Genomic DNA, 57,671 nt, shown 5'->3' with positions numbered 1-57,671 from the left:
TGGCTCGTCGGGACGTGGGAGGCCACCGCGGAGGCCACCGGCATGCCGGGCCCCACCATCGCCATGACCTGGACGATCGAGGCGGCGGAAGATGGAACCTTCACGGGAAGCTGGACGGGCGAGGCGGAGGGAACGAGCTACACCAGGGAAATGTCCGACATCTCGGTTGACGGGGACACATTCGGCTTCACCGTGCGCATCGAGGATCAGGGGCAGGTGGGGAGCTTCGTCTTCGAGGGGACCGTGGCCGAGGGCGAGGTCAGCGGGACGTTCGAGGTCCGTCCGGAGGGAATGCCGGCGGTGATCACGGGAAGCTTCTCCGGCGGCCGAGCCGAGGTAGACGGCGCTTGGCGCTAGCAGCCCGCGTCAGGCGAAAAAAGCGGGCGACCGGTCTCGAACCGGCGACCTTCAGCTTGGGAAGCTGACGCTCTACCAACTGAGCTACGCCCGCGCGCTGCCATGTGCTGTAGTGGGGCGGGAGGGACTTGAACCCCCGACTTCTGCGATGTGAACGCAGCGCTCTGGCCAGCTGAGCTACCGCCCCTGACGGTCCCCTCACGGGGCCAGCGATGTTACCCCGCGACCCCGTCGCATGTCAAAGCCGCGACCGCCACGGCACGCGGTTGCGGCGCAGCGCTCAGTTGCGCCAGGGCGCGAGCATCCTGAAGAAGGCGTCGGTGTTGTCCTGCACGAACTCGCGGACGCTCTTCTCGGTGTTCGCCCGCGTGGAAATGTAGCACTGCTGGCACGTGTTCTGTTTCGTGAACTTCTCCAGCATGTCCTCCTGCCGGTCGAAGTACGCCATCACCATCGCGCACGGCGTGAGCCGTCCGTCCGGGTTGATGACGAGGAAGCGGCGTCCCGCCTGGCATCCGGGGATCCCTCCCTCCGTCAGAAACCGGTGGAATTTCCACAGCACCCGAGGCGTCGTGTAGACCGGATACCCGGCGTTCCGGAGGTCGATGACCTCCTGCAGGCTGTCCGCCAGTCCGTCCAGCCCGTCCCCCTCGATGAGTCCGTCCCGGTCCTGCACCCGCAGGTGCGTATAGACGGAGAAGTTGATCGGCACGCCCCAATCCTTCGCCACGCGCACCATGTCTCCGATGTCCCGGTAGTTCCACGCGGTGATGCACACGTTGAGCAGGATGTCGTCCGTGTCCGTGCTCTGGCGGCGGATCTCGGGAACCACGCGGGCCATGCGGTCGAACAGTCCGGGAATGCGGCGGAACTCGTCGTGTCTTTCGTCGGGGAAGTCGAGCGAGGTGGACAACTGGTGCATCCCGCTGTCCTTGAGACGGAAGAAACGTTCCGGCGTGAGGTTCGACGCGTTCGTGACCACGATCATCCAGGGCAGCCCGCCCTTGTTCGTCATCGCGTCGACGATGTCGTACACGTCTCCGCGCGCGAGCGGTTCCCCTCCGGAAGCGTGCGACACGACGGGCCGAAGCTCCCGGCAGATCGCCGCGTACTCCGCCGCCCCGAGACGCTCCTCCTTGATCGGTCCGCCCCAGTTGCAGTGCCAGCAGTTCGCCGTGCAGGCGTGGGTGATCTCGAACGAGACGGAGAGCGGCTTGTTCTGAATCCGGTTCCGGATGCCCCGTGCGAGCATGCGTGCGGCCATGGCTCCGGAGATGTTCGGCATCCGATCAACCCCTCCAACGCTGGTACCCCGCGGGGATGGCCTTCACGAGGTACAGCGCGAAGACCACGGCGACGCATGCGATCAGCACCCAGTTCGGGATCGGAATCGTCGCCCCGAGGAGAGCGAGAAGGTAATAGCGGGGAAAACGGGCGACCACCAGCGCCGCAACCCACTTCCACATGGGGTACTGGATCGAGAACGCGAGGAACTTGAAGGGGAAGAAGGGGATGGGCGCGAAGCCGGTCGCCACGATGGTCGCGAAGGGCCACCTCATGAACCAGGCGATCGCCTTCCGGTAGAACCTCCTGCGCTTGTATGCCCGGATGTTCTGCAGATTCAGGAGGGGGACGAAGACGAGGTGGTCCATGACCCCCGCAATGGCGGTACCGAGCGTGGCCCACGCCGCGGCGAGCCACAGGTCCGCGACCTTCCCGAAGTAGATGAGGACCGGCTCGTGGGGGAAGACGGAGATCGCCGTGTTCGCCGGGATGGAGTAGAAGGCGAGGTACAGATAACTGTCGGATTGGAAGTCGCGCAGGAGGAGGATCGACGTCGTGATGCCGATCGCGATCATCAGCCCGCCGCAGATCCAGACCGCGGGCCCGAGGTGCGTCCGGCCTTCCGCCTCGGACGCACCGCCGATTGCGTCGCCGACCCTTTCGATCTGGTCCTGCCCCAAAACCGCTCTCCACCGTAGCTTTGTGTCCCGCGGCATGGCCGGGTCCCGCTGAAACTACCGTCACCCGGCTCGCGGTGCTCCGGAAAGGACGCGCGACGAGGAGGATTCGATCGGCGACCAGCGCAACGACACCCGGATGGACTGCCCGGAGTGCGGCGATTCCGTGGGGCGGTCCGATCAGACCTGCCAGAAGTGCGGTGAGCCGCTTTCGTTCGCACCGGACGAGACAGGCGTGCACTGCGCGGTCTGCGGCGACGCGATCGGTGCCTACACCGAGACCTGTCCGGCCTGCGGCGAGACGGGCTATCCCGCGCTACGTCCGCGCCGAGGACGCAAATGGAAGGGCTCGCGCCCAGAGGGTCTGACACGGAAGTGAGCGAGGGCCCCGCACGGCTCGACCGGACGTGCATCGTCCTCCACGAGCCACAGGATGTCGTCAACATCGCGCTCGTGATTCGCGCGATGAAGAACATGGGTCTCTCGCGTCTTCGGCTCGTAAACCCCGCGGAGTTCGATGCCTGGCGCATCACCGGGATCGCGCACGACACGGAGGATGTCGTGAAGCGCATCCGCATCTTCGACGACCTCCCTTCCGCCCTCGCCGATGTGAGCTATGTGCTCGGCGCGACCGCCCGCCGCCGTTCCACCCGCCACGAGTGGTGGAGTCCCGAGGGCGCCGCGACGGAATTCACCCGCCCCTCGGGTGGGCGTGGGGGGAGGCTCGCCGTCGTCTTCGGTCGCGAGGACCGGGGTCTCTCCAACGAGGCGCTCGACCTCTGCCACGGACTCGTGTGCATCCCCACGAACCCCGACCACACGTCGATGAACCTCGCCCACGCGGCCGTCATCATTCTGTACGAACTGCGGAAGGCGGCGCTGGGCCCGGCAGACTGGGAGGCGCTCGAGCTGGAGGGCAAGCGACGCCGCCGGACCCCGCCGGCCCTGCACGGCGAACTGGAAGAATTCTTCGATATCTGGGAGCGGGCGATGGGGGAGGTGGGTCTCTTCCACGGCATCGACCCGGCGCCGAAGATGCGGAGTTTTCGAAACATCTTTCAGCGCGCGAACCTCGACCGGCGCGAGCTCGGCCTCATCCTCGCGGTGGCGTACGAGGTGCTGAACTTCGCCCGGAGAGAGAAGAAGCGCGCCCGCGAGCGCGCGGAGGCTGAGGCGGAGGCGAACGCCGGCTAGATCCGCTGGCGCAGCTTCGAGACGAGTTCTTCGTTCGAGTCGGTCTGCCGCATGAGGCCGAGGACTTCCTGCATGGCCTCTACGGGCGGATACGTGCTGAGTTCGCGCCGCATCGCCTGCGCGACGAGGAGTTCGTCGTCGCTCACCAGGCGTTCCTCGCGTCGCGTCGCGCTGGAGTTGAGATCGATCGCCGGGAAGATCCGGCGGTCCGAAATGTCCCGGTCGAGCACGAGTTCGCTGTTCCCCGTCCCCTTGAACTCCTCGAAGATCACCTGGTCCATGCGGGAGCCGGTGTCGACGAGCGCCGTCGCGATGATCGTGAGCGATCCGCCGCCCTTGCTCTCCGGCACGCAGCGCGCGCTGCCGAAGAAGCGTTTCGGCTTCTCGAGGGAGTTCGCGTCAATGCCGCCCGTGAGCGTGCGGCCGCTTCCCTCCTCCGTCGTGTTGTACGCACGCGCCAGCCGCGTGATGGAATCGAGGATAAGGACGACGTCCTGCCCCATCTCGGCGAGACGCCGCGCGCGCTCGAGCGTGATCTCGGCGACCTGCACGTGGCGTTCGGCCCGGTGGTCGAAGCTTGATGCGGTGACCTCGCCGAGTCCCGTCGCCTCCATCTCCGTCACTTCCTCCGGACGCTCGTCGACGAGGAGGATGAGGATCCTGGAATCGGGGTGGTTCTTCGAGATGCCCTCGGCGATCGCCTGCAGAACCATCGTCTTCCCGGCCTTGGCGGGCGCGACGATGAGAGACCGCTGACCCATCCCCATCGGACAGATGAGATCGATGATCCGATTGGTGTAGTCGGGTTGTCCGCGGCGCTCGAGCCCGCACTCCAGCCGTAGACGTCGATCAGGATGCATCGCGCTCAGGCGGTCGAACTGTCGGCGTCGCCCGAGTTCGTCCGGAGGGTGGCCGTTGACGGTGTGAAGATACCGGAGCGGGGGGCTCTTGCCGGGGCGAGGAGGGCGGCCGGCCTGGCCGCAGATCTCGTCTCCCGTTCGCAGATCGTAGCGGGAAACGATCTTTGGGCTCACGTAGATGTCCTCGTCGCTCGGGGTGTACCCGGCGTGCTGGCGGCGGATGAACCCTGTGCCGTTGCCGAGCCGCTCGATGAGTCCCAGGTAGCCGTCCTTCGGACCTTCGGGAACCTCGGCGACCGCATCCTGCTGGGCGGGCCGCTGCTGCCGGGACCCCTGCTGCCGGGATCCCTGCCCTCCCCGGTTTCGGCGTCCGCGCGAGCGGCGCCGCCGATTCCGGCCCTTTCCGCCGCGGCCACCCGACCCCTTGGCGCGGCCCTTGGGCGGTCCCTTGCCGCCGGGCTGTCCTCCGCCCCCGCGCGGGGAGCCGCCACGGGGCTGTGATGTGTTGTTCGTCAATGCACCAACTCTTTGTTGTATTCCACGAAGCCGGACCGGATTCGCGACTTCGAGACTCCCCGGGGCCGAATCGACCGCGCCGGGAAACGGGGGGTTGTCGGTCGGAGAACGGATCTCGCGCCTGCGGAACGTCGGGCCGGCGCAAAGGTCGTGGCGACCTCGAACGGGGATCCCCCGGAATCGCCTGAATGGCCTAGTATGGGGCGCATGAGGAACTCGCGCCAGTTTCCGGGCGCTTCCACCGGCGCGCGCGCCCGTAGCCGGGGGATCGAGATCCTGTATATTCCGGGCGCTCCGCTCGGCACGAACGCACCAGGAACGCGACGGGCCGGGGGACGCGCCTCCGACGCATATCTTACGAATCTCATCAGAAGAACTGTGGAGTGAAATAGAATGCTGAAGCGATCGACACTACTGACCCTGGGCACATTCATCCTCTTCGGATGCGGCGGCGGCGAGAGTGACCAGCCGTCGCCGGCGCCGGCCCCCGCCCCGGCTCCCGCCACAGAGGCGGCCGCCACGGCTTCGGGACCGGTGGCAGCGGACTGGATCTCGGTGGACGACGGCGCACGCACCGTGACGATCGATCTCGTCGCGGGCTCGACGGACGCGAACAACCGCTGGAACTTCAACGGCTTCGCAAACGGCGAGGCTACGGTCGTCGTGCCTGCCGGATACGCCGTCACGCTCAACTTCGAGAACCGGGACCCGGTCAACTATCACAGCGTCGGTGTCCTCGAGCGGGCGGCGAGCTACCCGGCGATCTTCGACGACGCCACGCCCGTGTTCGATGGCGCGATCACCTCGAACGCGACCTCGATGACGGAGGCCACGGCCCCCGGCGGCGGCACCGAGAGCATCACCTTTACGGCGTCCGCGGCAGGCGAGTACGCGCTCGTGTGTCCCGTTCCGGCCCACGCGGTCACCGGGATGTGGATCGGGTTCGACGTCTCCGAGTCGGGCGAGTCCGGACTCAGGAACTAACCGGAGTACCGGCCCGCGCATGGAGACGATACGGAAGGCGCTGCTGTGGGCTTCCACGAACCCGTGGCTCTCGCAGCGCCTCCCCGAACGCCCCTTCGTGCGGCGCGCCGTCCGCAAGTTCATGCCGGGCGAGACGCTGGAGGACGCGCTCGGCGAAGCTGACCGGCTGCGCGCCGAAGGCATTCCCACTCTCGTCACCACGCTGGGCGAGAACGTCGACACCGCGGAGGAGACCCGCGAATCCGTCGCCGAGTATGTACGCGCGATGGATCTGGCGGAGGAGATGGGGCTCGATCTGGAAGTCTCGATCAAGCCCACTCACCTGGGACTCGATCAGGATTTCGACCTCGTGTGCGAGAACGTCGCGGAGTTGGCTTCACGCGCCGAGACATCGGGCACGCTCTGGATCGACATGGAGGGGTCGTCCTACAAGGAGGCGACCCTCTCGCTCTACCGGGCGGTCCGGCGCCGGCACGTGAACGTCGGGCTCTGTATCCAGTCCTACCTGAGACAGACTGCGGACGACCTCGAATCGCTCATGGAATTCGGCCCCCGCATCCGGCTGGTGAAGGGGGCGTACGCGGAACCGGCCGAGATCGCCTTTCCCGACAAGCGTGACGTGGACGAGAGCTACCTCGCCCTCGCGCGCCGCCTCATCGACCACATGGGAGAGGGAGGGGATGGATTCCTCGGCCTCGGGACGCACGATCCGGCGATGATCGGGCCGCTCTCCGAATACGCACGGACCGCGGGCCTCGACGGCGGCCGGTTCGAGATCGAGATGCTGTACGGGATCGGGCGGCGCGAGCAAAGGAGGCTCGTGAGCCACGGGACCCCGCTGCGGGTGCTGATCAGCTACGGGGGGGCGTGGTTCCCCTGGTACATGCGCCGCCTCGCCGAACGGCCGGCGAACGTGTGGTTCGTCGCCCGCAGCATGTTTCGCTAGGAGCGAGGCCATGGACGGGAACCCGGGAACCGGCGCGCTCTTCGCACCCGATGTCCTCGCGGGCCGCACGGCGTTGATCACCGGCGGCGGCAGCGGCATCGGGTACGGAATCGCGGAGTGCCTCGCGGCGGCCGGCGCCTCCGTGGGCGTATTCAGCCGCAACGAGGAGCGAGTCGTACAGGCGGCGGAGCGCCTCGCCGCGACCCACGGCGCGCGCACCCTCCCGACCGTCGGGGACGTGCGTGAACCGGCGGCACTCGAACGCGCGGTGCGCGAGACGCGGGACGCGCTCGGGTCCATCGACATCCTCGTGAACAACGCGGCGGGCAATTTCTACGCCCCGACGGCGGAACTGTCGCCGAACGGTTGGCGCGCCGTGGTGGAGATCGACCTGTTCGGCACGTTCCACGCCTGTCGCGCGGTCTACCCCGTCATGGCCGAGCAGGGGTACGGGCGCATCGTGTCGATCTCGATGACGCTGTACCACCGGGGCTGGCCGCTCATGGCCCACGCCACGGCGGCCAAGGCGGGGGTGGACGCGCTCACCCGCACGCTCGCCATCGAGTGGGCGCGGGACGGGATCAACGTGAACTCCGTCGCGCCGGGGCCGATCCCCACGGAGGGCGTGAAGAAGGCGTTCGAGGCCCCCCCGAGCGACGAAGTCGACATGTTCGGCGCGCGCTCCGGCGCCGGGTTCGCCGAGCGCTTCATCCCCGCCGGACGGCTGGGGCACCCCCACGACATCGGGCAGACGATCGCCTTCCTGTGCTCACCCGGTGGAGACTGGATCACAGGCGCGGTGATCGTCGTCGACGGCGGGGAGTCGCTCGTGAGTCCGCGCACCATCCCCGGCGGACGCGGGGAAAGCTGAGGCGCCGGTCTCAGACGGCGGCGGCCGCCCGCGCGTTGACGGGCACTTCGGCCGTCAGCCGCCCGGCGCGCCCCCGCAGGCGCGCGGAAAAGCGATCGCCGGGGGTCGCGTCGCCGAGAAGTTCGACCCGCAGGTAATCGCCCGTCACGCCGGCGACGCGGTCGTCCCGGCCCTCCACGACGATGTCGGCCATGGTACCCACGCGCGTTTCGGAATAGGCCTCGCCCTTTCGGAGGCCGATGTCCCGCAACGTTCGGGAGCGGGCTGCCGCTACGTTGCCCGGTACCCGGTCCGGGAGACTCGCCGCCACGGTTCCGTCCCGCACCGAATAGGGGAACACGTGCAGGTAGGTGTAGGGCAACTCTTCCACGAGCGCTCGCGTCTCCTCGAATTCCTCTTCTCCCTCGCCGGGGAACCCGACGATGATATCCGCGCCGAGACCGAACGCGCCGGAATCGGCCGCGCGCAGACGGTCGGCGATCGCGAGCACGCGGGCGCGATACGCTTCGCGCGTATGCCAGCGGCGCATGAGGCGAAGCACCCGGTCGGACCCGCTCTGCAGCGGCACATGCAGGTGGGGCGCCAGACGTCCATCCGACGCCGCGAGCAGATCCACGAGCCGGTCGTCGATTTCCGTCGCCTCGATGGAGGAGAGGCGGAAGCGGGCTGGGACTTCCTGGAGCAGCCGTTCGCACAGCGTCGCGAGACTGGCGCGAGTGCGCGCGGAGTCGGTACCGAGGTCCTTTCCGTAGTGGCCGATGTGAATCCCGGTGATCACGAGTTCCGGGTGCGCGCGCGCGAGGGTCGCGGCCTCGGCCAAGACTTCGTCTACCGGGCGCGAGACCGAGGCGCCGCGCGCGATCCGCGTCGCGCAGAACGAGCACTTCCGATCGCACCCGTCCTGGATCTTGAGCCAGGCCCGGGTGCCGCGCGCATTCCGCTGCAGCGGGGCCGGTGAAGCGTCCGAGCCGCCTGCGGTGACCGGATCGGCCGCGGCGGAGTCTCCCAATTGCGGTACGAGTCGCGCGACCGCGGACGGGTCGTGTCCGGGCACGACGCCATCCACCTCTTCCAGCGCGCGATACTCGGCTTCACGGAAGGAGGTTGAACAGCCGGCGACGACGATGCGAAGATCCGGACGCTGGCGGCGCAGCCGGCGCACGAGGCGCCTGGCGTTCGCGTCCGCCTGGTTCGTCACGGTGCACGTGTTGATCACGGCGACGTCCGCCAGATCCGCGTGGAGCGCCGTCTCCGCGCCGCGGAGCTCCAGCTCCTGGCGGATCCGTTCGGTATCGTACTGGTTCGCCTTGCACCCGAAGGTGTGGAACCAGACGGAAGGCTTGTCGCTCACGTTGTTCACGTCGCCGGGCCGTGTCGCTCTCGGTGGGGTTCGCACGTTCTCTCATGTAAGATCGGGGCAGCGCGAATGAGACGCCACGTGTCGGGTGGACTGCACCCCGCTCCGATGTATCTTTCCCAGAGTTTTATTACCCGGCCGAAGGCAGGTGCGGATCGCGCGCGGACCCGGCAGTCGCCGCGCGACCCGGCCCAGCGGCCATGGAGGAATGCAAGATGTGGTGCGTGAAACAGAAGCGGTACGCAATTGTCGCCGTCATGGCGATCGGGCTTTCGCTCGCGGCCTGCGGTGACGACGACCCCATAGTTCCGGAGCCCATGTTCGACAGCCCGTCTACGGTGCGGGTCGTCAACCGGCTGCTCGGCCCCGTGATCTTCTTCTACGCGCGACCGTGCGGAACGTCCGACTGGGGCGCCGATCTCTTCGGCACGGACCATCCCGTCGAGGGAACGATCCAGCCCGGCGGCCAGCGGGACTTCACGGTCGAGGCCGGCTGCTACGACTTTCGGGCCGTGCACCTCGAAACGACGGAGCCGGGGCCGGCGCTCGAGAAGCTGCTCTTCAACCAGGCGGCCACGCCGGTCACGCCGGTGATCTGGACGCTCGAGGACGATCCCGCGAATCCGACCTGATCCGCAACCCTGCGTCCAATCCTGAAATCCGGCCCGGAATGAGGGCGGAGGAACCGTTATGAGTCAGCAGCTCGTCCAGGTGGCGGAAGACATGGGGGCCAAGGGCAAGGGGATCCTTGCCGCCGACGAGAGCTCGGGAACGATCCGGAAGAGGTTCGACGGCATCGGCGTCGAATCGACGGAGGAGAACCGGCGCGACTACCGGGAGCTGCTCTTCCGGACGAGCGATGCGCTGCGCGAGTGCATTTCAGGCGTCATCCTCTTCGACGAAACCCTTCGGCAATCGGCGGCCGACGGCACGCCGCTCGTGCAACTCATCTCCGATGCCGGCTCGATTCCCGGGATCAAGATCGACAAGGGGGCGCATGCCCTCGCGGGGGCGCCGGGCGAGAAGGTGACGGAAGGACTCGATGGGCTGCGCGAGCGGCTTGCGGAGTATTACGAACTCGGAGCCCGCTTCACGAAGTGGCGCGCCGTCATCGACATCGGACGGGGCGGAGACCGCTCCATCCCGAGCGCCTACGGTATCGGGGCAAACGCCCACGCGCTCGCCCGGATGGCGGCGCTCAGCCAGGAGCAGGGGCTCGTGCCCATCGTCGAGCCGGAAGTGCTGATGGACGGCGACCACGATATCGACCGCTGCTTCGAGGTCACGGAGGCCACGCTCAAGCAGGTCTACATGGCTCTCTTCCACCAGCGGGTGCTGCTGGAGGGCTCGGTCCTCAAGCCCAACATGGTCCTCTCGGGCAAGCTGTGCGCGGATCAGGCGGGGGTCGATGAGGTCGCCGAGAAGACCGTGCGCTGTCTGAAGCGGGCGGTGCCTGCGGCGGTACCGAGCATCGTCTTCCTGTCGGGAGGGCAGTCGGACATCGAGGCTACGGCCCACCTGAACGCCATGAACGCAGGGTTCGATACGCCGTGGAACCTCAGCTTCTCGTACGGCCGGGCGCTGCAGGCCGCGCCGCTGCAGGCCTGGGGCGGGGCTTCGGACAACGGGCCGGCGGCGCAGGCGGCGTTTGCGCACCGCGCGCGCATGAACGGTCTCGCGACGCGCGGCAAGTGGTCGATGGACTTGGAGCGGGCGGCCGCCTGACGCCACGCGGGCGGCCCGGGGCGCAAAGCCGGGGTCAGATCGCCCGCCGGATCTCCCCCATCGCCTTCCCGAAAGCGGATCGGATCTCGGCCTCGCCCGCCATCGATCCGCGCTCGACGCGTCGTTCCCCGCCGACGTACACCGCCTCAATGTCGCGCCGGTCGCCCCCCACGAGCCAGGCGTCCATGAGGGTCTCCCAATCGTGTCCCAAGGTGTTCGGGCCTTCCCGGCCCAGGACGACGAAGTCGGCCCGGTAGCCCGGTTCGATTCGCCCCAGCCGCAGCCGCGCGCCGGTGCCGTCCGTGGGACCGGGCCGGGTTACCGCCGCTTCGCCGCCGCCCTCCGCCAGCCACGACCAGACGACCGGCCCCGCGCCCGCTTCGGTAGCCAGACGAGCTCGGCGCCGATCCCGCAGGCGCTGCCCGTATTCGAGTTGCCTCGCCTCCTCGATGGCGGAGATGCGGACGTTTGCGTCGGAGCCCGCCGCGGCCGCGCCACCGGCGAGAAAGTGCTCGCGGGCGGGGAAGATCCCGTCCCCGAGGTGGGCTTCCGTGATCGGACACAGGACGACCCTCGCCCCCGCGCTCCGGAGCCGCGTGCGCTCCGCCTCCGTGGCGTGCGTCGCATGCACGAGACTCCAGCGGGGGCCCAGTTCGACCGTGTCCGCGAGGAGGTCGACCGGCGTGCGGCCGCGCGCCGCGAGGCATTCCTCGACCTCGAGTTCCTGTTCGCTGATGTGGATGTGCAGCGGCGCCGCGGGGCCCAGCGTGGCGTCGACTCCCGCCACGAGTTCCACGAGGTCGTCCGCGGGCACGGCCCGGAGAGAGTGCGGCGCCACGCCGGCCACCGCCGGGCCCAGCGCCTCGACGGCGGCCATGAATTCGTCCACCGAGCCGTGCGCGAAGCGTTGCTGTCCCGCGTGAGGCGCGGCCCCGTCGAAGCCGGCGGTCCGGTAGTAGACGGGCAGCAGGCTCATGGGAAGGCCGACCTCTTCGGCCGCCGCGAGCACGGCCCGCGTCGTTCGGGGCCCACGCGCTCCGTCCGGGTCGTGATGCAGGTAGTGGAACTCCACGACGTGAGTGAAGCCTGCGCGCAGCATGCGGGCGTACCCGTGCCGGGCGACGTCGAACAGTTGCTCCGGGGTGATCGAGCCGGCCAGCCGGTACATGGCTCGACGCCAACTCCAGAAGGAGTCGTCCCCTCGCGCCGCTTCACCGAAGCCGGCCAGTGCGCACTGGAAGATGTGCGAGTGCGCGTTCGGCATGCCGGGGACCGCGAGTCCCCCGTCGTAGGCGGCGCCGGCGGCCCGAACCGCCCGAATCGCCAGGATCGTCCCGTCCGGAGCAATCTCGATCGACCGGTCGCGCTCGAGGCCTCCGGGGCCCATGATCGCGCGAAACCTCAGCGTGCGGCTCTTGGTGCTCACGGCTTCGACAATACGCGGCGGTCGGTCGGCACCGGTAGCCCACCGATACAACATCCGCCCGTCGCGCGTTATTTCTTCAGGTCTTCGGAAAGGAGAGTCACCTTGAGTCGCCTTCTCGGCGTTGCGTTGATCGGCCTTCTCGCGGGCCTCGCGGCCCACCCGTCCGTCGTCTCCGCTCAGGGGGTCACGACGGCCGGCGTGGCGGGGCGCGTGATCGACGCCGACGGAGCCCCTGTGGCCGGAGCCCGGATCGAGTTCCGCCATTCCCAGACCGGTGCCACCCACACGGTCCTGAGCGACGACCTGGGCCGTTTCAGCCTCGCCAACCTGAGGCCCGGCGGGCCGTACACACTCGAGGTCACGCGCATCGGTCTCAACCAGGTGACGCGGGAGGGTCTGACACTCATCGCCGGACAGCGTCTGCGACTCGAGGTTCAACTCTCCGAGACGGCGGTGCCCCTGCCCGAACTCTCCGTTCGCGTCGAGACGGATCCCGAGTTTGACCCCACCCGCATGGGCTCGACGACCGTCGTCGACCGAGAGACGCTCGAAGCGCTCCCCACGATTTCGAGGGACTTCACGGGATTCGCCCGACTCTCTCCGCTCGTGGCAGTGGACGAGATGGGGACCTCCGTGGCGGGGTCGAACATCCGCTTCAACAACATCCAGGTGGACGGCGCCCTCAACCAGGACGTCTTCGGCCTCTCACCCACAGGAGTGGCCGGCGGACAGGCGCGGGGGCGCGTCATCCCCCTCGCGGCGATCGAGGAGCTGCAGGTTCTCACCGCGCCCTACGACGTGCGCCAATCCGGCTTCACCGGCGGCGTTCTCAACGCGGTCACGCGTACGGGGGGCAACGACTTCCGGGGCTCCGCGTTCGGCTTTTTCCGCAACGACGCGCTCGTCGGCGACGCGGTCATCGGCGGGATTCCGCGCGCGCCGGGCGATCTGGAGAACGCCTTCGCCGGCTTTGATCTCGGAGGGCCGATCCTGCGCGACCGCCTGCACTTCTTCGTGGCGGGCGAACTCGAGAGCCGGACGCGGCCACCCGATGGCTTCACGGTCGGCATCGACGAGATCGTGCGCACGAAGCTGGATCCCGACTCGGTCAGCCGCGTGTCGAGAATCCTCCAGCGTTACGGCGCGGACGCGGGCGAGGCCGGCCTCTACACGCTGGAGAACAGCCTGGCCAACCTGTTCGCGCGCGTCGACGCCCGACCCAACGCGGACCACTCCCTCATGTTCCGCTACAACCTCGCCTACGCCGCGGACGATCCGGCCACGAACCGACTCCCCGGCGACGCCTACGAGATGTCGTCCACGGGACGGGAGATCGAATCGAGGAACCAGTCGTTCGGGGCGCAGTGGCTCGCAACGCTCAGTCCACGGCTCTCGAACGACCTCATGGTGAACGCGCAGTTCCTGCGCGACCGCGAAACCGCGAACTCTCTCTATCCCCGCGTCGAGGTCGACCTCCAGGCGGGGGTACCGGGGGCGGGGTTCCGGCGCGAGTTGCGCCTCGGGTCCAACTACTCCGGGCCGGACGGCGAACTCGACCAGAACATCCTGCAGATCACGAACGCGCTGACGCTTTCGCTCGGAGACCATCATCTCACGCTGGGGGCCGGGTTCGAGCGCTTTTCCATCCGGCGCGAGTATCTGCCGGGCAGCCTCGGCAGCTACCACTTCCGCTCGGTGGCGGATCTGGAGGCGAACACCCCGGCGGAATACGTCGTCCATGTGCCGCTGTCGGAGGATGCCGGCACGTCGGATTTCGACGTGCACCAACTGTCGGCCTTCGTGCAGGAGGAGGCCCGGATCGGCGAGCGGCTGAACGTCCGGGTCGGCCTGCGCATGGACGTGCCGCTGATGCCCGACGCGCCGGCGCACAACGCGGACGTGGAGCGTTCCTTCGGCTTCAGCACGAGCGACCTTCCGGGCGGGACCGTCCTCTTCTCCCCGCGGGCGGGCTTCAACCTCGGTCTCGGCGGCGACCGCACGACGCAGATACGCGGCGGGATGGGGCTGTTCACGGGCCGTCCCCCCTTCGCGTGGCTCGCGAGCGCCTATCAGAACACGGGCCTCTCGTCCGTTTTCCTGACCTGCCGACGGCGGAATCTCGGGGTTCCAGACCCTGAGATCGTCCCCGCGTTCGATCCTCTCGCGCCACCCCCTGCCCTCTGCGTGGACGGCACGGGCGGCGAATCCGCGGTCCCCATCGTCACTTTGTTCGGCCCTGACTTCCGCTTCCCGCGCGATTTCAAGGCCTCGCTCGCCGTCGACCAGCGCCTGCCGGGGGGATTTGTCCTCTCGCTCGAGGGCATCTACACCCGCGCCGTAAACCAGATCGCGTTTCAGGACCTGAACATCGGCCCCGCCTTCCCCGCGGACGACCGCACGGAGGCGAACGGGTTCACCTACGGCTTCGGCTACGGGACGCGCGAGACCTTCGCCAACCCCGGCGCCGGGAGCGAGTTCGTCGACCCGCCGCCGGGCGAGCCGCCGGGCGAGCGGGAGCCGATCTTTCTCCCCCGCCGCGTCGATCCGCGCTTCGGACAGGTCATCAAGATCGGCGACCGGCCCCTGAACTTCTCGTACGCCCTGAGCGCGCGGCTCCGGAAGCAGTTCGGCGACCGCCTTGCCGTCGACCTGGGCTACGCGTTCAACCGTTCCGCCGACGTGCGCAGCCTGTCCTCGCTCGATGCGATCGCGAACTTCGGCTACACCGCGGTCGAGGGCGACCCGAACGACCCCAAGCGGCAGGCCTCTCTCTTCGACCGACCGCACCGCCTGGTGGCGAGCGCGACGGCCGTCCTGCCGGAGTTGGTGGGCGGCGGCCGCCTGTCGGTGCTCTACGTGGGACAGTCGGGGCGACCCTACTCCTACGTGTATGCGGACGACATCAACGGGGACGCCTATCCCGGGTACGGCCGGGCGCTCGACCTCGCGAACGACCTCATCTTCGTGACCGACGGGGCGTTCGACTTTCCCGGAGGAGGGCGAACGCCGGTCAGCGGCATCCTCTTCGAGCAGCTCGTCGCACAGGAACCCTGCCTACAGGCGAACCGTCGGCGGATTCTGCACCGGAACGCGTGCCGGACGCCGTGGTCGCACCAACTGGACTTCCGCTTCAGCCAGCCCGTCGTGCTTGGCGGCGCCGAAGTCACGGTGACGCTCGATGTGCTCAACGTCCTCAACCTGGTGAACCGCGATTGGGGGCATGTCCAGACCGTGAACCCCGTCGTGCAGTTGCTGACCGTCGAAGACCGGATCGAAGACGACTTCGACCTTCAGAACATGGTGCCGGAGCCGGACGACCCGCTCCGCGCCCGCTATGCCGGGCCGCTTCAGACGAGCGACACGGGTGGCGTGCGCGCTTCGGTGCCCTACCTGCCGCAGATCGGCGCCTCCCAATGGCAGGCCCAGTTCGGCATCGGCATCCGCTTCCGCTAGCCCGGGCGACGGGGATACGTTCCGCCGTTCGACCCTTTGAGACCCCTGGAGTCAGTTACCATGCGACCACGTGACCTCGCTCTCCTCGTGTCCCTCGTTTCCTTCGTTTCCTTCGTTTCTGCGGTGGCGGCGCCGGCGGCGGCACAGACGCATGCCGGCAACCTGAACCGCGCCGCCGAGGCCCCGATCATTGGCTTCGGAGCGGCGGCGGCCGTTTCCGGCGACGAGATCTTCGTCTCGCGGCCGGGCGAGTTCGCGGCGTTCCCAATGCCGGGATCCGAACCCGGCAGCGTGCACATATTCCGGCGCGGTGCGGACGGCTGGGTGGAGGCCGCCGCGATACCGGCGCCGAGCGGAGTGTACGGAGACGGTTTCGGGGAGGCGCTCGCCGTCGAAGGCGACGTCCTCGTGGTGGGCGCTCCGAAGGAGAACGAGAGCCGGGGGGCGGCGTACGTCTTCGTCCGCGAGGGCCAGATGTGGAGCTTCTGGGAGCGGCTGGAGGCCCCGGACGCGATGCCCGGTGATGCCTTCGGTTCCTCCGTTGCCGTGGGGGCCGGCGCGCAGTTCGGCGTCATCGGCGCGCCGGGGCGCGGCGCCAGCGGTTCGGTGTTCGCCTACGTCCAGTCCGATATGGGCCTGACGTCCGTCGAACTCACCGGGTCCGACGCGCCGGCTGACGCCCGTTTCGGGGCCGCCGTCAGCGTGGAGGGCGACCTGGCGCTCGTGGGCGCGCCCGGGCCGTTCGCGCTCAGCCAGTACACGCCGCCCGCGCCGCCGCAGGCAGGAACCGGCTACCTGTTCCGCCGCGGCGGCACGGAATGGGATGAGGTCGCTCGTCTGACCCCGGCCGGCGGCATGGTGGCCGGCCTGTCCGCGGTGCTCGTTGCCGGAGAGGCATACCTCGGCTCTCCGCTCGCCAACCAGGCGCAGGGCGCGGTCTTCCGCTTCGCGGCGGACGACGGCGGGGCGTGGGCCCAGACCGGGATGATCGGGGCCGCGTCACCGTCGCCTGCGGCCTTCTTCGGCTATGCCCTCGCCGGGGCGGGCGGACGACTCGTCGTCGGAGCGCCGGGTACGAACGCCTTCTCGGGCGCCGCGCACGTCCTCCGCGTGGGGGACGACGGCGAGTGGAGCGAGGAGACCGTATTGCAGGGCGAGACCCGGGGGCTCATGGGCTTCATGGGCAACTCGGTGGCCGGAGGCGACGGCTTCGCGGTGGTCGGGGCGCCCGGATCGGAGTTCTTCGAGGGCATCGGCTTCGTGTTCGAGCGCGACGCGGACGGCGCGTGGAGCGAGGCCGCTCCCATCCACGAGACCGAGTTCGGCCTGGCCGCCGTCCGGGGCGACGAGATGCGCTGCTCGGACGACGGTACGGTCGCCGGCTTCGACTGCTCGGAGGTGGACCTCGTCTCCTTCCTCCCGGCGCGCGACGTCGGGGGCGGACGCGGGATCATGGTCAGCGACATCTGGGGCTGGCTGGATCCGCAGACGGGCCGCGAGTACGCGATCCTGGGACGGTTCGACGGAACCTCCTTCATCGACGTGACGGACGCCGGGAACCCTGTCTATCTCGGCAACCTCCCCCTCACCGAGGGCGCGATGCCCAACCTGTGGCGGGACATGAAGGTTTATGCCGACCACACCTTCATCGTAGCGGACAATGCGGGCGAACACGGGATGCAGGTCTTCGACCTCAAGCGGCTGCGGGATGTGACGAATCCGCCGGTGGATTTCGACGAGGACGCGCACTACACCGAATTCGCTTCCGCCCACAACATCGTCATCAACGAGGCGTCGGGCTTCGCCTACGTCGTGGGCGGTAGCGGCGGGGGCGAGACCTGCGGCGGCGCGCTGCACATGGTGGACGTCCGCGATCCCCGGAACCCGACCTTCGCCGGCTGTTTCGCGGACCCGGAGACGGGGAACGCCGGGTCGGGCGGCTACACCCACGACGCGCAGTGCGTCATCTACGAGGGTCCCGACGAGGATCACGCGGGCAAGGAGGTGTGCTTCAACGCGAGCGCGACCAAGCTCGGCATCGGAGATGTGACCGACAAGGACAACCCGACGCCGATCTCGAATGCCGCCTATCCGAACGTGGCCTACTCCCATCAGGGGTGGCTGTCGGAGGACCAGCGCTACTTCTACCTGAACGACGAACTCGACGAGTTGTCGGGCGGGACGGCCGGGACCCGGACGCTCGTGTGGGACGTGGCGGATCTGGACGATCCGGTGCTTGTGCGTGAATTCGTGCAGGACAACGCGGCGTCGGACCACAACCTCTATATCCGCGGCGACCTCATGTACCAGTCGAACTACGTGAGCGGGCTCCGGATCTTCGACATCTCCGACCCGGAGAACCCCGTCCCCGCCGGCTTCTTCGACACGGTGCCGGGGAGTCCGGACGCGCCGGGGTTCGCGGGATCGTGGAGCAACTACCCGTTCTTCCCGTCCGGAAACATCATCGTGTCGAGCATGCGCGAGGGGCTGTTCGTCCTCAGGAAGCGGGAGACAGCCCTCGTGCCCTGATCATGAGACGGTCTCCACCAGGTCGGCGTCGACGATCCTGCGGTCGTGCGTCAGCAGCGTGGCGCCCAATACTCGTGCTGTCGCAACGAGGATCCGATCCGCGGGGTCCCTGTGGAACGAAGCGGGAAGGGCCGAGAGTTCCGCCGCAATGGCGGGAGAGATCCCCTGTCGCCTGACCAGGGGCGGGGCCACCGCCTTCTCCAGCCACTCGCGCAACGGGATTGCGAGCTGGATTCGGCCAAGATCGTGGAGCATCGCCACTTCCCACAGTGAGATGTCCGATACCAGCAACGGCGACTCGGCGTGCGCGGACCTGACGACCCGCCGCTGCCGCCGGGATAGTCTCGAACTGTCGTTCAGCCACCAGATCAGGACGTGCGTATCAAGCAGCGCCGTCATGACCGAGGCTCTCCCAGTGATCTTCCGGAACGGCCGGCTCTACGATGTCGCCGACGACAGTTACGGTTCCCTTCAATTCCATTTGCGGGTGTTCGGCCCGGGCTCGACTCGGAGGCCACAACTCGGCCACGGGCCTGCCGCGCTTGAGGATGACGAGGCGTTCCCCCGTTTCGCTGACACGGTCGAGGATCGCGAGGCAGCGGGCCTTGAAATCGGATGCGTTGATCGTTTGCATGGTGACCAGTATTTATGACTGGTCATATTATTGTCAAGGCACCGTGGTCGCGAGGCGGTCTCCTTCAGGGCGTCTCGTCGTCCCGTTAGGTAGAGGCGCGGGTGACGCGGCGGAAGGCGAGCGCGGCGAGGAGGCCGATGGCGCCGAAGCCGGCGACGGCGGCGAACACGTGCTGGTGTCCGGGGAGGCCCGGTGAGTTGTCGAGCAGGACGCCCATCAGCGGTCCCATGAAGACGTCGGGGGTGAAGCCGAGGACGGAGACGAGGCCCGCCGCGCTCCCGGTGTAGGCGAGGGGCACGTGGCCCTCGGCCAGGAGGGCGAAATAGACGCCGCGGAGCGCGTAGATCCCGACGCTGGCGGTGACGATGGTGGCGATGAGCATCCAGGCCGGTCCGGGTACGAGGACGCCGGACGCGATGAGCAGACAGCCGCCGATGAGGATCACGAAGCCCCACACGATGACGCGGGAGGCGTCGATCCGGTCTCCGAGAAAGCCCGCGGCGATGGCCGCCGCGGCGCGAATCCAGAACGCGAGCGTGCCGATCCCGGAGGCCTGGACGTCGTCGAACCCGAGCGTGTCCCGCGACAGGAGCGAGAAGTCGTCCGTCGCCTTGTACCCCGTGTAGGCGCAGATGATGATGACGGCCTGCAGCCACACGACCGGCATGCGGCAGGCGGCCCGCACCCCCTCGAGCGACAGCTTCGGCTGGTCGCCGACACCGCTCCCGGGGGTGCTGTCGGGCACCACGAGCCACACGAAAACGGCGCTGCCGAGCGTGATTCCCGTGAAGACCCGGATCACTCCGCGGAAGGCCGCGGCCCGCTCCTCGGGCGTGGCCGCGGACGCCTCGCCCGGCAGTAGCCAGGCGAAGACCGCCACGGAGAGCGTCGCGACGAGCGCCGCGAGCAGCCCCCTTCCCCCGTCGAGGAAGCCGTAGGCGCGGCCCTGCGCCGACTGTCCGCCCCACTCCCGCGCGGCCCGGATCATCGCGGCCCAGAAGAGGAGGACCGTCGTCATCCCCCAGAAGGCCCACAGCAGGTTCATCGTCTGCGGCGGAGGAAAGTCGGCGAGCACGATCCCGCCGAGTCCGGTCGTGAGCAGCGCGAGCGCCATGAGCCGCCGGGCCGAGAACCGGTCCGCGAGCGGGCCGCCCGCGAAGTACGCGACCATCGCCACGACGCCGTACAGCGAGAAGGCGGTACCCAGCTGCAGGTTGGTGATCCCGAACGCGTCGAGCAGCGTTGGGCGGAAGACGCGCGCGAGGACGAAGGGGAGCAGGAAGACGCCCTCCCCGGCCGCGATGAGCGCGACGAGGACGAGCCCTCGTCTCACCGGACTCCCCGGATCAACGCTCCGGCCGGCGCGTCGGCCAGGGGCGTCGCTCGACGCGTCCGAGGGGCGCCAGGGTGCGCGCGGGACGGAAAGCCTGACGCTCCGCCAGGTCGTACTGGTCACCCGGCGCGAGGAAGTAGAACAGGCCGCCGCTGTCGAGCGTGCTCTGGTTGTCGTAGATGACGACGTAGGACTCTCCGATGACCTCGAAGCGGTCGCCCTGCACGACGATGGCCGTGTTCTCATCGATCCCGATGCCGAGGAGTTCGGGTCGGGCTTCGATGATCTCCAGCAGGTCGAAGTGCCGGTTCCTGTACAGGAGGTGCTGGTCGACGGCTGTGTTGCGCAGGAAGCCGAACCCTTCCTCGTGACTCCCCATCATGATCGTGTTCGTCGCCGTGTCGCCGCGCGCCAGGTACGACCCCTGGATCGTCGCGCCGGCCGACGAGCCACCGATCACTCCGCCGCGCTCGAGGAGTGCCCACAACTCGTCCTCGGTCCGCGTCCCCGCGTAGGAATCGACCAGGCGCCACTGGCGGCCCCCCGTGAACCAGACGCCGGTCGCCTCCCGGATCGCGGCAGTGAAGGCTTCGCTGTTCGCCTCGTCCCGGTCGTTCGTGTGGCGCACCGTGAGGTGCTCGACCCCCGCGGCCTGAAACGGCCTCACGCCCCCGAACGACGGCCCGTAGGAATCGGCCCCGCCCGCTGTCGGGATGACGACGATCCGCGCGTCGGTGCCGCCGGCCAGTTGCACGAAGCGGTTCGCGATCTCCGGGCTTCGCATGGCGCCACCCACAATCACGAGCGAGCCGTTCGGCGGGCCAACTTCCTGGGCCTCGACCTCGGCCGGAACCATCGACGCGACCCCGAAGGCAGCTACCGCCACGGTCAGGAGTGCCCGGACCACGCTCCACGCTCGCCGTTCTGTTCGCATCGCTCGACCCTCTCGATTCGGTTGCGGCCCCGGTCTTCCGGCGGACGATCTCACGGTACGGGGATCGCGGAGGCCGGGCGACCCCGGCGGTCCGTGGCGGCCGGGCCGCCGCTTGTCGCTCGCGGCGGGCCGCGTCACGTTGCGGGCCAACGATCCCCGGCGACCCGGAGACGCAGACCATGCTCAAATCGTCCCTTCTCCTCGGCTCCTCCCTTGGTCTCGCGGGGCTGGCCGGTGGCCTCATCGACCCCGCGGCGCCAGGGGCCGGCGGGGCGTTGTCGCCGCGGGCCGACGCTCTCGCGGGGGCCTGGGCCGCGAACGAATACGTGCTCTCGAGCGGCGACCGACACCCCGTGCGCGGGCGCATCATCTTCACGGACGGCGAGTGGCAGGTCCTCTTCTTCGTCATGGATGGCGACGCGCCCAGGCGCGGATCCGGCGAGGGCGGACGCTACACCTTCGACGGGGAGACGCTCACCTTCGAGCACCTTCATCACCTCTCGTACGGACGCACGATGGCGGGACTTCCGGCGAGCCCGCTCACGATGACCGCGCGCGACGGGGCGGGGCCGCTCGAACCGACCGGGGTCGAGATCGACGGCGACACGCTGACGCTGCGCTTCCCCAGCGGAAACTCGATGTCCTTCACCCGCAGTTCCGCATGCTGCTCATGACCGCTGGGGGCGCCGGAGATGATCGCTACGGCCTGATGGACCGCAGGGAGTGGCTCCGCCTCGGTGCGACCGGTGCCGCCGCCCTCGGCCTCCCCGCCTGCGCCGCCTGGGACGGGGACGCGTCGTCCACGGAACTCCCGCCGCTCCGGACGCCGGCCGGGACGGGCGACGCGGACTGGGACGACGTGCGCGCACACTTTCTCGTCGAACCCGGCACGGCCTACCTGAACAACGCGAGCATCGGCATGCCGCCGAGGCAGGTGGTGGATGCGGTCGCCGCCGGGTATCGGGCCATGGCCGAACTTCCCGCTCGCGGCCGCTCGGATCTGAGCGCCCGGATCGCGGAGCACGTGGTGCCCGGACTCGCCGGCCTCTTCTCGGTGCAGCCGGACGAACTCACGCTCACGAGAAACGCGTCGGAGGCGCTCCACCTCCAGAGCATCGGGGTCGCACTCAATCCCGGCGATGAAGTCCTGATCACAACCCAGGAACATCCCGCGGGTCGTCGTCCGTGGGAGTTCCGGCAGGTGCGGGAGGGGATTCGGGTGAACGAAGTCTTCATCCCCAGCCCCCTGCCTCCGGAGGAGGAGGTCCTCTCCCGGTTCGAGGACGCCATCACGCCCCGGACGCGGGCGGTGGCCTTCTGTCATGTGACCCGTGGAGGGCATCTTTATCCGGTGGAAGCCATCTGCGCGCTCGCGCGCGAGCGGGGACTCGTGAGCCTGGTGGACGGCGCGCAGGCGGTGGGCCAGTTCCCCATCGATCTGGCCTCCCTGGACTGCGACGCGTACAGCGTGAGCCTCCACAAGTGGATGCTGGCCCCGGCGGGGACCGGCTTCCTCTTCGTGCGGCGCGATGCGCGCGACCGCATCCGGACGGCGTTCGCGCCCGACGCCACCCCGGAGCAGCCGCAGTTCGGCCCCCCGGGCACGGCGGCGTTCCCCGTGCGCGCCGCGGTCGGGACGGCGGTCGATTTCGTCGCTGCGATCGGACTCGAAGCCGTGGAGGCCCGCTGCCGCCATCTCTCGGATCACCTCAAGTCGCGCCTCGCGGAGATGAACGGCGTCACGCTCCTGAGCGGCGCCCGCGACCGAAGCGCGCCCGGATCGACGATCTTCGAGAAGGAGGGTCTCGACGCGGTGGCCGCGGTGAGCGCGATCGAGGCGAGCATCTCATCCCACATCGACGAGCACCAGCGCGACGGCCACAACGCGATCCGCATCTCCACGCACATCTACAACACGACGGAGCAGGTCGACCGCTTCGTCGAGGCCCTGGCCCGCACGACGGGCTGATCGGAGGCTCGAATGACCGGTTCCGGACGAACCCCGCACACCCTCGCGCTCGCCGCACTCGGCGCGATCCTCCTCATCGGTGTCGCCGCGGCGGAGTCGAATGCCGCGGCGGAGTCGAATGCCGCGGCCGCTCAGGACGGCGCAATCTACGAGATCCGCAACTATCACTTCGACCCGGCGCGGTTCGAGGAGTACTCGGAAGTCGCGAAGGGCGAGTACATCCGCTACCTGCGCGAACACCTGGACATCGTCGGTTTCTGGATCGAATCGGGGATTCCCGCGGAGGTCCGCGGCGCGGAGCAGGACGACCTCGGGCCCGCGAACGTGACGTGGGTCATCCGCTGGGCGTCGAAGGAGGAACGGGACGAGAAGCTGCCACAAGTACTCGGCACGCCGGAATGGCGTGAGATCTTCGCCGAAGTTCCCGGGGGTGGCGCGAGCTACTTCAGAATCGAGTCGCGCTTCATGGACTCGCTCGACTGACGAACGGACGCGCCCGACGCTCCGTCCGGTCTCCCGCCCGCGTCAGCAGCGGCCCTGTCTGAAGTCCGCGGGGCGGCAGGTGAACCCCCACTCCGCCCACAGCCCCCGCCCCTCCGTCGACGCGGCGGCTTCCGCGGCCTCGATGCGATCCGCGTAGCGCCGGTTGGGCGGGATGATGAACGCGAGAGCGTACCCGCTCGCGACCATGTGTTCGTTCAGCATGTCCCCGCCCGGAAGGAAGAGATAGGCGAGGTCCCGGTCGAAGGCGTCCACGCGAACCGCGTCGTACTCGACCCCGAGCGCCGTGTTCGGCGGGGCCACCCGCAGCAACTCGTCGCGGGCGCGGGCGCCCCACGGCTCCTGCGCCATCTCCGGGGCATCGATGGAGAGAAGCCGAATCTCCCGGCCATCGGCGCAGATAACGGAGTCTCCGTCGATCACGAAGGACAGGACGCAGTCCCCGCTCGGCATGGGGGGCGGCGGGGGCGGGGGCGGAGTCGACTCCGAGCACCGTACCGCGGCGACGGCGACGAGGAGGACTGCGATCGCCATGCGGGAGCGGCGGTCCCCCCGGCGCGGGCGCGCGATCCTGCCCTGAGCTACGGGACGGCCGAGGTCACGGGCCGACCCGGATCGCCCCCACCTCATCGGTTCCCAGATGGCGGCCGTCCGCGTTCACGTACCATCCCCGCAGTCGCGGGAGACGCAACCCGCCGCCCTCGACCAGGCCCTCGAAGGTGATGTATTCGCCGTCGTTCGCGCTCTCGTCGTGGTAGAAGCGGCAACCCACGAGCTGCGCGGTCCCGGGGTCGAAGTAGAAGTACCATGTGTCGCCGCCGGTGTCGGGGTCGTAGGTCACCCGGACGGCGTGGACCTCCCTGTCCAGGAAGGCGGTCTCGATGATGTCGGGATCGAGGTGGGAGCCGGGGTCGGAGATCTTCATCGGAAGACCCGCCAGGAACCCGTAGTAGCTGCGCCAGAACATCCCTTCCTCGCGATGGAGACGCATGCGCTCGCGGTCCGCGTCGGGGAGGTCCGCCTGCGCGACCCCGTCCACCGTCGCGGACCAGTCATCGGCCGTTGTCTCGTATTCGATCGACGACCCTCGATAGCGGCCCGCGAGGGCAAAGTCCCGCTCGTCCGCGCCGAACTCCAGGTCGACCGCGACGCGTTCCCCGCCCTCTCCGTCGGTCCCGACCCACGACATCGAGACGGACCGGCTCCCCCAGACCCCGTCCGGATCGTGGAAGGCCACCGATCTCGCCACGAGTTCCTGCGCGCGGGTGAGGTCGGCCTCGGCGACCGAGCCGGAGGCATCCTCGTCCGCCGGGGGACGAGGGCCGCAGGCGGCGGCGAGCAGGACGAGCCATGCCCAGAAAGCGTGTCGGAAGGCCGGTCGGAACATCCGTAGAGTCTTCATGCCTGATACTAGCAGTCGGCGTTGAAACGCCGCTACATTCGGGCGATTCGCCACTTTCCACTCTCGGAGGCATTCCATGCAGCGTGATATGACATCGAACGGGTTTCGGACCGCGGCGGCCCTGCTGCTGGCGCCGCTCGCCATCGCATGCGCGGGCGACGCGGGAGAGGATGCGGAGGGCGGAGCGGAGGGCGCGGCCGAGGCCCCGGCGACGGCCGAGACGGCCGCCTCGCCCGAAGGTGTGATAACGGATCTCCGGGAAATCACGTTTGCCGATGAACTCGCGGTCGACCTCGATGCGATGGAGGAAACCGAGAGCGGCCTGTTCATTCAGGTGTTGCAGGAGGGGAGCGGGCCGCCTGCCGGCTACGGCGACGAGATGCACGTGCACTACACGCTCTGGCTTCCGAACGGGAGCACGGTGGACTCGAGCCACGACCGCGACGAGCCGCTCGAGTTGGTCCTCGGGTCTACTCCTCTGATCGACGGCTGGGTGGAGGGGGTCACGGGCATGCGCCTGGGCGAGCGCCGGAGGCTCGTGCTCCCATACGATCTCGGTTACGGGGAGATGGGCAACGCGCCGCGTATTCCGGGCTACTCGCCGCTCGTGTTCGAGGTCGAACTCGTCGAGCACATCCCCACCGGGGAAGGCTGACCGTGATCCGGACCGGGGTGATTTGGCCGGGGCGGTGACCGCGTACGTCCGTTATCTCGCGCCGGACGCGGCGAACCATACGTACGCCGCGACCGGCGGGGACGGCGGCGCCCGCTGGGGGGTCGTGGAAGATGAGGTCCTCGCGGACGGAATCAGCGAGGACAGCATGGTGGAGGAACTGGCGGCGCCTCCTTTCGGCGGAGAGGTCCGCACCGGGAAGCGGATGCCGCTCGATGAGCTTCATCTTCTCGCGCCGGCAACCCCCTCGAAGGTCATCGCGGTGGGCCTGAACTACCGGAGCCACCTCGACAACAGCCCGATCGGGACGCGCCCGGAGCCCACGGACCCTCCCCTGTTCGCCAAGCTGCCGAGTTCGATGGTCGGGCCTGGCGCCGCGATCGAGATTCCCGCGGACGCGGAAGTCGTCCACGCGGAAGGAGAAATCGTCGTCGTGATCGGCCACGCGGCGCGTCACGTCAGTCCGGAAGCGGCCGGCGACCACATCTTCGGGGTGACGGCAGGCAACGATGTGAGCGAGCGCACCTGGCAGCGCGACGACCTGCAGTGGCTCAGGGCCAAGGGCAGCGACACGTTCGGTCCGCTCGGACCGCGGATCGTGACCGGCGCGGCGTGGGAGGACCTGCGCCTGCGCACGCGCCTCAACGGCGAGGTCGTCCAGGACGCGCGCACCTCGGACCTCATCTTCTCCATCCCGGAGATCATCGCCTACGCGAGCCGCTACTTCACGCTGCTTCCCGGCGACGTGATCTACACGGGAACTCCCGGGAAGACGTCGACGCTCTCTCCCGGCGACCGGGTGGAGGTGGAGGTGGAGGGCGTCGGGGTCCTGGCGAACGACGTGAAGGTCGAATCACCAAAGGACGGGACATGATGAAGAGAGCCGTGTGGATCGCGCTGGCGTTCGCGGCGGTGTTCGCGACGCCTCCGGCCTCCCGCGGGCTCGCCGCCCAGCAGGCGCCGGACCTTGCCACGCTGTTCGAGTTGGGGACGCTCGTGCTCGACACGAATGGTGACAGCGTGCCCGATCTCGTGAACGCGGCGCTCGTTCTCGGGGATGACCCCTCGTCGGCCGTCCGGGCCGCGGGCGCCGAGGTCGCCGCTCGGCTGGGGTTCGAGACGATGGCGCTGGATCTGCCGCTGTCCCGGGACCCGCAGGGTGGTCAGGTCGGGATTGTCGTGGGACGGAGCGGACTCGAGGTCGCCGGCCTGCGTACGCCGGGCATCGACCCCGCCTCCCTCGACTCGGGCGAGGGAGCCGTGGCGGTGCGCGAGGAGGGCGGGCGCACCTGGGTTCTCGTGGTCGGTGGCGATGAGGAGGGGCTGCACGCGGCGGCCCGCCTGTTCGCGGGAGTCCTGCCGCATACGCGAACCCTCTCGACGGCGAAGCTGGACCGCGTACGCGATGATCTCGCCGAGACGCTGGAGGCCGGGGGCGTGGCGGACGCGGCGGTGCGCCTGACCCAGGCGAGGGTCAGAGCGGGCCAGGCCGGCGTGGGACGCGTGATCGCCGAGATCGAGGTGGACGAAGCGGACCTGGGCGAAGCCGCGGATCTCTTCCGGCGCCTCGCGGCGGGTGAGGAAGCGTCCGACCAGGAAGAGGCGGAGGCGGGGGACGAGTCCGCCGACGAGGCGACTCCCCGGACACGTCTGGCGTACCCAGGGGTCGAGTCGGTGGAGGCGCGGCTGGCGGGCGGACCCACGATCCGGATCGCCGGGCGCGCGGCGCCGGATGCCCCCGGACCGATCGCGGGCCGGCCGGGGAGCGGCGGCAAGAACGACATGGACCTCTCCAACCTCTACACCTCCGACGGGCTGCTCGGCGGCGGGGTGCTCCCGAACCGCGTGGACGCGATGCTCGCGCCCGGCGAGGGAGGCATCGACGGCCTGCCCGATCTGGCGGGGCGGCTCGGACTCGAATCGACCGGGATCACGGTGCCGCTCGTCGCACCGGCCGCGTCGATCGAGGCGGCCGCCGCCCGGCCCACGCTCGTCCTCGCGGGGGTGGACAACGCCCTGACCCGGCAGCTCGCCGACAGCGCGAAGATCGATACGGGGTCGCTCGCCCCCGGCGAAGGGCTCATCCAGGTGGTCCCGGCGGCCTTCGGGTCCAAACCGGCCCTTGTCGTCTCCGGCGCGGACGCCGCAGGGGCCGAGCGCGCGCTCGATCAGCTGGCCCGGACGTTCCCGCACCTCGCGGAGCGCGGCGACGACCGCCCCACCATGGACGACGTCGAGCGCGGCCTGTGGGACGCCCTGTCCGGCCACTCGCCCGCGGGCCAGGCGGCGATCGGCCTCTACAAGCTCGGCCGCATCGCCGACAAGCTGGCGGATCGGCAGATCGCCCGCGCGGACGTGTTGCTCTCCGTCGAGAAGGCGGACCCCGGCCTTGGCGCGTACGTACAGGCCCGGGCGGCGGAAGCGCTGGGCCTCCCCGATGCCGTCGACGTCGACGTCACGGTCGACGATCGCGATGTCCAGCGAGCGGCCACGATCTTCGCCGACACGCTCTCACTGCCCTCGGAAGTCGACCGCTTCCGGGAGCTGTTCCGCGCCCGGGTGCTACCGGCAGCCGGCTCCAGCGGTCCCGTCCGGGTGGAGGCCCGCCTCAGCGAGCCGCCGGAGATCCGCCGCCAACTGGAGCGGGAGGCTCGAGACGCCCTGATCGAGGCGGGGGCTCCGGCCGACGCCGTCGAGGTCCGCGTCCTCTCCGCCTTCAAGCAGGGCTATTCCTGGCTCGAAGAAGTGATCCTGCCGCAACTGGCGGACCGGGACCCCGGCGAGATCGGGGAGATCGTCATCCGCTTCCGCCGCAACGATCCGCCGGCGGCGTGGCCTCAGCAGGCGATCCACACGCCGGTCCGCTGGCTGCACGAGATCTTCCCCATCGATGAGATCTTCGCCCGCGAACTCGGCCTCGAGCTGGAGCGGATCCGCTTCGAGCAGACGACCGATGGACCGACCTACGCGGTGACCGTCACGAACTCCGGCGGCGCCGAGATTCTGTCCGGCGATTTCGAGCCGCGACGGGTGATGCGTCCGTATTTCGACCGTTTCCGCGACTACGAGCACGTCCGCGTGACGACGGGCTGGATCCACGCTGCGGCGGGGGACCGCACGCTCGTCGACGAACGCATCGTCACCGACCCCGAGGCCTTCTGGGACCACTACCAGAGCGTCGTTCTCCCGGCGATCTACGACTACGTGATGGACCGGCACGACGGGATCCCGGACGGCGGGAACGCGGACGCACCCTACTTCGGCGAACTCACTGTCGAACTCGAGATGAGCGAGCCCAACTACCGGCTCGAGATCGACAACGAGATTCACGCCCCGATGGACGCCCTCCACGAGGAGATCTACTTCGGCACGATCGAGTTCTTCGACGTCCTCGGCCGGAACTCCCGCGGGCAGGGGCTGACCTTCCCCGGCCGCATCCTCCCGATCATGCGGCCGCGCGGCGACGGCCGACCGGCGGAACTCCGGGTGAGCTTCACGGGGTTCGCCACTTCCCGGCCCGCCGTCTCCGTCGCCTTCGAGGATGCGGCGGGCGCGGCGGACACGATGCGGCTCGACATCCCGAAGACCGGCCTCGAGCGCCCGTCCGCGAGGCTGGCCATCGTCCGCGCCGGCGAGCCGGGGATCGCGCACCTCGGGCTGCGCCTCCGCGTCGACACGGACGCCGACATGCGCGACAGCCTCCTGAACTACGCCTCGCCGCGGCAGGTCGACCGGAGCATGGTCTCCGCCGAACAGGTCGAGGCCACGGTGCGCGAAATCGAGGCGCTGCGCGCGGCCGGCCTCTACGCGTCCTCGCTGGCCTGGACCGGGCTCGGTTCCCTCGAAGTCTGGGCCGAATGGACGCACGAACAGGACCCGGAGTCCCGCCGCACCGCCCGACTCGCGGCAAACGGGACCCCGCCGGCGCCTCCCGACTGGCGCCGCCTCCTGCCCGAAGGCTGGAGCTACGGAGGCGAACGCCTCGTTCAGTGGGAGACGCCCATCCCACCCCCCGAAGGCCACGGGATCCTGGCCCGGATGGCCGAGGCCTTCGAGGAAGTGACGATGTACAAGGCCGGCGAATCCTACCTGGGCAGGGACATCTGGGCGGCGGATTTCATGCCCCCGGTCGCGGCCTCGCACTGGTCGCGCGTGAAGGCGACGACCTTCAAGCCCACGGTGATCTACTCCGCCCGGCAGCACGCGAACGAGGTCTCCTCGACGAGTCACGTCCTGCGGCACGCGGAACTCCTCCTCACGGATCCCGCGCAGCGCGGGAAACTGAACGACGTGAACGTCGTCATCCACCCGTTCACGAACCCCGACGGGGCCCAGCTCGCCTACGACCTGTACCGGATCACGCCGGACTTCATCCTGCACGCCGGCTACCTTGCGTCGCTGGGAATCGACGTGATGACGGGGTCGCGCGACGATCACCCCATTTATCCCGAGGCGCCCGTTCGAAACCGGCTGTGGGGGCGCTGGCTACCCGACATCTTCCTCAACCCGCACGGGTACCCCTCCCACCAGGTCGTGCAGTTGTTCAGCGAATACTCGGGTCTCGTGCGGCGGGGGCGCGTGACCGAGCGCAACTGGGGTCTCAACAAGGGCTGGTTCATGCCGGGGTTCGGCTACGTGGACAGTCCCGAATACCCCCGGCACCGCGACGCGGCGTTCGAGATCCGCGACTACATCACGCGCGGGATCAATTCGAACCAGGACGTGTTCGACATGAACCAGCGCAACTATGCGCGCTACCGCCGCTACGGAGCCGACTATGACCCGGATGTGTTCCGGCTCCCGATGACCGACAGCGTGCTCATCGAGATGCCGCTGAGGGGATCGAGCGGCGAGTCCCGGTTCGGCTTCGATTCCCGCATCACGATCTGGTCCGGCACGACGGAAGCCCCGGATGAGACGGCGTACGGCCCGTGGATGGAGCTGGTCGCCAAGGCGGGACTCTCGTGGGACCAGGCGCTGCTCGACTACCTGTACGAGGGGGAGCATGAGGTGAAACGCTCCGGCTCCTCCTTCTTCGGCGGCGTGTCGCTGCGCATGAACCGCCCGCGGCCGCCCGAGGACGAGGACGAGTCTGATGAGGAGGCCGTCACGACGGACGGCGGAGGTTCCTAGCCGATACTTGCTCCGGCCCGGCTTCGGAATTCAGGTTGGGGCGTTCTCGCACCGTTCAACGCAGGGGAATCCCGATGCGCATATCGAAGAACCGTTCGAACCATGTTTCGACCATCTCCTCATGTAGAGGGATCCGCTCGCCGATCCGGATGGCGGCGGTCGCGGTCCTTCTGGGCGCCACCAGCCTCGCGGGCCAGGAGGAGGGCGGCGATGCGGCGGAGGCCGAGGAGGCGGCGGCCGCCGCCAACACGACCCAGGGCGTGTTCAGCGAGGAACAGGCGACGCGCGGCGAAGACGTCTTCTGGAACATCTGCGCGGAATGCCACTTCGAGGAGGATTTCGGGGGGCCGTTCATCCAGTCGTGGGTCGGGGCCTCGGTGAAGGACCTCGTGGATGAGATCGTGGCCACGATGCCGGAGGACAATCCGGGCGGGCTGCCCGCCGAGCAGTACGTCGATGTCGTCGCCTACATGTTCAAGATCAACGGCATGCCGACCGGCGAAGACGAACTGACCGCCGAAAATCTCGACGCGGTCGAGATCGAGGTCGACCTCGATCCCTGAGGGGCTGGGCTCGGGCGCCGGCACGCCTGCCTGAGCACACCCGATTGGGCCCGGTCGCGCAGTGAACTGACGACTCCTGAACCGGAGGGAAGGAGCTGCCATGCGACGCTTCAGGCCGGCCGTCATTGTGATGTCGCTGTCGGTGCTTTTTGCCGCCTCCTCCGGAACCCGTCAGGCCCATGCCCAGGTGCCGAAGGTCACCGCCGGACAGGTGACGGACCGGGAGACCCTGCAGGGGTTCGTGACCTACGCGGCATCCGTGGCTGCCTCCATCACGGACATCAACCAGGGATCGCAACTGATCCAGGCGGTCAGGACGGAGGGCAGCGAATACAACTTCGGCAACATGTACCTGATCTTCATGACCCTCGACGGTCAGGTGTTCATTCACGGGGAAGACCCCAACCTGGACGGCACGAACGTCTTCGGGGTCGTGGACGAAAACGGAAACCCGGTCGTTCAGCAGATGCTCGCCGCCGCGGCGGCCGGGGGCGGGTTCGTCGAGTGGTGCTGGGACGACCCGAACGACCCGAACGACCCCCGCTGCAAGGATAGCTACGCGCTCCAGCACTTCTCTCCGGTGGCCGGAGTGGATCTGGTCGTGGTCGGGGGATACTACCAGGATCTGTCCGGCGCGGGGCAGCCGCTGCCTCCGGTCCCACTCCCCGAGCTTTCCGCCGCCGACGTCGTGGACCGGGAGACCCTCCGGCGGTTCGTGGACGGGACGGTCGTCTGGCTGAGGGAGCTCGTAGGGCAGGTCGGCTTCGAGCGCGCGAACGAATGGAAGGCCCTCCTGCGGGAAGAGGGGGGACACTTCAAGTCCGGTCCCATCTATCTCTTCATCTTCACTCCCCAGGGGTTCGTCATCTTCCACGGGGCCGACGCGTGGCGGGAAGGGCGGCAGGTGCTGGACAACACTGACTTCCAGGGGCGGATGTTCGTGAGGGACGTCATCGCCGTCGCCCAGGGGGGCGGGGGATTCGTCGAGTACTTCTGGGACGACCCGACGGTCCAGGGGGATGAGGACACCGGAACCCCCAAGGTGAGTTACGCCGTCTCGCTGCGGAGCGATCTGCCCGTCTTCCAGGGCGTCGAGTTCATCGTAGGGGCCGGGTTCTACCGGGACCACATAGATATGTCGTAACCTGATTTATAACAGCAAATTACGGCACATGGCCGTAGGCGATGTATCACTCAGAATACACATTTCTGAGCGAGATTTCGTTGAACCCAATCGGATGTCGCCGGATCCGATTCCGGTTATCGACGGAGGCGGTTGGTACTCCCAAGCTCAGGACCAGCCACCCCCAATGGCGGATGCGGCGGCGTGCTGCGTACTCATCGTCGCCCGGTCGGCAGCCGCCGCACCACCACGCTGGACACGTCGAATTCGTCACGCTCGATGAACGCCGCCAACCCATCCGGACCGAAAGCGTCGGGCATCTCCGTCGTGCCAGCAACGTAGGTCCCGATGTAGCCACCATCCGGGGTCAGTAGGTCGATCGGACCGTCGCTGGCTGGCTCATCGCCGCGCCGCTGCACCCAGATCGTCCCCTCCCAACTCGTGCGCAGGGTGCGTACCACCGGGACCTCGTGGTAGAACTCCATGTTCCTGATGCGTCGCCGCCCCAATTCGGCAAAGGCGTCGCCGAACCGATCATTTCGCGAACTCGCGTCCGCCTCGTTTTCCGCCAACAGGCGTTCGATCTCTCCATCCCTGATCGCGTCGGTCACAGGCTCAGGCCGAAACGCTCGGGTGAGCACCCGAGTGAGTTCGCCGTTGCGAGTAGCCACCTTGATGGCATAGGCGGACGAGTCCGTGTAGACCAGGCTTCCGTCCGGGAGGGCTCCAGCGACCAAGGGAGGTCCGAAGCCGTCGGGATCTCCCGATGGCCGCCACGCTTCGATCACCGTGTCTTGCACGGCCTCGTCCCCAGTGAGGACCAACCGATAGACGGGACGAAACGATCGCTCGGGACCGTCGGCCGGGCCGCCCATGTCGAAGGCACCTACACTGGTCGTGATGACGTTCTGGCCGTCCCTAGCAGGCGCCAAGGTCCGGATCACGTAGAGAGAGTTGCCGGGCATCCGCACTGATCTCTCGAACTCGCCGTGCGGTGCAAACACTTGAAAGGCACTGTGACCCGCGTCGAACACCACCGTGCGCCCATCGCGGAGCACGGTGAATCCGATGGCGGTGTTGGTGCTCGCGGCGAATTCACCCGGCCCATCGCCGAGCCGTCCGAACTCGCGAACGAACTCGCCCTCCCGGCTCATAACCACGATCCGTCCGCCTTGGTCGTCCATCACGTACAGGTCGCCGGACTGGCTGAAGCCGACCGCGCTGACCCGGCTGAACACCTCCCAGTCCGCACCATCGACGGACCCCACCCGGTAGACCTCCTCGAACGCGGGTTCGATGTGGGTGTCCCGGCTTGGAAGTTCGATGACTTCTTGAGCTTGGAGAGCCGGGGATCCGAAGCCGAAGATGATTCCGACGGCCACTCGGAGAAAACTTGGGATCATGATTCTGGTAGCCTCCTGAAACGCGCGACACTGCCAGCGTTTGGATGAACAACCTCAAGCTACGGTTGCCCGTCTCGGCAGGGGCCGGCTTGGCAGGGCCAAGAGGCCGCCATTCTCCCGGTCGCTGCGAATCCCGGTCGATCCTCAGCAGCTCGGTGCTGAATCGCGGTCCACTAGTCAATCGGAATGAACACCCGTTTCAGCGGGATCATCGCACGAGCTTCCGGCTCCATCCGCTCGTAGTGCTCCATCAACAACTCGATGAACTCGTCACCCTTGAGCGTGGTTACCGATGTTCCTTGTGGAGTCCGGTCCGCTTCGTACAGCGCCTCCCGCGTGAATCCGCCGGTCGAAACGAAGAGCCCCCGGTCCGGCGACCGAAGCGTGGCAATGAAGTTCCGCATGTCCCCCACGCTCGCTCGTTGGCTTCGATGCTTCACTTGGACCTTGATCCGCGGTGAATCGAGCCCGAGGGCGTCGGACGTGGCTACGACATCCACGCCTCGATCCGGTCCCTTCTCCGTCCTGCGGGCGAAATAACCCATCGAGCGCAAGAGCGCGGCCACCAGTTCCTCGAAGTCGAAGGGGTCCATGTGTGCGATCCGGTCCGAGATCTGTTCCTCAGCCTTGCTCTGCACGTCCTCGTAGAACTGGAACCCCGATCCCTCGTCGGCTTCGGCACCCAAGGACACCGGGCGCTCCCGACCCGATGCGACCGCCTCGATTTCGTCCTGGTGGTCATTCATGGAGAAGAGTGTCAGCGTGCTGCCTGCACTGTTCTTGGCCGGTCCGGTTAGCTCGTCTCGCGAAATCCTCTTCGTCCAGTTGATCGGTCGCGTGTGAGGAAGGTCTCCGTCCCGGCGGGGATCGTAACGGTACGGTCCGGCGCATGTCCCGAACAGTATCTCCCGCGTGTCCGTGACCGGAGTCAGGATCAAGTCGCCCTCCCGGATCTCATGCACGAAGCGGTAGAGCTGGCTCGCCCCATTGATCAGGCGACCCTTCTTCATGTTCGGATGCTCTCGCGCCAACTCCGACAGAAATGCGTCCCGAGACTTCAGTTGCGAGAGGTCCTTACGGATGGAGAACCCAATCGCGGCGATGCCCGCCTCCTCGAACCGATCCGCGTAGACACCGCCGCCGCCCGCTCTCACTACCCAGATGTTTCTCAACTCAGGACTCCGATGGTTCGGTGATGCGACCGAGCACTGCACAGTTCCCACATGGCTCCAGGTCTTGGGGGCTTGGTGCGCTCGGTGCTCTCGTGGTGGGTGTCGTGACCAATACGGTTGCCGTGGGGCTCGGGTCGTCGCTGCGACCGCTCGCCCCTCGCAGCTTCGACGGTAGGGGATGCAATGGGCTCCGTAAAGGGACTCCGGCCCGTGCGCGGATGCGTGGTCGGCGCATCTGACGCGGGCCGATTCACCGGCCGACGCACCCTCAGCGGCTCGGACCGGCATCGCGGTCCGGCCCGCGCGGCGGCGGCCTTATCACCAGCCGCGGCCGCGCGGTCTCGCGACGCCAGATGTCTCGTAATATTCGGTCAAGCCTGTCACTCGCTCGTCGAGCCGCTCGATTCGCCGCCTCAAGGTGGCGTTCTCCTCGGTCTGCCGCTCGACTTGCCGCCGCAAGGCTTCGACCTGTTCGGATTGCCGCCGCCGTTCCGTTTCGGACTGCCCGGACAACCTCTTCAAGGCCTCCGTCAACTGCCCCTCCAACTCGGTCATACAGCTTCCTCGCTCTCTTGATGGCTTTCAGGCAGGCCGCTCGCGCAAGGTCCAGCGCGGCTTGTCCAGCGTCCCCGACGGCCCCACCACGGCCTGCTCTTCCTCGATCTCCGGCAGCGCGATCCTCCAAGCGGCCATCTCGATTCTCGCGAGCGTCCGCCGGGTCTCCGCGATCTCGCAGTCCAATTCGGCCACCGCCTCGATCCGGGCTGGGATGCTCCTCGACCGCCACCGCATCGTCGCCCAGCTTCCGGCGGAGATGCCGAGCGAGCGGTTCAGGCCGAACGTCAGCGGCTTTGGCCAAGCCTTCTGCGGCAACGTGTGCATCCGCGCGGCCTCTTCCTCCGTAACGAGCCCGATGGTACGCAGCGCGTTCCTCGCGGCGCGCCGCGAGTTCTCGTCGGGCCGCCCGAGCTCGCTCACGGTCAACTTCCCTGTCTCCCTGCGTCCGCTCTCCAGCCGCCTCCTCAGCCGCTCGGTCGGATCGTTCGGGCTGGAAGTCAAAGGCGTACAGCCGTCCCTTCAGCCGCCAACGGTCCCCGGTGTCGGGGTCCATCGCGGTCAGGTAGTCCTTGCCTTGGCGCGGCACTTCCAAGCCCGCCTCCCGGAGCGCGGCGACGACATCGAAGCGGTCTTTCACCACGCCGTGCTCGACCCGCTGGATCAGGTAGTCTCGGATCAGGTCGCGGGGGGAGGCTTCGAGCCGGAGCCCGGCCCGCAGTCGCGCCGCCTCGACGTAGGCGCGGTGTCCGGGCTGCTCCACCCTGGCCCGGGCCGGATCGTCCGGACGGCCCCAGCCGTGCTCGTGGTTGAAGGCGTCGCGGAGCGGGTCGAACGTTCTCCGCCAGCCCGGAGGGGCAATGTTGAGGCTGCGCCCGGTCTCAAGGTCGCATCGCGCAGCGAGAACGTGGACGTGGGCACCGCCGCCCTCCTCGCGGTGGAGCACCGCCGCCCATGCGTAGCGGTCGGGTTCGAGCCCCGCCCAAGCCGTCTCCTCGAAGGCGTCCAGAACCGCGCCGATCTGTTCGTCGGTCGGTTGGTCCTCCGGTGCCCACGCGATCACGCCGGAGGTGTACCTGTGCTCGAAGCCCAGAGTGTCCGCCACCGACGCCACCCGGTGGGGATCGCCCCGAAGGACCTCGACGCCTTCGCGCAGCTTCCCGGCCGCGTCCCGCTCCCCGAGGAGGTACTTGGCCGCAGCCCGCGCCGATCCGGTTCCGCGCGCCAAGAACTTAATGTGCATCGGCTTCCGGGCTCTCGGCGGGATCCAAGGCGGTGAGCGCCCGGTCGATGGAGCACAGATGGGCGATCACCTCGACGGCCTCGATGGCCTCCTTATGTGTATTGGCCCAGCGAGCGATCTGGTTGAGGTTGTTCCCGAGCCGAGCCAGTTCGCGGGTGCGCTCGCGCTCGACCTCGGCGTGCGCCACGGTCCAGGTGCGCACCCGGCCAATCGACCGGCGCACCAGATCCGACAGGGTCAAGCCCGCCGAGCGCGCCTTGGCGTGCCACTCGGCACGCTCCGCCTCGGTGGCGCGGACCTTCACCCAGACGGCGCGTCCGGCGCTCACGGCGCGCCGTTTCCGTTGTGGGGGTCACAGGGGGCACGGCCCCCCGCCAGCCCCTGCCGGGGACTCGCGGAGCGTGGCCCCAAAGGGTGGGCTGGCTCTCCCGCATTAGCGGGCCAAACCGTCCGCCGGAGCGCGGAATCCTGGGCTGTCGGAATCGCCATGACGTACTAGTCAGGGGATCGTTTCGGGCGGTGTCAACCACGTCCGAAATCGCGATTTCCGAAGGGTTCCAGTGCCGTCCCGAAGTCGGGTCGGCCTCCGCCAGCGCCACCTCCATCGCGAGGCAAGCCCGCGTTCCATCCCGAAGTATCGAGAACAGCCGTCCGTGCGTGGAACGCCGAACCTCGACCCGCAGAACGGCTCCGCCAACGAGCCGCAGCAGGTGCGATGCGCGCCGTCCGGGCGTAGGTTGGAGGCCCTCTTAGAATCATGTGAGCATCGCCGACCGGCCTGACTCGCACCCAACATCCGACCATCGCCCAACCCGAGACCGACTTCCGCCCATGTACCAGACCGGCCACACGATTGAGCAGACCCTCGATCAAATCCACAAGCACGACCTCGTTCTCCCCGCGATTCAGAGGGAGTTCGTTTGGGGCCCAGAGAAGATATGCCGACTCTTCGACAGCCTGATGCAGGGGTTCCCGGTCGGAACATTCCTCTATTGGAAGGTGGCTCCGGAGAACAGCGCCAAGTTCAACTTCTACGGCTTCATGCGCGAGTATCACGAGCGCGACAACGTTCACTGCCCGTCGCTTCCGGAGATGCCAAACACGGCACTCACCGCAGTACTCGACGGACAGCAGCGCTTGACGGCCCTCAATGTCGGCCTGCGGGGGAGCATGACCTGGAAACTGCCCCGCCTCTGGTGGAACAACCCCAAGGCTTTTCCGAAACGACATCTCTATCTGGACCTCCTTTGGAATGCAGGAGAGGATGAGGACGAGGGGACCGAGTATCGCTTCAGCTTTCGTCGGGGGAACGAACCTCGCCGGCGGAAGAACTCATCGGGCAACCTGGTGGAATGGTGGTTCCGCTTGCGCGACATACTGTCGATGGAGGACGGGCCTCCCATGCTCGACTGGGTGAACGACCCCGCCTTGGAGCGGAGTTCCCTGAGCCTCGCATACAAGACGTTGAATCGCCTCCACCGCGTAGTTCGGCAGGACCATCTCGTGGCATACTACGAGGAGCGGAGACAGACGCTGGACGATGTCGTTCAGATTTTCATCCGCATGAACGACGGAGGCACGCCGCTCTCGCACTCCGACCTGCTCCTGTCGATCGCGGTCGCTCAATGGACCAAGCACGACGCCCGCGAGGAGATTCACGAACTCGTCGACGCGCTCAACCGGATCGGGCTCGGGTTCTCCTTCTCGAAGGACCTGGTGCTGAAGGCGGGTCTGATGCTGAGCGACATCGGGAGCGTGGGGTTCAAGGTGGACAACTTCAACCGCAAGAACATGGCGGTTCTCGAGGAAAAGTGGACGTCCATCAAGTCGGCGCTCACGCTGACGGTCCAGTTGATCGCGGGCTTCGGCTTCAATCGCGCGACGCTGACGGCGCACAACGCGATTCTCCCCATCGCATACTACCTGTACCGGAGCAAGCGCACGGAATCGTTCCTGAGCCACAGCGAGCACGAGGATGACCGGCAGAGGATTCGCGGCTGGCTGATCCGGAGTCTGCTCAAGAGAGGGGTCTGGGGGAGCGGCCTCGATACGTTGCTCACGGCACTGCGAAAAGTGATTCGCGAGGACGCGGCCGACGGGTTCCCGGCTGCCCGGCTCGGCGAGGAGATGGCGCGCCGGGGCCGGGAGTTGGTGTTCAACGACGAAGAGGTCGAGGAACTAGCGGACACGGAGTATCGGAGCCAACGAGTCTTCGCGCTTCTCTCGCTCATCTTCCCCTTCGTAGATCCGGGGAAGCTGTTTCATGTGGACCACATCTTCCCCGCCGCAAAGTTCACCAAGCGCAAACTGCGCGACGCGCACGTCCCGGAGGGGAAGATCGAGGAGTACCGCGAGCGGGCGAATCGGCTCGGCAACCTCCAGCTCTTGCCGGGCGCGGTGAACACCGAGAAGAGCGCGGCGATGCCGGCCGAGTGGTTGGCTCGCGCGTATCCTGACGAAGGCCGACGTAGGTCACACGCTCGCAATCATCTGCTGGGCACCGTTCCTGAGAAGATGACGGGGTTCGTCGAGTTCTACAAAGCGAGAAGAAAGTGCCTGGTCGAGGAGATTAAGAGGTTGCTGGGTGGCGAGGGTTCTGGGTGAAGGCAGATCGTTAGGCGACATTCGACACGAAACACTGACTCTCCCGCGGCGAGTGTTTCACGTCACGTCGATGCCTGACCTCGGTTTTCTAGCTGTCTGTGCGAGCGATGTAGCTGCACCATGCATGAAGGACTTCGGCCCGGCGCTCCAACAGATCGGAGCGCTGGTACGCCTGAACGACCCGGCTGTTCGGGACGTGGGCGAGGCAAGCCTCCGCCACCTCGGCCGGGACGCCCGTCTCGGCCATCCAAGACCGCGCGCTCGAACGGAACCCGTGGAGCGTCGAGTCCACCCCGGCGCGTCCGAGCACGCGCCTCGCGGCGTTCGCGCCTATCGGCCCCCCGGCCTTCCCCGGGAAGACGAACGGCGACTCGCCGGACAGCTTGCCCGCGCGCCTGAGGACATCGAGCGCGCCCGCGCTCAGCGGAACCGCGAACGGGCGGCCCGCCTTCATCCTCTCCGCCGGGATGGTCCACCTCGCCGACTCGAAGTCGATCTCCTCCCAGCGCGCGCGCCGGGCCTCTCCGGGCCGAACGGCGGTGAACGCGACGAGTTCCACCCACAACGCGGCCGCCGGATTCGCTTTCTCCCCCCGGCGGATCGCCCGGAGCGCCCCCCGAACCTCGGTGTGCGGCAGCGCGCGATAGTGCTTCGTCGCGCCCCCGTTCGCCCTCGGCAGCGCCGCCACCGCCCGGTCCACCGGGTTGTCCGGGCGAAGGTTCCGACCGACGCACCAACGGAAGACGGCGGCGATCCGGCTCCGAGCCTTCGCCGCCGCGCCGGGCTTCGACTTCCAGATCGGCGCGAGGCACGCGAGCACGTCCCCGCTCGTGATCCGGTCCACCGGCATGTCCATGAGCGGCGCTGCGTGGAGGCGAAACGTGGACGCCCACTGATCCGGGAGCGCCGTCCCGGCCTTCCAGCCCTCCCGGTGAAGCCGAATGGTCCGCTCGGTGGCCTCGGCGAAGGTCGGGACGCCCCGCCCGCGCGGATCCCGGCCGAGCCGGACCATGCGGCTGTTGGCGAGCGCTTCCTGGCGCGCCTCGGCGAGCGTCACCTCGGGGTATGGCCCGAGCCCGATCGAGGTCAGGCGGCCATCGACCCTCACGCGCTGCCGCCAAGTCTTGGTGATCCGGCCGTCAATCGTGCGGTGGACCCTGAGACTCAAGCCCCGTCCGCCGCGCCCATCCCCGTACACGCCGGGTCGGCCAACCGCGCGCACGAAGGCGGCGGTGAGTGTTCTCGGCCGCTTCGTCAATGTGCTCTCCTTCTTGTGGCGTATCACTTATTGCTGCACTACAGAACGAAGAATACACCGGATCGCAACGGACTGCAAGAGACGATGGGATTTCGTGTGTCATACGAAAACCATTGGTATACAAGCTTTTATGGGATATCAGGAGGACCTTGCTGGACTACCTTGGATCAAGGTGATAGAGTTCGCTGCCGGGTTCGTCGGTCCCGAGATCGGGGGCAAGGCGCAAGCCGAGCCCGAGCCGCTCACGCTAGGGACGCTCTTTGACATCTACGGTGAGGAGGTCACCCCGACGAAGGGGAAGCGGACCCGCGAGCGCGACAGGGTCGCAACCGCGATGTTCCTCGACTTTTTCGGACGGGACCGGGACCCCGCCACCTTCTCCCAGCGCGATTGGGACCGCTTCATCCAAGCGCGCCGCGCGGGCAGGGCCGGACGTTCGGGCAAGCCCGTGGGCAACCGGACGATCGAGTGGGACCTGACGTTCCTGATGGCGGTCCTGAACTGGGCCGAGAGGTCCAAGGACGAACGGGGACGCCCGCTGCTCGACAGGAACCCGCTGAAGGGCTTGAGGAAGCCCAGGGAGAAGAACCCCGCCCGGGTCGTTCTCACGGAGGACGAGTACCGGGCGCTCCTGAAGGTGTCGCGGCAGGTCGGCTGGCGGTTCCACGTCGCCCTCGTGCTCGCGCACGAGACAGGCCACCGCATCGGAGCCATTCGCAAGCTCCGTTGGAACGACATCGACTTCGAGGGCCGTGAGGTGCGGTGGCGGGCGGAACACGAGAAGACGGGCTACGAGCACGTCACGCCGCTGACCGACGAGGCGGTCAGCGCCTTGGAGGAGGCATGCAGGATGAGCGACGAGAGCGAGAATGCCCCGGTGCTGCCGGGGTCGGGCGATGCCACGAAGTGCATGAGCCGCGTTTGCGCGTTTCAGTGGTGGAAGAGAGCTCAGACGCTCGCGGGACTGGAGCCGAAGGCTCGGCGGGGCTGGCACTCGCTGAGGCGGAAGTTCGCGAGCGACCTGATGGACCTGCCGCTCAAGGTGCTCTGCGAGCTTGGCGGGTGGAAAGATGCTCAGACGGTGCTCAGGTGCTACCAGAGACCGGACGCTGGACAACTCAGGACGGCGCTGGAAGGCCGCAACAGGGTTCGGGGCTGAAATCCCGACCAGCGGGAATCATTCAGCGGGAGTCTGGCCCGCAAAACTCCTAAGTTACTCGGCTGCAAACAGTTGTAGAATCCATACAACTTGCGGAGTCGGCTTTGTCCGACGGGATGTCGTCCTCGGACCGCGGGGGATCGCGTCGTATGGACCCGCTTCCCTTGGCTCCGCTCCAGTCCTGCGGCCGGCCATTTGCGATCATCGATTTGATGCTTGACCGGAGCACGCTGGAAACTTCCTGCATGAGAGACGGATCCGGATTCGCCACGGCGCCGCCGTGGACGATCCGCGATCGCAGTTGGTAGAATTCCTCTAGGAGCTTCCTCGTTTTGTGCCTTTCCTTCAGCGAGTCGGCGTAATACCACGACCCACGCGATCTGAGCCTCTTCCCGATGTCGTGGTGTTTGCCGGGCTCACCAAACAATGTCTCCAGCGCGATGCTCTGACTCATCACGGTGTCTTCCACTTCAGTCCGCGTTAGGCTCTCACGAAACCATCGCAGGGCAAGATCCAGCACGCGCTGAGTTTGTTCGCTACGACGTAAGTACGCTGCTGCCAAGTCAGACAATTCTGACGCTGGCAGGGGACGCTTCTGGCCCCGCGTCCCGAACCCCATCGCAAGCAATTCCGTCTGACGGACCATGCCGCCACCACCGAGCAGACCGTCGTAAGGTAGTGCGGCGTTGACGGAGGGCGGAACCCGAACTTCGCTCATGAAACAGCTGAACCCATACCCCCATACCACGCTGAGAAGCCGGGCTAGGTGATCCGGGCCGTGTTTCAGGAGAGGACTGCCATAAACCATGCCCCCCTCTTCCGGGGGGTCGACAAATCTGTCCTCAAACCGTGTGGCCCGGAGCACGCAAACATTGGTGTCTTCTTCCGGCCACTTGTCGAACAGCGTGTTTGTGTGCTTCCTCTTGAGGTAGTGCACCATATCGCGGTACGGCATGAGAGTACAGTAGTCGTCCAGCGTGATCCGCGATTCGATGGCGAACCCCTTCAGCAAACAGAATTGCTCCGTCTGGATGAGGCCGTGACTGAGAAATTCTGTGACCAGCCTGCCTATCTCATCCGCTCCGGCACGCTCGGCAGCCAGCATCAGTTTCCGCGTGGCGACCACGGGGTTCGTTATCCTATTGGGTCGCCAATTCCCGCCACGGTAGAGCGCAACAGTGTCTGCCGGTGGGCGCACTTCCGTGGGTTCTTGCAAATGGCGCTCCACCCACTTCTGCAGGGCGCTAAACGCCGGTCCGTAGCGCCAGGGTGTAGCCTCGTTCGCAACCTGCTCAATGCGATACCGCGCCGACCAATCGTCATTTGCCATGAGGTGCGGCGCGACGTCACCGAATGGAATCGGATTGGGTCTGCCGTGAGCGTTCACGAAAACCACATGTGTGCCTTCGAACGCACGCTGAAGGAGGCCGGTAACCTCGCTAGCGGTCTCAGTGGTCATCGTGATGGCGGCCCTTCGGCTCGACTGTCAGTTGCCATGCTGCCTCTCATACGACTCTCGCCAGCGGCAATACGCGCCCCTGCGCGAGCGCCGCTCATATGGCCGCGTCCGCGACGCGAAGCTACCGTCCGAGTCGATACTTTATGTCGTAGTTTAGGATGAAATCCAATTCCTTTGCAGTGAATCTGTAGTGACGTGCCAATTCTCGGTCGATTTCATCGATCACGTGCTTGGACAGCTTCATGTAGAACTCGTCGTACTCCACGCGACCGGTCGTCCTATAATGATACACTCGTCGCTTCGTCTTCGAGTCCATGTCGTCTTCAAGCACCGCAGCCAGATCTACCAGCCTCTGCGAATGAACCATCGGGAAACCGGCGATCTGTGATTTGATGAGATCATAACAGTCGCTGCTGGATAGCCACCAAACGAAAAATGTGCTACTGCACAATATAGCGTGGACACTCGGACTTCGTTCTTCGGCAACTGTCAGGGGCTTTAGCTTCCCAGATCTCTTATGCCCATCGCGAGCGCTATGAAAGTACGGGGCACGGGTGTGCGCCCGGATCCAGTTGACCGGCGCCGAGTGGTAGAAGATCATACCATCGGAAGACTCCGCCTTGTGGATGTCGGACTCATGACCGGCCAGCTTCTGCAACACACTGCGATGTAGCGGACTCGACACCTTAGGTATCGTCTTGTCGAGAGGCAGCTCGCCAACCGACACATACTCCAAACCATCAAACAAATGGTCACGTTCCTCCGCATACCAACGCATGTAGCGTGTCGTGCGGATCCCTCCGCTCTTCTGAGACGCAACGAAGATCGCCAAGCGGAACTTCACTCCATCAAACAAGCGACTCGGGTTCGCATCGCCGCTGAATGTTGAGAGATGAACTGAGCCAAACTGTCTATAGAACCTTTGGACGAGCGGCATCATCCGTCGGGTGCTGTGGCCACTCAGGGGTACGATCATGCTGATGGATCCGTCCGCTCTCATGATGTCCTTACAACGCTCCAGCACGAACGCATAGAGGTTGCCACATGATTCTGTCAGGAACCCCCGGACTTGGTACTTCCCACGAACCTTGCTGTACTCAACGTACGGTGGATTGCCGATCACAACATCGAAGCCACCTCGGTTCATTATGCCGTAGAATTCGACGAACCAGTGGAATGGGCAATGCGTGGTGCGCCAACGCGTATAGGCGTCGTCGTCGTTTTCGGAGACTCCGTACTCGGCAGCGAGGTGCCGATTGAGCTCATCGTCAAGTCGCCTGAGGCGGGTACGAAGGTGCTCCTTGTCGGAGCCGGTCGGAGTCCCGTGCAGGACGGTCTGACGCTTTCTGAAGTCATCGTAGGCAAGACTTGCGATCCGGGCATCAGACTCAATGCGACTTAGCGTTGCTTGATCCTGCTCAGAAAGGGCGCGGTACTGCCCTTCTGGGGTCACCTCCATAGCCTGACGAACCGCCGCGAGTGACGAAAACCCTACCAGAGTATTCCCAGCGCGGACGTTGAAGTCGATGTCTGGTAGCGGCTCGATCTGGTCGTATTCGTCCAGTTGGGCGATCAGCTTGAGGAAGAGGCGGAGCTTACATATCTCGACCGCCTCTTCCATAACGTCGACACCATAGAGGTTGTTGAGAACGATTGACTTCAGGATGAAGTAACGTTCGCTGGCGTGGGTGTCGACCTCGGCGAGAACAGCCCGAAAGTCGCTCAGCGCGCTGGGATGAGTGGTCCTATCGGTTCGGTCCAAGTCGGCGACGAACCCGCGCATGCCTTCCAAGCACGCCCTGTAGAGAGGCTCGAGGACGTTGAGCGCGGCGAACAAGAACGCTCCGGACCCGCATGTGGGGTCCAGGACGGAAACATCCCGCATGACCTGCCACACGGCCCGTAGCAGCTCGGGGCCCTCGCTCTGTTCGATAAGATCGCCAGCGAATTGCTCGATGTCAAGATTATGAGTAATGAAATCGTTGACGTCTTGAACATCCCCGCCGGCGAGTTTGCTGCGAATCCGTTGGTGGCGCTGGCGACGGGCGACGACCTCTCGCCAGGTCTCGGTCGGCAGAGCATATTCCCGCGGCGCCGGTTCCCGCCAATTTCCACGTCTGGATATGTCATCTATACCGCACTCCACATCCTCGGGAAGTTCCAACGGATTGGTCAGACGCTCCGGGAGCTTGTCCCGCCGAACATCCCACACAACTCCGTGGCCAACGGACGGGTAGATGTAGCGGTCTGGATCCTCCGATAAGAGCCTCCAAACTCCTGCGTCCGGCCCAAACGCTACCGGACATTCTTTCCTGGCCGCATCCAGTAGGTACGGAATCACGGCGTTGCGTGTAATGTACCCGGTGACGTCCTCCCTCGTGTAGTACGCCCCCATCTGCTTCTGGTTGATGTACTTCTCAAAGATGTATCCCAAAACATCTGGATCGATCTCGTTATCGTGGCGTCCCGGTCGTTCGTCCAGGTGCCAGCGGTACGAATCGAAAAAATCGAACAACCCTTCGAAGGCCTCGTCAGGAATCGCTATGTCGGGATTGACTCGTTCAAGGTCGTGAACATCAAACAACCCACCGTTGAGAAACGGAACCTTACCCAGCAAGTCCGCGAGGTCAGGGGCGCGCTGTGCCTCCGGTTGTCCGAGGCCTTCGTGGAACAGGCGTAGCAAGAAGAGTCTGTAGAACTGGTGAAACTGCCCGCCGCCATTCTGCCGCCTGAGGCGCACCAAGCGATTACGAAGATAATTGAGGTCGTCGTCTAGGAACCCCTGCTTTTGGACGAAATACACGAACATCATGCGGTTCAGCATCAGCGAGGCATACCAGTCGCGATCCCCCTGAGATGCGATGCCGTGAATGAACCCTTGAAAGGCGACTAACTCCTCCCTGAAACGCTCATAGAATTTCTTTGTTACTCTTTCGACGTCAAAGGTCTTCTTGACTTTGGCGGCCACTCCGATGATGTCGAGTCGCTGCTCTTCATCGAGTGTGAAGGCAAGCTGGACGAGACGCTGGAGAAGTGGCTCGCCGCTTTGGCCGATATCGTAGTGCTGTTCCCGGTACCGCCTCTTCCTGCCTTCACGTTTCACCCATTGCCAAATCTGCTGGCGGCGCCGATCATCAACAAAGATGACGAGATGCTCAAAGCTTATCCTGGCTACCTGGTTGTCAATCCTCCGCCGAATGGGGTAGGCGGGAATCGGCTGCCCCGACGTAGGGCAGCATTCGTAGACGGCGAATCCCGCCTTTTCCGCAACTGGCCGCAGGGAGTAAGATTGCTCGTCGACGCCGATCTCGAGAGGCCTAGCAGCCGGGAAGTGATTCCACCCCAACCCTTCCACGAATAGCGCCCGGAAATCAAAGGCTGTCAGCTTGGGGCGAAGGTCGGTCGTTGCGGGCTGCGTCATGTATCGGCCTCATGCTCACTGTCGGCTGATATGTTATCGAACAGTCCCATTGAGCAGATGATGCGAGGTTCGCCGGCCTCAGGTTCCGAGTCGTCGCGTATGGACAGCCGGTCCTCATCCCGAAGCCCGATCACGAGGCTGGCCAGCTCGTCGTCGTTCATTCCCGCACGAAGATGCCGGTTGAGTGCGTCGGTCGCCACGCTACGAAGTGGATACTTGTAGATGTCGTCGAGTGCCCGACGGAGGCTCGGCAGATCGAAAAGAGGCATCTGCCTTTCCGCATGATCCGCCCACGCCTTGAGCCGCGTGTATGTCCGATACCGCGCGCCTCGCTTCGGCCCAAGCTGGCCCCCGATTCTGCGCCCTTCAATCACAATGTGACTTACACCATTCGCGACGAGCTCGTGGTGGCGTTCGTGGCGCGGCAGCGCCGGAGTTCCCGGCTCGCACTCGGCAGCAGCCAGAATCTCGATCTGCGACTCAGTCACGCTCCGTCCGGTCTCCGCGTTCACGTATGCCAACGCATCGTGACCCTCGCCAGTACGTACGAAGAGCAGCACGCCATCCGGTCGACCCGGCAGAGTATGTCGCCGCGACGTGTACACGACATCGGGAAGCTCCGAGACCACCCGCTTCAGTTTGGGATCGTCCGCCGTCGCGTTCTTCCAGATCTGCCACGCTTGGCTGGATAAATCGACCTCGCCATCGTCCTCTTCGTCCAGGATGCCGGCCTTCTCATTGTAGAGGTCGAGCATCAGTTGATTCTCCTTCTCTTGGTCCATCCCCGCGTCGTCCTCGAAAAAGGCTTCGTCGGCTCCGACGACCTCGGCGTTCTCGGAGAGGCGGGTCTTCACGCGGCCGCGCAGCCTGATAATGCGTTCGACCCCGTCAGCGGGGAGAAACGAATAGCAGCGAATCGTTGGCTCGCTCTGGCCGATCCGGTCCACGCGCCCGGCACGTTGAATGAGGCGGATGATCGCCCAAGGGAGGTCGTAGTTCACGACCACGGCGCAGTCCTGAAGATTCTGGCCCTCGCTGAGGAGATCTGTGGCGATGAGGACCCGAATCTCCGTCTCTGCGGCAGGCAGACCACCGTTGCTTTCGGGGCTGAACCGCCGGGCCAGCAGCGTCGGAGCCTCCGTGTCGCCCGTGACGGCCTCCAGCCCATCCACTCCCCGTCTCTTCAACTCCCTCGCCAAGTAGTGGACCGTGTCGGCAAACTGGGAGAAGACAAGGACTTTTTGGTCGGGGTGCTGCTCGGTCAGCAATGCGTAGAGCGCGTCGAGCTTGGCGTCGCGATTCTCATCCCATCGACCGGCTCGATGTAGAATCTGGAGCAGGGCTTGCGTATCAGCCTCCAGTGCCGACTCCAGCGCGGACACGAACAGATCGGACCGCAGCCACTTGAACCGTGTGTGGAAGCTCGTCACGTAGGTCTTGTAGACTGCAGCCGCGCGTCCGCGCAGCGCCTCCATGTCCCACGGATCAGCCGACGGCTGTTCGTCGTCTAGTGGGATCACCCCTTGCGCGTCGCGGTCCTCATCGTCGCTGAAACGGGTGTCGGGCGGAGCGGCGTCAAGCAGTATAGCCTCCTGGCTCCCCACTGGAAGCGGGAGACCGTCGCGGATCGCATGGAGGAAGACGCGATTGCGCAGGACGTGGCGTTCGACCGACTGGAGGAACGCCGATCCGCTGCTCTCAAGGCGCTTGAAGAGATTCGTCCGGCAGAAGCCGATCAGGCGCTTGCCGGCCCGGGATAGATCCCGGATCTGCCGTTCCTCCTCTGAGGAAGTCGACATTCGCTCGTCGGACACATAGTTCCCGAGCCCGTAGCGCGGCAGCGAGAGACCTATGACGGTGTCCACCACATCCTGGTGGTAGAGCCGGGCGTATTGGTCGTTGGGATCGCCGTCGCTGACTTGGAACTTCAGCGTGGCCGGTACTCGCTCCGGGAAGATCCTCTTGGACCCGTCGGCCACCATCAGGCAGGGCCGACCGGTGTCGGGGTCCGTCTCGGTGTAGTTCTTCTGGATGAAGGTGCGCGTCCGCCGCACCAGGTACAGGCGCATTAGGTCGCGCCAGTCGTCCGGGATTTCACTCTTCTCGAAGGCCGCCAGCGTGCGTGGCCCCACCTGATGGCTTGCGCCAAACTCGACCTCGCCCACCGCGCGGAGAAGCCGTTCGGGGCGAATGCCGATGTCCCGGTCCTCGGGAACGAAGAGCCGCAACTGGTTCGACAGGTCGAGGTACGTCTTGTTGTAGGGCGTCGCCGTCAGAAGGATGACCTTGCTCTCGTTCTCCCGAAGATACTCCTGAATGGCCCGGTAGCGTTTGCCTTCGCGGTTCCGAAGGTTGTGGCTCTCGTCGATCACGACGAGCCGGTAGCGCCGCATTTCCGGCAGATCCGTGAGCACGTTGCTGAGCGACACGACTCTGGCTCGCAGCCGATACTCATGGGCGTGGTCCCTCCACATGGAGACGAGGTTTTTGGGGCTGATGATCAGCGTTTCGAGCCCGAGATCGTCCTCGAAGATCCGGGCCACCGCCGTGGCCATCCGTGTCTTGCCGAGCCCGACGACGTCCCCGATCAGTACGCCGCCACGCGTGTTCAGGTGGTGCGCTGCGATCTTCACGGCCGCCGCCTGGAAGTCGAACAGCTTATCCTTGAAGACTCGGGGGATGCTGAATTGGTTGAGCCCCTCGCGCGCGTCGTACGATAGGTGGTAGGCCATCTTCAGGTAGACGTGGTAGGGCGGAACGAGCTGCTCACGAGCCCAACTCTCCTCTATGATCTCGATCAACTCGTCGGTGATGTCGATGCAGAAGGGGTCGCGCCAGCGATTCTCGAACCAGGACTGGAGCTTGCCGGCTGCGTCCTGATCCACCACATCGACGTTGAGTTCGCCCTGACCGGACATCCCCGCGAACGTCAGGTTACTGCTACCGAGGAACGCAGTAACCGGATTGACCGGATCGTCCCGGTACAGCAGGTAGAGCTTCGCGTGGAGGGTGTGACGGAGGAACAGCTTCACCCTGACCTTGCCAGCGCGCAGTTGGCGGGCCAACCGCCGGAGAGCGGCTTCGTCCTCGTTGGTTGGTGCTCCGAACGTCAGCTGCTCACGCAATTCCCGAGCCAGCTTGCGGCGAAGGCGGAGCGCGGTCCGGTTGTCGATCCCGAGCCGCTCTCTTGTCCGACTGGCGAAGTGCTCGCGAAGCTCGTCCTCGGCTACCTTCTGCATTCCAACGAGGATGCGGCACGGACCTTCGCCCGGTTTCCACCGGTCGATCAGCGGGCCCACGCCGCCCCACCCGCGAAGATTGATGTAGCCAACGCAGAAGTCGGCCCGCGACGAAAGGGCGAGCGTCTCTTGAAGGGCCGGGAGGAGCTTGGTGGGCGCCTCTAGGTTGTCGAAGATTCGCGGCACGATTGACTGCCGTCGTTACGGGGGGAGGAGTTGGGTTAGGTCGGTGGTCGCCGGGAAGAATATGGCTGGTGTCCCAGGCGCGACACCCTTCTGACGCGCCGCGTGCCGGTTTCGCGCTGAGCGAACATCCCGTCCAGCGTCATTCACAAGGGCCGCCCGTGATGCCTCGGCTGACAGCAACTACCGCGCCAGCGACCACCCCACGCCGTTCTCCTTGCAGAGCGGCGCCGAATCCGCGAGGTGACGCTAGCCTAGAGGGAACTGGCAGCGGGTGGAAACTGGGCCAGGCCCCCCCGTGCGGCCGCGGCGCTCCGATTCTCGGTCGAGCCACCAGACGATCAGGGATCTCCCTTGATGCACCGGAATGCCCTCTTCCGCCTCGATTCGGTGAACCCCCGTTCCTTGAGCTTGAGGAGCACCCCGCTTGGCGTCATCGGTCATGGGCGTCTGCGCGAGTTTCGCTCTTGGCTGGCGAGCCGCTCAGCCTCGTCTGCTGCAGCGGCGGCGGTACGGAACCCGGGGCCGGTGCGGTCGGCGGCCGTGGAGACCGTGAGGGAAGCGAGTACCACATACCACCGATCCGCCCGGTCGTCCTCTCCATCCATGTAATGGCCGCGCTCGAGCCGATAGCCGGCCATCTCGGCGCGGAACCGGTGCGCCCGCAGAATGACGCCCTCATCGAAATCGCTCATCGAACCACCTCTCCTCCTAACGAAGAGGGTTCTGGAGAAGAGGCTAGGTCAATAGAAGCGGGGCCAATCCGCTGATTCGACGCGTCCCCTTAAGCGGAGCGCGTAGGATCACCGGGAGGTCGGCCGACTCGGGCACGTGCTCCATCACCTCCGCACACCCCTTCCCCACTCTCGCGCATCTCCCAAAATGGAGCTGTCGGAAATTGTCGCCAACTGCTACAGTGACCCTTCAAGCTAACGCGACGCTGCGTCCCCTGCGGCAGCGAATACGACCTGCCCGCAACGTTCACACACACGGCCCAGTCCGAGGAGGGCGGTACCTCACCATGGCATTCCAGACGGCGATCTCGATCAAGGAGGCAACCGACAACATCCACAACAGCCGCTACCTGCTTCCGGCCATTCAACGGGAGTTTGTTTGGCGGCCCCATCAGATCGAGCGGCTCTTCGACAGCCTCATGCGTGGCTACCCCATCGGATCTTTCCTGTTCTGGCGAGTCGATCCCGAAACCGCCAAGAACTACAGCTTCTACCAGTTCATCACCAACTACGATCAACGGAACCCCCACAACCTCGTCCACGGGGCGCCGGACGCCGTGCCCGGTCTGAAGGCGGTGCTCGACGGGCAGCAACGCCTCACGGCGCTGAACGTCGGGCTCCATGGGTCCGGCAAATGGAAGCTACCCCGCCTGTGGTGGAACAACCCGCGCGCCTTTCCTGAACGACGGCTCTTCCTCGATCTACTCGCCCCGCGCACGGAGGACGAAGAAGAACTCTCGTACAAGTTCCGCCTCCTCCCCGTTGATGACAAAGGAGCGCCGGAACGAGGGAGCGACCACGAACACTGGTATCCCGTCGGAGACATCCTCGACGTCAAGGACGCCTCGGACGACCTGATCGACTTCGTCCATGACCATGAGGAGCTCAAGAAGACTCGCGAGCCTCAGAAGATGCTCACCAAGCTTCACCGCGTCATTCACAGTGACGGCATCATCTCGGCCTACGAAGAGCCGGACCAGAACCCGGAACGGGTTCTCAACATCTTCGTACGTGCCAACAGCGGCGGCACCGCGCTCTCCTACTCGGACATGCTCCTCAGCATGGCGGTGGCTCAATGGGACGAGATCGACGCGCGGAAGGAGATCCATGCCCTCGTCGACGAGATCGGGGCGATCGGGAGCGGCTTCCGGTTCAACCACGATTTTGTGCTCAAGGCCTGTCTGATGCTCGGCGACAGCGACAGCATCCGGTTCAAGGTCGAGAACTTCAGAAAGTCGAAGATCGGGGCGCTGCAGCACCAGTGGGATCCGATCAGGAACACGATCTCAGAAACGGTGGAGCTCGCATCTTCGTTCGGCTACTCCGGACAAAGCCTGATCTCGGCAAACGCCCTCTTGCCGATCGCCTACTACCTCCACCACCGGCAGCCGTCGTTGGGTGACAAGGACCGCAAGGCGATTCGTTGGTGGCTGATTCGCTCGCTGCTGAAACGCGGGATCTGGAGCGGCGGCGTCGACAACTTGCTGGTAGCGATCCGCAAGGCGATCCGGGAGAGCTCTGGAGCGGATGGCTTCCCGACTCACGCGATCGAAGAGGCGATGCGTAGCCGCGGCAAGGGACTGACCTTCCACGACGAGGAACTCCAGGATCTGGCCGACGCCGGGTACGGTGGAAGAGCATATAGCCTTCTCTTCGTTCTGTACGGGTTCGTCGACGTGGCGACGAACCGCTTTCACATCGACCATGTCTTCCCTCGCGCGTTGATGACCCCGGCACGCCTGGACGAGGCCGGCGTCGATGAGGGACAAATCCCCGAGTACCAGGATCGGATGAACCGCCTTGCGAACCTCCAGCTTCTCGAGGGATCGAAGAACACGAGCAAGGGCGCCAAGCTGCCCGCCGACTGGCTACGCGACCAATACTCCGAGGACGAAAGGCGGAATCACTGCCACCTGCACGATCTCGGCGACGTCCCAGCCGAAATGAAGAGGTTCTTGGGCTTCTACGAGGCGCGCCGAGCGCGCATCTTGGAGAAGCTGAGGCGCTTGCTCGTTTCCGACAGCCCGTAAGCACATGGGGACCAACACGCCAGGGCACCAGAGAAGGCGGTTCCAGCGGGCCACCTGTCGGAGGGCTTCGGTTTTTCTCAGCGGAAGGACGGTGAGGGTTTGGAAGACCTGAAGATCGCCGAGTTGATCGATCGCGCACCGTGGCGGGAAGCCGTCACCTACCGGCACACATGGCCCCATGAGTACGTCCTCAGCCGCAAGGACCGCCAGAATGCGCTGATCGAGGTGGTTGTTGCCCGGTTCCGAGCCGGAGAGGGGGTCAGTGGCCTTTTCTTCGGCACGACGAACTCCTACCTGTTCATCGGTGATTACAAGTACTGGCTGATGACCCACTGGGACGCGGTCAACCTCGACGACGGGCAGGACTACGTGCTGAACCGGGCGCGCCTGTATCGCGACCGGCGGGACTTCGTCATTCAGGCTGGAGATACGGGGAAGCGCGAGGACTACCCCGCCAAACCGGCGACGTCGAGTCACCGTGCCAACGAACGCTGATCGCGAGCTCTCGCCCCCTTCGAACCCCGAAAAGCCCGCACCCGACGTTGGAGCCGTACCTGAGCGCGCAAACGACATGGGGGTCCGATGCGCGTTTTGGCACTCCGGTGCTGCGCACCGGCCTTCCCGCTCATCCCTTGGCCGGGCAACGTCTTTCGGCCTGAGAGCCCCGCCGTTCGTGGCGGACGGGGCGCTCAGGCCGTGACGCTAGCGACCCACCTCGCCGAGGGCTCGGTACGGGTTCGGGGCCGGGTGTGCTTGCGCACCCCCCACCCCGACCCCGTCGGGTCGCTAGCGTACCAGCGATCCCTTGCGGGAAGGCCCCCTACCTGCCGTCAGCGCGGTCGTTGGGGATCGTGATCCGTCGCCCAAGCACTCCGCCCCACTCCTCATCCATCGGTGCCGAGGGCGACGTAGTTGGCCCACTCCCCCATCAACTCGCGACGGTGGCTCTCCAGTAGATCGCTGCGCTGGTACGAGCCCTCGACGCCCCGCACGACGTGCCCCAGCGCGGCCTCCGCGACCTCCCTCGCCGCGCCGAACTCGGCCGCCCAAGACCGGAACGAAGCGCGGAATCCATGCGCCGTCGCGTTGAGTCCGAGATCCTTCATCAGCTTCGAGGGCGTCGCGATCGAGATCGGCTTCCCGCTCGGAGCCGGGAAGACCAGCCCCTCGGGCCCCGATAGCCTCGACGCCTCTTCAAGCACCGCGAGCGCCGCGTCCGAGAGCGGTACGCGGTGGGGCTTGTTCGCCTTCGTGCGCGATTCCGGAATCACCCAAACCCGGTTCTCGCCGTCGAACTCCGACCACGACGCCAACCGAGCCTCGGAGGGACGCGTCGCCGTGAGGACGAGAAGCTCCAAGCAGAGCCTCGTCGATGGCCATGCCTGCGAGGCTCGAATCTTGGCCAGCGCTTCGCCGACATCGGCGTGCGGCAGCGAGCGGAAGTGCTTCTTGCCGCCGTTATGCTTGGGGAGCGCCTCTCCGATCCCGGCCACCGGATCCGCGGCGCTCCGGTGGCCGGCCACGATCGACCACCGCATGATCGCCGAGAGCCGTTGCTTCAACCGACGCGCCGTTTCCGGCCGCTCGAACCAGACCGGCTGGAGAACGGCGAGGATGTCATTGCTGGTGATCTCGTCGACTTCCTTGTCTCCGATCCGCGGGTAGACGTGCTTCTCGAGGCTCTGCCTCCATTGGATCTCGGACCGGTGGCCGCGCCAGCTTGGGCGGCGAATCTGGATCACCTTTTCGGCGGCTTGCTCGAACGTCGGGACACCGCCGCCACGAGGGTCTCCTCCTTGAACGACGATCCGTCGGTTCACCAGCGCCCGCTCTCGAGCCTCCTGGAGCGTGACCAGCGGGTAAACGCCGAGGCCGAGATTGACCGGTTTGCCGTTGATCCGCAGCCGTTGAGCCCAGGTCTTCGATAGCCGGTCGGTCGAGGTGGGCTTCACGAGCAGGCTCAGCCCGTAGCCGCCCCGCCCGTCTCCGTAGCGGCCCGGACGCGAGACGGTCTTCACGAACGAGGCGCTGAGTCGCTTTGGATGCTTCATGTGGTTATCACTCCCAGTATCACGAGTTGAGTGATACTACGTGACACCACGTGAGACGTCAAGAACGTGTAAACCTGTGTCCTTCAAGGGTTTTGGTGACCCAAGAGGGACATCGTGCAACCGTCTGATACCTAAAAAATACGGACGGGGTGGGATTCGAACCCACGAGGCAGGGTTGCTGCCCACACGCTCTCCAGGCGTGCGCCTTAGTCCGCTCGGCCACCCGTCCGGAAGCCTCCGGGGTGAGGCCGGAGGTAGGGAGGCGGAGGGGGTGGGATTGGCTCGCTTCGCTCGCCGAGCTCACTCCCTTCGGTCGCTCGGTTCGAACCCACGAGACTCTTTCGAGCCGCCCACACCTTCCTTCTTAGGCGGAGGGGGTGTCCGCCTCCCCGCCATTCCCACGCGATCCGTGCCGGTCCCGCAACGTGTCCTAAATCCCTCCCCCAAAGAACGTTACGGCCCGCCTGCCGTCCCTTGACGTCCCGCGATGTTTCGGGTATTCTTGAACGGAGTGTGGGACGTGACGTGGGACACCATATCCGACTCCGAGCGAAGAAATGACCGCGAAAACACCGAAATCAGCCAACGGCCTCACCGGCCTGTTCGTCCGAAACGTAGTCCACAGCGGCCGAACCGGCGCCGACAAGTACGGGGACCAGCACGGCCTGATCCTACGGGTGCTCCCCTCGGGGAGCAAGCAGTGGATTTGGCGCGGCACCGTCGGCGGAAAGCGGGTGGATCTGGGCTTGGGCGGATACCCCTACGTCACGCTCGCCGAAGCCCGCCAGAAGGCCTTCGAGCACCGCAGGACCGCCCGCGCCGGCGAAGATCCGAGGTTGGCCCGGCGCGCCTCGCCGAAGTTCGAGGAAGCGGCCGAGACGGTGATCGCCATCCACCGCCAGTCCTGGCGTCCCGGCGGGAAGAGCGAGGGCCAGTGGAGGGCGAGTCTTCGCGACTACGCGATGCCGAGGTTGGGCGCGAAGGGAGTGGACGAGATCACGACGGCGGACGTGATGGATGTCCTGCTGCCGATCTGGTCGAGCAAGCCGGAGACGGCCCGGAGGGTGCGGCAGCGGATCGGGGCGATCATGAAGTGGGCGGTGGCCCAGGGCTACCGCGAGAGCAACCCGGCCGGCGACGCCATCGGTTCGGCGCTCCCTCGGCACGGGACGGGGCGGCGGCATTTCCGGGCACTTCCCCACGGGGAGGTGGGTGCGGCGCTGGAGGCGATCCGCGCTTCGCGGGCGTGGCCGGCGACCAAGCTCGCCTTCGAGTTTCTGGTCCTGACGGCGGCGCGGTCGGGCGAGGTGCGCCACGCCATGTGGAAGGAAATGGACCTCGGGGCGGAGACGTGGACGGTCCCGGGCGACCGCATGAAGTCCGGGCGCACGCACAGGGTGCCGTTGACTTCGAGGGCCATCGACGTCCTCGGTGAAGCCCGCCGTCGTTCTGGCGGGGATGGACTCGTCTTCCCCTCGCCGACCAACCGGGTCCTCTCGGCAAGCACGCTCTCGAAGCTGCTGAGGGAGAACGGAGTTGCCGCGGTGCCCCATGGGTTCCGCACGTCGTTCAGGGTCTGGTGCGGCGACACGGGCGTGGCCAGGGAGGTGGCCGAGGCGGCCTTGGCCCATGTCGTACGTGACAAGGTGGAAGCGGCCTACGCCAGAGGCACGCTCTTCGCGCGGCGACGGGAGGTGATGGAGCGCTGGGCTCGCTATCTTTCCGAACCCGTTTGCACGGATGCCGAGTTCAACGGAGCCTGAGTGGGCCCGGTTGGTGCGCACGCCGGGGGGATCGCGATCCGTCTTCAAGTGATCCGGGGACCATGATTCGGGGCCTCGAATCAGGCTGGATGTCAATAGGCACGGAAAATGTCCCGGTTATCGGCATGGAAAATGTCCCGGTTCTGCGGCTGCCCCGCGGAGCGACCGGAGCGGGGCAGCGGGCCGGGAGCGCGGCCGTCATGACGCACCCTCTCCGGACGCCGGTGATTCGGCGTCTATTCGGCTGGCAAGCGGATGGATCGCCTTCGAGAGTTCGGCGTGGCGGCGCATGCGGTAGCTGTTGCCCCGGATGTTCACGATGTGGCAGCGGTGGAGCAGCCGGTCGAGCAGCGCGGCGGCCATGACCTCGTCGCCGAGGATGCGGCCCCACTCCTCGAAGCCCTTGTTGGACGTGAGCACGGTCGAGCCGTTGCCGTAGCGCCGGTTGACGAGTTGGAAGAACAGGACCGCCCCGCTCTGGGTCACCGGCAGGTAGCCGATCTCGTCGACGACGAGCAGCGCCGGGTGGGTGAGGATCTTCAGGCGGCGGTCGAGCCTGCCGGCGGCCTTGGCCTCCTCCAGCGAGGTGACGAGGTCGGTCAGGGTGCCGAAGTAGATCTTGCGTCCGCTCTCGGCGGCCGTGATCGCCAGGCTGATCGCCAAGTGCGTCTTGCCCACGCCGGGCGGTCCGAGGAACACCACGTTCTCCTGCCGCTCCAGGAAGCCGAGTTCGTGGAGCGCGTCGATCTGCTCGCGCTTGATCGAGGGCTGGAAGGCGAAGTCGAAGGCGGCCAGGGTCTTCACGTACGGCAGGCGGCTGGAGCGCATAGCGGCCTCCAGGCGGCGTCCGTTGCGGAGTTCGATCTGGGCGGCCAGGAGCCGCTCGATCGCCTCGGCCGCGGTCGTGCCTCCCCCGTCCACCCCGGAGAGCACGCCGTCCAGCGCCTCCAGCG

At 66.5% G+C, this 57,671-nt stretch carries 45 protein-coding genes and 3 tRNA genes (1 of these 48 running past the window's edge); 22 read left to right on the top strand and 26 right to left on the bottom strand.

Annotation, left to right across the window (positions count from 1 at the left end; genetic code table 11):
* Positions 1-357 carry the 3' portion of a hypothetical protein gene (locus RN901_RS11705; RefSeq protein ID WP_310758467.1) on the top strand. 96 nt of this gene lie to the left of the window's left edge, so only the last 357 of its 453 coding nucleotides appear in the window; its start codon lies off the left edge, out of view; it ends in the stop codon at positions 355-357.
* 21 nt (positions 358-378) lie between these two features.
* Here the strand turns inward: RN901_RS11705 and RN901_RS11700 are convergent.
* The 4 genes from RN901_RS11700 to RN901_RS11685 form a co-directional block, all read right to left on the bottom strand.
* A tRNA-Gly gene (locus tag RN901_RS11700) sits at positions 379-451 on the bottom strand.
* Positions 452-470: 19 nt separating this feature from the next.
* Positions 471-544 (bottom strand) — tRNA-Val (locus tag RN901_RS11695).
* 93 nt (positions 545-637) lie between these two features.
* Complete coding sequence (locus RN901_RS11690) at positions 638-1,642, bottom strand: radical SAM protein (protein ID WP_310758466.1); 1,005 nt, start codon at positions 1,640-1,642, stop codon at positions 638-640.
* A 4-nt stretch (positions 1,643-1,646) separates the two neighbouring features.
* The gene (locus RN901_RS11685; RefSeq protein ID WP_310758465.1) at positions 1,647-2,321 is read right to left on the bottom strand and encodes a hypothetical protein; all 675 of its coding nucleotides are present in this window, start codon (positions 2,319-2,321) and stop codon (positions 1,647-1,649) included.
* 372 nt (positions 2,322-2,693) lie between these two features.
* Here RN901_RS11685 and RN901_RS11680 point away from each other — a divergent pair, with 372 nt between their 5' ends.
* Positions 2,694-3,512: a TrmJ/YjtD family RNA methyltransferase gene (locus RN901_RS11680; RefSeq protein WP_310758464.1), complete on the top strand. Its 819-nt coding sequence runs from the start codon at positions 2,694-2,696 to the stop codon at positions 3,510-3,512.
* Here the strand turns inward: RN901_RS11680 and rho are convergent.
* Entirely contained in the window at positions 3,509-4,888 is a 1,380-nt protein-coding gene (gene rho, locus RN901_RS11675) for a transcription termination factor Rho (protein WP_310758463.1), read from the bottom strand. The two genes, RN901_RS11680 and rho, sit on opposite strands and share 4 nt — an antisense overlap.
* A gap of 393 nt (positions 4,889-5,281) precedes the next feature.
* Between rho and RN901_RS11670 the strand changes: the two genes are divergently transcribed.
* Genes RN901_RS11670 through RN901_RS11660 form a run of 3 tightly spaced genes read left to right on the top strand, consistent with a single transcriptional unit; the run spans position 5,282 to position 7,689 of the window.
* Positions 5,282-5,872 (top strand): sulfocyanin-like copper-binding protein, encoded by a 591-nt coding sequence (locus tag RN901_RS11670; RefSeq protein ID WP_310758462.1) that lies wholly within the window; start codon positions 5,282-5,284, stop codon positions 5,870-5,872.
* Positions 5,873-5,891: 19 nt separating this feature from the next.
* A complete protein-coding gene (locus tag RN901_RS11665) occupies positions 5,892-6,818 on the top strand; it encodes a proline dehydrogenase family protein (protein WP_310758461.1) in 927 nt (308 codons plus the stop codon).
* A 10-nt stretch (positions 6,819-6,828) separates the two neighbouring features.
* The gene (locus RN901_RS11660; protein ID WP_310758460.1) at positions 6,829-7,689 is read left to right on the top strand and encodes an SDR family oxidoreductase; all 861 of its coding nucleotides are present in this window, start codon (positions 6,829-6,831) and stop codon (positions 7,687-7,689) included.
* Positions 7,690-7,699: 10 nt separating this feature from the next.
* Here RN901_RS11660 and RN901_RS11655 read toward each other — a convergent pair whose 3' ends face one another.
* Complete coding sequence (locus tag RN901_RS11655; protein WP_310758459.1) at positions 7,700-9,040, bottom strand: MiaB/RimO family radical SAM methylthiotransferase; 1,341 nt, start codon at positions 9,038-9,040, stop codon at positions 7,700-7,702.
* Positions 9,041-9,261: 221 nt separating this feature from the next.
* On the opposite strand from RN901_RS11655, the gene RN901_RS11650 reads away from it, so the two are divergent.
* A complete protein-coding gene (locus RN901_RS11650; RefSeq protein WP_310758458.1) occupies positions 9,262-9,678 on the top strand; it encodes a hypothetical protein in 417 nt (138 codons plus the stop codon).
* Positions 9,679-9,736: 58 nt separating this feature from the next.
* Positions 9,737-10,771, top strand: a complete 1,035-nt coding sequence (locus tag RN901_RS11645; RefSeq protein ID WP_310758457.1) for a class I fructose-bisphosphate aldolase — start codon at positions 9,737-9,739, stop codon at positions 10,769-10,771.
* A gap of 34 nt (positions 10,772-10,805) precedes the next feature.
* On the opposite strand, the gene hutF is transcribed toward RN901_RS11645, so the two are convergent.
* Complete coding sequence (gene hutF / locus RN901_RS11640; RefSeq protein WP_310758456.1) at positions 10,806-12,197, bottom strand: formimidoylglutamate deiminase; 1,392 nt, start codon at positions 12,195-12,197, stop codon at positions 10,806-10,808.
* 102 nt (positions 12,198-12,299) lie between these two features.
* Between hutF and RN901_RS11635 the strand changes: the two genes are divergently transcribed.
* Together RN901_RS11635 and RN901_RS11630 are read left to right on the top strand one after the other, a co-directional pair.
* Positions 12,300-15,650, top strand: coding sequence for a carboxypeptidase regulatory-like domain-containing protein (locus RN901_RS11635; protein WP_310758455.1), 3,351 nt, complete (start codon positions 12,300-12,302; stop codon positions 15,648-15,650).
* Between the two features lie 60 nt (positions 15,651-15,710).
* Positions 15,711-18,179, top strand: a complete 2,469-nt coding sequence (locus tag RN901_RS11630) for a choice-of-anchor B family protein (protein WP_310758454.1) — start codon at positions 15,711-15,713, stop codon at positions 18,177-18,179.
* On the opposite strand, the gene RN901_RS11625 is transcribed toward RN901_RS11630, so the two are convergent.
* From RN901_RS11625 to RN901_RS11610, 4 genes are all read right to left on the bottom strand, one after another.
* Positions 18,180-18,578 carry a type II toxin-antitoxin system VapC family toxin gene (locus tag RN901_RS11625; RefSeq protein ID WP_310758453.1) on the bottom strand — a complete coding sequence of 133 codons (399 nt, stop codon included), beginning with the start codon at positions 18,576-18,578 and terminating at the stop codon, positions 18,180-18,182.
* Positions 18,562-18,813: a type II toxin-antitoxin system Phd/YefM family antitoxin gene (locus RN901_RS11620; RefSeq protein WP_310758452.1), complete on the bottom strand. Its 252-nt coding sequence runs from the start codon at positions 18,811-18,813 to the stop codon at positions 18,562-18,564. The genes RN901_RS11625 and RN901_RS11620 overlap by 17 nt, the downstream gene beginning before the upstream one ends.
* Before the next feature lie 85 nt (positions 18,814-18,898).
* A complete protein-coding gene (locus RN901_RS11615; RefSeq protein ID WP_310758451.1) occupies positions 18,899-20,146 on the bottom strand; it encodes an MFS transporter in 1,248 nt (415 codons plus the stop codon).
* Between the two features lie 13 nt (positions 20,147-20,159).
* On the bottom strand, positions 20,160-21,080 hold the full coding sequence (locus RN901_RS11610; protein WP_310758450.1) for a cyanophycinase: 921 nt from the start codon (positions 21,078-21,080) through the stop codon (positions 20,160-20,162).
* 179 nt (positions 21,081-21,259) lie between these two features.
* Between RN901_RS11610 and RN901_RS11605 the strand changes: the two genes are divergently transcribed.
* From RN901_RS11605 to RN901_RS11595, 3 genes are read left to right on the top strand one after another with little or no spacing between them, the layout of a single operon-like run.
* Positions 21,260-21,754: a hypothetical protein gene (locus RN901_RS11605; RefSeq protein WP_310758449.1), complete on the top strand. Its 495-nt coding sequence runs from the start codon at positions 21,260-21,262 to the stop codon at positions 21,752-21,754.
* Positions 21,742-23,049, top strand: a complete 1,308-nt coding sequence (locus RN901_RS11600; RefSeq protein WP_310758448.1) for an aminotransferase class V-fold PLP-dependent enzyme — start codon at positions 21,742-21,744, stop codon at positions 23,047-23,049. The genes RN901_RS11605 and RN901_RS11600 overlap by 13 nt, the downstream gene beginning before the upstream one ends.
* Before the next feature lie 12 nt (positions 23,050-23,061).
* Positions 23,062-23,532: a hypothetical protein gene (locus RN901_RS11595; protein WP_310758447.1), complete on the top strand. Its 471-nt coding sequence runs from the start codon at positions 23,062-23,064 to the stop codon at positions 23,530-23,532.
* A gap of 42 nt (positions 23,533-23,574) precedes the next feature.
* Here RN901_RS11595 and RN901_RS11590 read toward each other — a convergent pair whose 3' ends face one another.
* Together RN901_RS11590 and RN901_RS11585 are read right to left on the bottom strand one after the other, a co-directional pair.
* The gene (locus RN901_RS11590) at positions 23,575-24,084 is read right to left on the bottom strand and encodes a thermonuclease family protein (RefSeq protein ID WP_310758446.1); all 510 of its coding nucleotides are present in this window, start codon (positions 24,082-24,084) and stop codon (positions 23,575-23,577) included.
* 64 nt (positions 24,085-24,148) lie between these two features.
* Positions 24,149-24,937 (bottom strand): DUF6503 family protein, encoded by a 789-nt coding sequence (locus RN901_RS11585; protein WP_310758445.1) that lies wholly within the window; start codon positions 24,935-24,937, stop codon positions 24,149-24,151.
* Between the two features lie 91 nt (positions 24,938-25,028).
* On the opposite strand from RN901_RS11585, the gene RN901_RS11580 reads away from it, so the two are divergent.
* The 5 genes from RN901_RS11580 to RN901_RS11560 all read left to right on the top strand — a co-directional run bounded on the left by RN901_RS11580 (position 25,029) and on the right by RN901_RS11560 (position 32,465).
* Entirely contained in the window at positions 25,029-25,607 is a 579-nt protein-coding gene (locus RN901_RS11580) for an FKBP-type peptidyl-prolyl cis-trans isomerase (protein ID WP_310758444.1), read from the top strand.
* A 34-nt stretch (positions 25,608-25,641) separates the two neighbouring features.
* Positions 25,642-26,499 (top strand): fumarylacetoacetate hydrolase family protein, encoded by an 858-nt coding sequence (locus RN901_RS11575; RefSeq protein ID WP_310758443.1) that lies wholly within the window; start codon positions 25,642-25,644, stop codon positions 26,497-26,499.
* Positions 26,496-30,758, top strand: a complete 4,263-nt coding sequence (locus tag RN901_RS11570; protein ID WP_310758442.1) for a M14 family metallopeptidase — start codon at positions 26,496-26,498, stop codon at positions 30,756-30,758. Before RN901_RS11575 ends, RN901_RS11570 begins: the two co-directional genes overlap by 4 nt.
* A gap of 149 nt (positions 30,759-30,907) precedes the next feature.
* A complete protein-coding gene (locus tag RN901_RS11565) occupies positions 30,908-31,321 on the top strand; it encodes a cytochrome c (protein WP_310758441.1) in 414 nt (137 codons plus the stop codon).
* A 100-nt stretch (positions 31,322-31,421) separates the two neighbouring features.
* Complete coding sequence (locus tag RN901_RS11560) at positions 31,422-32,465, top strand: cache domain-containing protein (protein ID WP_310758440.1); 1,044 nt, start codon at positions 31,422-31,424, stop codon at positions 32,463-32,465.
* 194 nt (positions 32,466-32,659) lie between these two features.
* Here the strand turns inward: RN901_RS11560 and RN901_RS11555 are convergent, their stop codons facing one another.
* From RN901_RS11555 to mobC, 5 genes are all read right to left on the bottom strand, one after another.
* Positions 32,660-33,847 carry a hypothetical protein gene (locus RN901_RS11555; RefSeq protein WP_310758439.1) on the bottom strand — a complete coding sequence of 396 codons (1,188 nt, stop codon included), beginning with the start codon at positions 33,845-33,847 and terminating at the stop codon, positions 32,660-32,662.
* A gap of 173 nt (positions 33,848-34,020) precedes the next feature.
* Entirely contained in the window at positions 34,021-35,019 is a 999-nt protein-coding gene (locus RN901_RS11550; RefSeq protein ID WP_310758438.1) for a restriction endonuclease, read from the bottom strand.
* A 318-nt stretch (positions 35,020-35,337) separates the two neighbouring features.
* Complete coding sequence (locus RN901_RS11545; RefSeq protein ID WP_310758437.1) at positions 35,338-35,574, bottom strand: hypothetical protein; 237 nt, start codon at positions 35,572-35,574, stop codon at positions 35,338-35,340.
* A 27-nt stretch (positions 35,575-35,601) separates the two neighbouring features.
* Positions 35,602-35,997, bottom strand: coding sequence for a hypothetical protein (locus RN901_RS11540; protein ID WP_310758436.1), 396 nt, complete (start codon positions 35,995-35,997; stop codon positions 35,602-35,604).
* An 809-nt stretch (positions 35,998-36,806) separates the two neighbouring features.
* Entirely contained in the window at positions 36,807-37,145 is a 339-nt protein-coding gene (gene mobC / locus RN901_RS11535; RefSeq protein WP_310758435.1) for a plasmid mobilization relaxosome protein MobC, read from the bottom strand.
* 503 nt (positions 37,146-37,648) lie between these two features.
* On the opposite strand from mobC, the gene RN901_RS11530 reads away from it, so the two are divergent.
* Complete coding sequence (locus RN901_RS11530) at positions 37,649-39,421, top strand: DUF262 domain-containing protein (protein ID WP_310758434.1); 1,773 nt, start codon at positions 37,649-37,651, stop codon at positions 39,419-39,421.
* Between the two features lie 88 nt (positions 39,422-39,509).
* On the opposite strand, the gene RN901_RS11525 is transcribed toward RN901_RS11530, so the two are convergent.
* Positions 39,510-40,679, bottom strand: coding sequence for a tyrosine-type recombinase/integrase (locus tag RN901_RS11525; RefSeq protein ID WP_310758433.1), 1,170 nt, complete (start codon positions 40,677-40,679; stop codon positions 39,510-39,512).
* Between the two features lie 172 nt (positions 40,680-40,851).
* On the opposite strand from RN901_RS11525, the gene RN901_RS11520 reads away from it, so the two are divergent.
* Positions 40,852-41,838 (top strand): tyrosine-type recombinase/integrase, encoded by a 987-nt coding sequence (locus RN901_RS11520; protein WP_310758432.1) that lies wholly within the window; start codon positions 40,852-40,854, stop codon positions 41,836-41,838.
* 49 nt (positions 41,839-41,887) lie between these two features.
* On the opposite strand, the gene RN901_RS11515 is transcribed toward RN901_RS11520, so the two are convergent.
* From RN901_RS11515 to RN901_RS11500, 4 genes are all read right to left on the bottom strand, one after another.
* Entirely contained in the window at positions 41,888-43,297 is a 1,410-nt protein-coding gene (locus RN901_RS11515) for a HEPN domain-containing protein (protein WP_310758431.1), read from the bottom strand.
* Between the two features lie 121 nt (positions 43,298-43,418).
* On the bottom strand, positions 43,419-46,718 hold the full coding sequence (locus tag RN901_RS11510) for a DNA methyltransferase (protein ID WP_310758430.1): 3,300 nt from the start codon (positions 46,716-46,718) through the stop codon (positions 43,419-43,421).
* Positions 46,715-50,143 (bottom strand): helicase-related protein, encoded by a 3,429-nt coding sequence (locus RN901_RS11505; RefSeq protein WP_310758429.1) that lies wholly within the window; start codon positions 50,141-50,143, stop codon positions 46,715-46,717. The genes RN901_RS11510 and RN901_RS11505 overlap by 4 nt, the downstream gene beginning before the upstream one ends.
* A 437-nt stretch (positions 50,144-50,580) precedes the next feature.
* Positions 50,581-50,835, bottom strand: a complete 255-nt coding sequence (locus tag RN901_RS11500; protein WP_310758428.1) for a hypothetical protein — start codon at positions 50,833-50,835, stop codon at positions 50,581-50,583.
* A gap of 326 nt (positions 50,836-51,161) precedes the next feature.
* Between RN901_RS11500 and RN901_RS11495 the strand changes: the two genes are divergently transcribed.
* The gene (locus RN901_RS11495; RefSeq protein WP_310758427.1) at positions 51,162-52,904 is read left to right on the top strand and encodes a DUF262 domain-containing protein; all 1,743 of its coding nucleotides are present in this window, start codon (positions 51,162-51,164) and stop codon (positions 52,902-52,904) included.
* 99 nt (positions 52,905-53,003) lie between these two features.
* Positions 53,004-53,399 carry a hypothetical protein gene (locus RN901_RS11490; protein WP_310758426.1) on the top strand — a complete coding sequence of 132 codons (396 nt, stop codon included), beginning with the start codon at positions 53,004-53,006 and terminating at the stop codon, positions 53,397-53,399.
* Positions 53,400-53,788: 389 nt separating this feature from the next.
* Here the strand turns inward: RN901_RS11490 and RN901_RS11485 are convergent, their stop codons facing one another.
* Both RN901_RS11485 and RN901_RS11480 read right to left on the bottom strand, forming a co-directional pair.
* Positions 53,789-54,955, bottom strand: coding sequence for a tyrosine-type recombinase/integrase (locus RN901_RS11485; RefSeq protein ID WP_310758425.1), 1,167 nt, complete (start codon positions 54,953-54,955; stop codon positions 53,789-53,791).
* Positions 54,956-55,096: 141 nt separating this feature from the next.
* Positions 55,097-55,184, bottom strand: a tRNA-Ser gene (locus RN901_RS11480).
* Between the two features lie 328 nt (positions 55,185-55,512).
* Between RN901_RS11480 and RN901_RS11475 the strand changes: the two genes are divergently transcribed.
* Positions 55,513-56,718, top strand: a complete 1,206-nt coding sequence (locus tag RN901_RS11475; RefSeq protein WP_310758424.1) for an integrase arm-type DNA-binding domain-containing protein — start codon at positions 55,513-55,515, stop codon at positions 56,716-56,718.
* Between the two features lie 198 nt (positions 56,719-56,916).
* Here RN901_RS11475 and istB read toward each other — a convergent pair.
* Positions 56,917-57,671 (bottom strand): IS21-like element helper ATPase IstB (istB, locus tag RN901_RS11470; protein ID WP_310758423.1); only part of this gene is annotated, 755 nt, incomplete at its 5' end.

The organism is Candidatus Palauibacter soopunensis (assembly GCF_947581735.1).
In the GTDB taxonomy this organism is placed as follows: domain Bacteria; phylum Gemmatimonadota; class Gemmatimonadetes; order Palauibacterales; family Palauibacteraceae; genus Palauibacter; species Palauibacter soopunensis.
The sequence above is the reverse complement of the archived record's forward strand: the minus strand, read 5'-3'. Positions and strand labels throughout refer to the sequence as shown.

Bases quoted from the DNA above. Each gene is read 5' to 3' on its own strand.
- RN901_RS11570 (WP_310758442.1), top strand. From the start codon at position 26,496: ATGATGAAGAGAGCCGTGTGGATCGCGCTGGCGTTCGCGGCGGTGTTC.
- RN901_RS11645 (WP_310758457.1), top strand. From the start codon at position 9,737: ATGAGTCAGCAGCTCGTCCAGGTGGCGGAAGACATGGGGGCCAAGGGC.
- RN901_RS11585 (WP_310758445.1), bottom strand. From the start codon at position 24,937: ATGTTCCGACCGGCCTTCCGACACGCTTTCTGGGCATGGCTCGTCCTG.
- RN901_RS11630 (WP_310758454.1), top strand. From the start codon at position 15,711: ATGCGACCACGTGACCTCGCTCTCCTCGTGTCCCTCGTTTCCTTCGTT.
- RN901_RS11560 (WP_310758440.1), top strand. From the start codon at position 31,422: ATGCGACGCTTCAGGCCGGCCGTCATTGTGATGTCGCTGTCGGTGCTT.
- RN901_RS11580 (WP_310758444.1), top strand. From the start codon at position 25,029: ATGCAGCGTGATATGACATCGAACGGGTTTCGGACCGCGGCGGCCCTG.
- RN901_RS11665 (WP_310758461.1), top strand. From the start codon at position 5,892: ATGGAGACGATACGGAAGGCGCTGCTGTGGGCTTCCACGAACCCGTGG.
- RN901_RS11510 (WP_310758430.1), bottom strand. From the start codon at position 46,718: ATGACGCAGCCCGCAACGACCGACCTTCGCCCCAAGCTGACAGCCTTT.
- RN901_RS11565 (WP_310758441.1), top strand. From the start codon at position 30,908: ATGGCGGCGGTCGCGGTCCTTCTGGGCGCCACCAGCCTCGCGGGCCAG.
- RN901_RS11605 (WP_310758449.1), top strand. From the start codon at position 21,260: ATGCTCAAATCGTCCCTTCTCCTCGGCTCCTCCCTTGGTCTCGCGGGG.
- RN901_RS11595 (WP_310758447.1), top strand. From the start codon at position 23,062: ATGACCGGTTCCGGACGAACCCCGCACACCCTCGCGCTCGCCGCACTC.
- RN901_RS11475 (WP_310758424.1), top strand. From the start codon at position 55,513: ATGACCGCGAAAACACCGAAATCAGCCAACGGCCTCACCGGCCTGTTC.
- RN901_RS11590 (WP_310758446.1), bottom strand. From the start codon at position 24,084: ATGGCGATCGCAGTCCTCCTCGTCGCCGTCGCCGCGGTACGGTGCTCG.
- RN901_RS11625 (WP_310758453.1), bottom strand. From the start codon at position 18,578: ATGACGGCGCTGCTTGATACGCACGTCCTGATCTGGTGGCTGAACGAC.
- RN901_RS11690 (WP_310758466.1), bottom strand. From the start codon at position 1,642: ATGCCGAACATCTCCGGAGCCATGGCCGCACGCATGCTCGCACGGGGC.
- RN901_RS11530 (WP_310758434.1), top strand. From the start codon at position 37,649: ATGTACCAGACCGGCCACACGATTGAGCAGACCCTCGATCAAATCCAC.
- RN901_RS11610 (WP_310758450.1), bottom strand. From the start codon at position 21,080: ATGCGAACAGAACGGCGAGCGTGGAGCGTGGTCCGGGCACTCCTGACC.
- RN901_RS11495 (WP_310758427.1), top strand. From the start codon at position 51,162: ATGGCATTCCAGACGGCGATCTCGATCAAGGAGGCAACCGACAACATC.
- RN901_RS11660 (WP_310758460.1), top strand. From the start codon at position 6,829: ATGGACGGGAACCCGGGAACCGGCGCGCTCTTCGCACCCGATGTCCTC.
- RN901_RS11600 (WP_310758448.1), top strand. From the start codon at position 21,742: ATGCTGCTCATGACCGCTGGGGGCGCCGGAGATGATCGCTACGGCCTG.
- RN901_RS11670 (WP_310758462.1), top strand. From the start codon at position 5,282: ATGCTGAAGCGATCGACACTACTGACCCTGGGCACATTCATCCTCTTC.
- RN901_RS11545 (WP_310758437.1), bottom strand. From the start codon at position 35,574: ATGACCGAGTTGGAGGGGCAGTTGACGGAGGCCTTGAAGAGGTTGTCC.
- RN901_RS11485 (WP_310758425.1), bottom strand. From the start codon at position 54,955: ATGAAGCATCCAAAGCGACTCAGCGCCTCGTTCGTGAAGACCGTCTCG.
- RN901_RS11620 (WP_310758452.1), bottom strand. From the start codon at position 18,813: ATGCAAACGATCAACGCATCCGATTTCAAGGCCCGCTGCCTCGCGATC.
- RN901_RS11515 (WP_310758431.1), bottom strand. From the start codon at position 43,297: ATGACCACTGAGACCGCTAGCGAGGTTACCGGCCTCCTTCAGCGTGCG.
- RN901_RS11500 (WP_310758428.1), bottom strand. From the start codon at position 50,835: ATGAGCGATTTCGATGAGGGCGTCATTCTGCGGGCGCACCGGTTCCGC.
- RN901_RS11650 (WP_310758458.1), top strand. From the start codon at position 9,262: ATGTGGTGCGTGAAACAGAAGCGGTACGCAATTGTCGCCGTCATGGCG.
- RN901_RS11555 (WP_310758439.1), bottom strand. From the start codon at position 33,847: ATGATCCCAAGTTTTCTCCGAGTGGCCGTCGGAATCATCTTCGGCTTC.